Origin of the sequence: Algibacter sp. TI.3.09, assembly GCF_038154905.1 — a bacterium.
In the GTDB taxonomy this organism is placed as follows: domain Bacteria; phylum Bacteroidota; class Bacteroidia; order Flavobacteriales; family Flavobacteriaceae; genus Algibacter.
In genome coordinates, this window is record NZ_JBAKAN010000002.1 from 749,727 (window position 1) to 807,397 (window position 57,671).

Below are 57,671 nucleotides of genomic sequence, written 5' to 3' on the forward strand. Positions count from 1 at the left end.
TTCGGAAGCAGTATCGGTTGTTGCGTAGTTTTTTGTTTGAACGCCTCTAAAGAAAGTAGAGCCATTAGTGTCCGTTCCATCGGCATCGGCTTCTTTAATAAAAATACGTTGGCTGTTATTAAATTCCACTTTACCGGTTGCTGTAATTTCGGTAATAAATCCTTGTCCAACTGGTAAATATCTTGTTGGTAAAAGTGTGCCGACTTCGCCACCTATTGTTCCTCCTTCAATTGTTCCTGAAAACTGGCGTGCTCTAGTTGATCCGAGTTTGTTTACTTGAGCATAACCGCCATTATAGTCTCTTAAGTTATGAGAGCTTCCACTCCATTGTTGCCATACTTGTAATGTTCCATCAATTAAACCTTGATTGTCATCTATGAATTTATGGATATCAAGGGCAGATGGGTAGGGGTTTCCTAAAAGGTATTCTGTTTTAGATGCATTCGCTACAGATCCTTCGCCTCCTTTATCTATAACATCAATTAAAATGGTGCCATTATTTGGTTTTCCTTCAAAAATATATTCTTGATTTTCTTCTGGTGTTCCGGTTCCTTTTTGTGTGTACCCTATACCTGCTTGAATTGGAGTTGATATTGAAAGTTTTGCCCAATCCCAATAGGTTAAGCCATTAATAAAAGTGTATAGCCAATACGTGCTAATACTCCCTGAGCCACTATAACTTGAGGTGAATCTACCTTCTAGTCCAGGATTGAATTTAATCATGTCTAAGTTAAAGGCTGAATTATTACTGTTATTTTCTGGGGCGTTATTATTGGTTAAAGATGTGATGCCGGTCGCGCCAACAGGAGAAGACCAATAGTTGTACCAATATACATTAGATGTCCCTTCTTGTCTCCTTAATATTCTACCGTTTTCTGATGTTACTAAATCACTGATTTCGGTTTGTATTAATTGAGAATCATCCATTAAATCTAATGCTCCATTTAATTCTAGGTACCAATTGTTTTTTACAAGATTATCACCATTAATGGTTAGTGTTTTGTCTGTATCAATTATTAAGCCTAGGTTTTCGGTTGAAAGATTCCCTTCAATATTGTGTTCAATTTTTATAATACTCCACGGGCTATTTGCGTTGGTATCTGTTATATCCCAAACATCACCGTGTAGCCAGTTTGTTTCGTTGGTCCAATCTCCATCACTATTTGTAACAAAAGGCATTGGAGCTGTTTGCTCAAGTATAGTCGAAATATTATGTAATGTTAAATCGTGACCGCTTGCTGAGTAATCTGTTACAGTGTTTGTAGCGTAATAGATATCCGTCATAGGGTAATATCCTTGTAAACTTGACCAAGGTACTGTTGATAAATTAGGGTCTTCAATATTTTTTGGTATAACACTACCGTGTATAACACCGGTGTTTTCTTCTATTTCTTGGTAAACCATTTGTTGTACTTGTACATCGCTTAACCCGGTATTGAATACACGCACCTCGTCTATGTCTCCGTTAAAATGTTTGGAAGGACCAGTGTTGGTAGGGTATCTACCTATTGTAAAGTTTCTTGTAGAGTAAATATGTGGAGTACCATTATAATTTTTAGTTATTAATTCTGAATTTAATTTTGAATTTGTTGTTGTGCCAACTAATTCGCCGTTTAGATACAGTTTAATGGATTCATTACTTGAGTCAAACACTCCGGCCACATGATACCATAGGTTATTTTCTAACTTAACACCTGAAGATGGATCTGGCTGCACCTGAATATTAGTTGGGTAATTTGATGATGCTGTTACTTGACCTTGAGTAGTTACTGAGAAGGCAGGTGTACGACCATTAGTTACAAAAATTCGCATATTTTCTTGCCCAGCAATACTGTAAGAATCAGGTAAATTACCGTCATTATCATGATCAATTTTTATCCAACCCATTATTGTAGCGTTGTCCCAATTAGTTATAAATGGTGTGCCATCTAAATAATCATCAGCTCCATCAAAATCGATAGAGGCCTTGCTTACAAAGTTGTAAATGTAAATATCAGCAGAAGGGCTATCAGGAGTAATATTATCATCTGTTTGATCTTGATAATTAAATGCTGTATTTGTGAGAGCTGCAGCCATGGTATTTATGTCATCGGCCATTACTTCTAATTCAATAGTTTCTTTGTCCCCGCTATTTAAAGTGCCTATTGTCCAGGTGTTACCACTCCAAGTTCCTACGGAAGGGTTCGAGTTTATTAAGGTTAATCCGCTAGGGATGTTGTCTTCAACTTTTAAGTTGGTAACAGGGTTTAAACCCGAATTTTCTACTTCAATTGTAAATATTGCTGTTTCACCTTCAATAATTTGATTTTTATCAACCGTTTTTGTTAATACAATATCAGGGTTGCAATAGTATGCCGAAAGTGGTTGTGAATCATAAGTACATCCACCTTTAACAACTCTTACATAATAATCTGCAGATGTTGTTGGTGAATATGTTGCATTTGTAGCTCCTGCTATTAAAACTCCGTCTTCAAACCATTGATAAGAGTCGAAAGTTTCATCTATAACTTCTACTATGGCTCCTGGTAAACATCCTCCACCTGCAACTTCTAAGGTTACTTCGGGAACGGTATCGAATCCAGAAAAATAGCCAGCAATACCACGAGCACCATTATAACCTAGATAGCCAACTGCAATAGGGCCAGAAGATTGAACCGAAATATCACCGGTGAGACCTGAGATGTAAAATGTTTTCCAGTCCGATGAACCTGCTACAGCCTTTGCTGCAGGAAGTGTAACTGCTGTAGTACCATCTTTAACTGTAATATTCGAGTCTGCTGTAGTGGTAGAGGCTATTATAAAAACTCCTCCATTCGCGGTAATCCCCGATATATCCTTAATATTAGGAATGAAATCCATGGTGTCTGGTAATAAGCAGCTTACTGGGGCTACGAAATTAAGACTTACGGTATGGATACCTGTATCTCCAGAAATTACTTGATAAGCATAAGAATCTTTAGAAGTGGTAATTAACATGTTGTCGCCAACTGAATTTCCTGAAAAATATGAGCTAGGTATTTCTGCATATTCACCTTCGTCTATATTCGCAAACGGTGTTGTATTACCGTTAACATAGATGTTTGTATTTGCTTGAGTTCCTATAATAATTACAAACTCATTCGAGCTGCCTCCGCGACCTCTTACAAAAACATAATCTTTACCTAATTTATCTTCTGGAACGGGCTGGTCGGCTCCGGCATCTCTGCTTGCGCTTGATGGGCTTACTCCAAAATTTAACATACCATTACTAATAGCAATGTCTTTGTCGGAATTTATTGAAGCACCTATCCAGCCATCTACGTTTGCCGATGCAGCATCTTTAGCGGCTTCTAAAACATAAGATTGCCCTTTCTGTAAGGTGATATTGATTGTATTGGCTGTAAGTCCGTCTAAGTCACCTTGAAGTCTAAATTCGCAATTAGGATTATAACCTGAGATAGTAATATTGGTATCGTTTTCTGAGGCCATAATACCTAAGGTAGCACTCATTGTATTGTGGTTAGCCTCAATAGGTGCGCCTCCCCATTTAAATTTTTGTCCTAAAGCAGCCCTTCCTTTTGTTGTTATTGAAGCTGCTTGAGATCCAGATCTACCTCTGTAGTTTACATAAAAATTATCGCCTGAAGGTGCCTCAAACCTTAAGCCTGCGGTGCTTAAAACAACACCAGTATTATCATTACTTACCAAGGTAATATTGTTGTCTCCATTACTTAAACCATAAGTTACCGGGGTTGCTTTAGATAAAGAAAAACTGGTTAGGGGTGTTGTACTTGTGCCTTGATAAACATTTACAGTAAAAGTATTTACGGTAGGTGTTGATAGATAAATGGTTTGTTGCTGTATAGCTTGGTTGTTAGCATCTTGTTTTAATGGAGGTAGGAAATGCAAGTCGCTTAACTGGGCATTTGCCATATTGTAAAAAATAAAACAAAAAAACAGAATGAATTTAAACTTGAAATTATTGAGGCGCATTGTTTAATTAATTTGAGAGATTATATTTTAGGGAGAAAAGCGTTTTAAAGCTAATTTGTATAAATGTTGTGAATTATTGGATAATGAAAAATCAGTATTTCTATTCCTGAAGTTTTATATTGATACCGTATGGATTTCTTGTGCTTAAGTTTAGCGCGGCTAAATTAAGTGCATGTAATAACTTTAAGAATGTATAAAATGTATGTGTTAAGCAAAGTGCTATAACAAGGTACAGGTTGGTGTAATTTATACTCATAGATTAAAACTTTAATTAGTTTGGGACTATTAAATTTTTGTCTATAACTATTTTTTTTCGATTAATGGATAGATTAAAATGTATTTACGAGGGAGGTAAACGTACATCAATTTAAATCTTTTTTCAGTGTTTAACACTAAAGTAGCATTTAAATTGATGGTAATATTAATATTTTTTATCGTTAAAACAACTAAAAAATTCGTTTAAAAGCATTGTTTTTATAATTAATGCTTAAAAAATCGTTAAAATACATCTTAGTGATTATTTTTTTTTATTTTCTAAACGAGTTTTAGTAAATCGAACTGTGCCGAGGGAACAAAATTCAACTATTTCGCGTAATTTGTTATACAAAATTACATAAATCATTGTCAGATTATAATGGGAATCGTTCAGGTAGCAGGCTTCTATCGCTCAATTGCGGTTTTCTGTAGATTAATGGTTTTTTAAGTTAAGCTTGATACCAAATCTTCAATTTTAGAAATTAATTGAATTTTAATGTTAGTGTCTCTCAATGAAATCTTATTGTATTTAGATACAAAAATGGTTGAAAACCCAAGTTTTTCAGCTTCTAGAATACGTTGTTCTACACGTTGAACAGGACGAATTTCTCCAGATAATCCAACCTCTGCAGCAAAACAATAATTAGCAGGCAATGCTTCATCTTCATTTGAAGATAAAATAGCGGCAACAACAGCTAAATCTATAGCGGGGTCATCAACATTTATGCCTCCTGTAATATTTAAAAAGACATCTTTTGCACCTAATCTAAATCCTGCGCGTTTTTCTAATACAGCTAATAACATGTTTAGACGTTTAGCATTAAAACCAGTGGCACTACGTTGTGGTGTGCCATATACAGCTGTGCTAACTAAAGCTTGAACTTCTATCATTAAAGGGCGCATGCCTTCTAAGGTTGCGGCAATGGCGTTGCCCGAAAGTTCTTCGTCTTTTTTTGAAATTAGAATTTCGCTAGGGTTAGAGACTTCTCTTAATCCTGAGCCTAACATTTCGTAAATACCAAGTTCATGTGTTGAGCCAAAACGGTTTTTTTGTGCACGTAAAATTCTAAACACATGGTTGCGGTCACCTTCAAATTGTAGCACGGTATCTACCATATGCTCTAATATTTTTGGTCCTGCAATGTTTCCATCTTTAGTAATGTGCCCAATTAAAATAACTGGTGTATTGGTTTCTTTTGCAAACTTAATAAGTTCAGTTGTACATTCTTTTACTTGAGAGATACTTCCGCTTGATGATTCTATATAATCGGAATGTAGCGTTTGTATCGAATCTATAATAACGATGTCTGGTTCTAAGGCTTCAATTTGCTTAAAAATGTTTTGCGTTTTGGTTTCTGTAAGAATGTAACAGCTCTCGTTATTTGGGTTAATACGTTCAGCACGCATTTTTATTTGTTTTTGGCTTTCTTCACCAGAAACATATAGTGTTCTGTATGGTAGTTTTAATGATATTTGAAGAAGCAATGTACTTTTACCAATACCAGGTTCTCCTCCTAAAAGTGTTAAAGAGCCAGGTACAATACCGCCGCCTAGAACGCGATTGAATTCACCGTCTGAGGTGTCTAATCTAGCTTCTTTAGACGAGTCAATTTCTTTTAATCGTAAAGGTTTAGAAACTCTTTTAGCACTATTGGTTGGGGTTTTCCAATCGCTTTTTTCTGGTTTCTGTATAACCTCTTCAACTATGGTGTTCCAATTTTTACAAGCATTACATTGTCCTTGCCATTTAGCGTATTGCGTGCCGCAGTTTTGGCAAAAAAAAGTGGTTTTTACTTTAGCCATTTTTCAAATTTGGAATTTAATATTGTGTTTATGTTTTAGTAACCGAAATCTTCTTTAATTAAGTTTGCTTTCTCTAGCATTTCATCTTTAGTAAGACCAGCAATTTCTTTTAAGGTGTAAGCTGATTGGTAGGTACGCATCGCTTTTTTAGGTTCGCCAGTTTCTTCGTAAAAACGCGCCATGTAATATGTGCCTAAAAGGGTTTCAGGATATGCTTTTCGGGCTAATTTACCTAACGCTTCGTAGTATTCGTAAAGTTCGTTTTTTTCAATGGCTGCCGAGATCGCTTTAAAATCATTAATTAGAATTTTTTTATCAATTCCGAATAAATCATTAATGCTTTCATATTTCTCTTGAAGATATAAAACAGGTGAAATTTGTAATTCAAGTATCGTTTCTTTGTATTCCTTTTTTGATATGGGTTGAAAAACATTAAATATCTTTTCAATCGCATTTGGAATGGCGTGTGTTGGTACAGAATAATGAGATGGCCCTTCAAAGCTATCAAAATTATACACTACGTTTTTATTATCTAGTGCGGCAATGTCTGTGTTTAAAGTACTGGTCATTTTCTTAACGGAAGATCCATCATTGTCTGTGTTGGCTAAATAATAGAATATTTTAGATTCTGCTTTAGATAAACCTTCGGGAATATAATCTAACATACCTGGCGCTAATTCTGGACTAATTGCGATATAGCCTTGAAATAAAGGTTGAGGTTTTAATAAGTAGTAGTTTATTAAGTTTGCTGTTTGACCATGGCCAACGGCTACTCTAAAGTTTACTGTTCTAAACGTTTTCTCTATATAAGGAACAAGCTCCTGGCCTATAAATTCAAAAAAGGCAGCTCCAGTTTCAACGGGTAACGAGTTTTGTTCAGAATATAAACAATCATCATATCTTGTATCCATTTGGTTTACGCCAACTACAATAGATTCTGGTATATCTTCCCAATAGGAGTAGTAATCTACATTTCCGGCAACGGCTTCAAATAAGTAATCACCATCTAAAACTATAAAAATAGGGTAACTTTTATCTTGGTTAGAATCGTAACCACGTGGTAGTTGAATTTTTATTTGTCGAGTTTCTCCTAATTTAGAAGATTCGAAAGTTTCATATTTTACTTGGGCTTCAATGTTTATAAAAGTAAGGCTAAACAGAAAAACGAAAAGGATGAGTTTCTTCATTTTAAAAAACGATTTGAGATTTAATTATGGCAAGGTATGAAATAAGCGATTAGAATTCAAAAAAGAAAAGTGTTGCACTTTGTGAAACTAAACCTTAATTTGTTGATTGTTCTTGTTTTGCAGTTTTCTTCCTGTTGTAAATTGGTAAATAAATAAGTGATAAACCGCCAAAAAGAATAATCATTAATGTTTGAGATGCCCACATAATCCAGCCAAAAGCGATACTTGGTTCTTCTGCGATACCGAAAATTGAAAAGGCAGCAAAAATGGCCAAGGGGTAAGAGCCAATACCACCATTAGTTGCGGCAATACTAAAGCTAGCTGATATAAAACCTATTAAGATTGCTCCAGCAGAAATACCGTGTAATTCAGTTATAGAAAAAGAGGTGACGTAGAACATGAGTAGGTACATACCCCAAATGAAAAGAGTGTGAAAAATAAATGCCCATTTTTTCTTCATTTTAAAAATACTTAATGCGCCTTCAATAAGTCCGTTAGCGAAATTTTTAATTTTTAAAGCGAGTTTTGAATTACTTTGTTTTATTAATCTTAGAAATAGTAGACCAAGTAAAATGCATACAACAAGAGCAATTCCAATTTTTACAGGATTAAACTTTTCAACTAAAAAACCATAAATAAAATCGAATTGTAAAAAAAGCGTAATCGCAATAATACCAAGCATAACGAGCATATCTGCAATACGTTCGGCAACAATGGTTCCGAAGCCTTTTTCGAAAGGTACTCCCTCATAGTTTGTTAATATAGAGGCTCGGGCAACTTCACCAGCACGAGGTATGGTGTAGTTTATTAAGTAAGTTGCAAAAACAGCCATAAGGCTATTGCCGAATTTTATTTTGTAACCCATAGGCTCTAGCATAAAAATCCAGCGGTAAGAGCGTGATAAATGACTTAAAAGTCCTAAAAAAACACCTAAAATAATATAGGTGTAATCGGCATTTTGGGCGTATTCAATGACCTTGCTAATAGATACTTTGGACAGTGAATACCAGACCAAAAAAACTCCCAATAATAATGGGAGTGTAATTTTAAGTATATTTTTTGCTTGTTTATTCAAACGGCTTATTTAAGTAAGTTGGTCGCTTCATCTGGAAAAACTAACGATGGTTTAAAAACTTTTGCTTCTTCTATATCCATAAAAGCATACGTTATTAAAATAAGTACATCGCCAGGAGCAACTAAACGTGCCGCTGCGCCATTAAGTGTGATTTCACCACTGTTTCTTGGTCCAGGAATGGCATAGGTTTCTAGCCTAGCACCGTTATTGTTGTTTACAATTTGAACCTTTTCACCTTGAATAATATTAGCGGCTTCCATTAAATCTTCATCAATAGTGATACTACCAATATAGTTTAAGTCAGCACCGGTTACTTTTACTCTGTGTATTTTAGATTTTACTACTTGAATTTGCATGCGGCAAAGATAATTAATTTAGTGCGATATTATCAATAAGTCTAATATCGTCTGCATACACTGCAATAAATGCTCTATATGCTTTGTTGTTTGATTTTCGTTTTAAAGGTTTTAAGGTTTCAACTTCAGAAATTATGAAATATTCTAATTTTAATAATTCATGATTTTTAAATTGCTTCTCAACCCATTCCTCTACTTCAGTAGCACTTTTTGTGCCAAATTTTAGTTTGGCAGTTTTTAGTGTTTCATATATGAAGGGGGCAGCGGTGCTAAATTCTGGCTTTAACCTTGTGTTTCTAGAGCTCATTGCTAAGCCGTTAGATTCACGATGAATTTTGCAACCTACTATTTCTAATGGCATGTGATGTTTTTCAACTAACTTTTTAATAATTTGTAGTTGCTGAAAATCTTTTTCACCAAAATATGCTTTGTGCGGTTTTACAATCTCGAAAAGGCGTTTTACAACGGTGCCTACACCATCGAAATGACCATCCCTAAATTTGCCTTCCATTTCATGTTCTAGACCATCGAAATCGAATGTTTCCGAAACGGTATTGCCTTCGTAAACATCATCTACAGTAGGAGCGTAAACCATAATTTTGGTCGCGCTTACTGTTTTTAATAATGCTATATCGTTTTCTAAAGTTCTCGGGTATTTATCGAGATCTTCAGGGTTATCAAACTGAGTTGGATTAACAAAAATGCTAACCGCAACTAGATCGTTTTCTTCTAAAGCTTTTATTACTAATTGTAAATGTCCTTCGTGTAAAGCACCCATGGTAGGCACTAATCCTAAAGTTAGTTTTTTAGCTTTTGCGGCATCTATTGCAGCCGTAATTTGTTGTTTTTCCGAGTAAACTTCCACCTTTTATTTAAAATTTAACGCTTGCAAACTTAAGATTTTACGAGCAATCTGCATAAAATTTTGTACTTTTGCGTGTTTTTTAACGAGAATTTGCAACAAACTAAGGGTTTTTGCTACTATTTTTTGTTAAAAAATAAATTAAAAGTCATCAAAAATAAACATATGAAAGATAAGAGGGTATTATACGTATCATCTGAAGTAGTTCCTTATTTACCGGAAACAGAGATTTCGTCAATGTCGTTTGAAGCGCCAAGATTAGTAAATCAACAAGGAGGGCAAATAAGAATCTTCATGCCTCGATACGGGAATATTAATGAAAGAAGACATCAGTTACACGAAGTTATCAGGTTATCAGGTATCAATTTAGTGATTAACGATTTAGATATGCCGTTAATTATTAAAGTGGCTTCTATTCCAAAAGAACGTATTCAGGTTTATTTTATTGATAATGATGAGTATTTTAAAAGAAAAGCAACATTAACAGATGAAGCTGGAAAGTTATTCTCTGATAATGATGAACGTGCTATTTTCTTCGCAAAAGGTGTTATAGAAACCGTTAAAAAACTTAACTGGTCTCCAGATATTATACATGTACATGGTTGGTTAGCTTCTTTGCTACCAGTTTATTTAAAAGAGTATTACAAAGACGAGCCTTTATTTAACCAAAGTAAAATTGTGACTTCGATATACAATCAAAGTTTTAACAATACGTTAAATAAAGATATGATTAATAAAGTTAAATTTGACAATATTAATGAAGATGCTATAAAAGTGCTCGAAGAACCAACTTACAACAACTTAATGAAAGTTGCTATTGATTACTCCGATGCGCTAATAGTAGGGTCTGAAGATATAACAGAAGAAGTAGATGCTTACATAAAGGCGTCCAATAAACCTATTTTAGAGTATAAAACCAAAGATGAATTTGGCGAAGCTTATACAAACTTCTTTAATAACGAAGTTTTAGGCTAGCCCTCTCAAATTCATTTAAAACAACTTATGAAAAAGACATTTAAAGCCCTTAAATTATCTGCAGCATTCCTATTTGTATTAACCGGTTTTGTTGGTTGCGATAAAGAGTTTACCGAATTAGAAAGTGCTGTTTTAGGAAAAGATAATGCTAACTTTAGCACAGATTCTTACGAAATTCCTATTGTAGCTTATAATAAAACAACAGAGTCTGTACAGGTCAATGGTTTAGCATCTTATTTGTTAGGTGTGTTTAACGATCCGGTTTACGGACAAACCGCTGCTAGTATTGTTACACAAGTAACACCATCTAGTTATGATCCAGATTTTGGTGATAATCCGGTGATAACTTCAGTCGTGCTTACAATTCCTTATTTCAGTCGTGTTATTGATTTTGATGAGGATGGTAATGCGGAGTATACTATTCAAGATTCTTTATACGGTGATTATTCAGGTACTATAAAACCTTTTAAATTATCTATTTACAAAAATGAATATTTTTTAAGAGATTTTGATCCTTTTGCAGATGATGATGATACAGCACAAAGGTATTATTCATATTCAGATGGAAGCTCTGATAATATGGCTTATAATGGAACTTCTGTTATTAATTTTGATAATTTAAAAGAGCAGTTAATTTTTGAGCAAGAAAGTGTGACACCTGTTAGTTCTGTTATTATAACAATTACAGATGAAGGAACTGACGATGAGGTAACAACTAGAAGTGCACCTGCTTTTACTGCTGAATTGGATGCTGAATTTTGGAAAACGCTTATTATAAGTAAAGAGGGTGGAGCTGAATTAAGTAATGCTAATAATTTTGCTAACTATTTTAGAGGTTTGTTTTTTAAAGCTGAAGCAATTGGTGATGACGGAAGTATGGTTTTACTCGATATGGCATCTACAGACGCTAATATTGTTATTAATTATAATTACGATTCTACCACTGCTGGGGAAACAGTTGAAGGAACATACACGTTATCTTTTACAGGAAATACATTAAATACTTTTGTGAATAAAATTACAGAAGTTACACTAGCAGATGGAGATCAAACTAATGGAGATCAATCTTTATATCTAAAAGGTTCTGGTAATTCTATGGCTGTTGTTGATTTGTTTGAAAATGATGAAGCTAAAAAGGATTTCTTAGATAGTTTTAGAATACCTAGTGGAGATGATGATTACGAAAAAGATGAAGATGGTAACTATATTTTAAATAGATTGGTTAACGATGCGCAACTTGTTATCTCTGAAGATGAGGTTATGCAAGCGCTTCCAGACGATTCTAATGGAAATAATTATAGTCATTTCAATAGAATTTATGCTTACGATATTAATAATAGTCTTTCTACTTATGACTATCAAATTGATCCAGTTGAATCTAGTACCGACCCATTTAATTCTAAGATAATTAGTTTAGGTCAACGTGTTGTCGATGAAAATGGTGTTTATAAATATAAAATTCGTTTAACCGAACATTTAAATAATATCTTGGTCAACGATTCAACAAATACTAAAATTGGTTTGGTTTTATCTACCAATGTGAATTATACAAATATTTCTAGAATCGCGGATAGTGATGATGAGGATGTTACGGGTTTACCAACGGCATCGGTTATTACTCCAAGAGGTACAGTATTGTATGGCTCAAATGTAAATGTTGATGACAAGAAAAGAATGAAATTTAAAGTGTTTTACACAGAACCAAATAATTAAAAACATCAACTTATGTGCGGAATTGTAGGTTATATTGGATATAGAGAAGCATACCCAATAGTAATTGAAGGCTTAAAACGATTAGAATATAGAGGGTACGATAGTGCTGGAATTGCTCTTTTCGATGGTAAAGACTTAAAAGTATCTAAAACAAAAGGTAAAGTAGCCGATCTAGAAGAACGCGCCACTGCAGAAATAACTAAAACAGGTAGTGTTGGTATAGGGCATACACGTTGGGCAACACATGGTGTGCCAAACGATGTTAACTCTCATCCACACCTTTCAAACTCTGGAGAATTAGTAATAATCCATAACGGAATTATTGAGAACTATGATTCTCTTAAACAAGAATTAATTACAAGAGGATATACATTTCAGTCAGATACAGATACGGAAGTTCTTATCAATTTAATTGAAGATGTAAAAAAGAAAGAAAAAGTGAAATTAGGAAAAGCAGTTCAAATTGCATTAAACCAAGTTATTGGAGCTTATGCTATTGCTGTTTTCGATAAAAATAAGCCAGAAGAAGTTGTCGTGGCTCGTTTAGGAAGTCCGTTAGCTATTGGTATTGGTGAAAATGAAGATGAATTCTTTATAGCTAGTGATGCTTCTCCTTTTTTAGAGTATACTAAAAATGCTGTTTATTTAGAAGATGAAGAAATGGCAGTTATTAGATTCCACAAAGGAATTAAAGTAAGAAAAATAAAAGATGATTCTATTGTTGATACATACGTTCAAGAGCTTCAATTAAATTTAGAGCAAATTGAAAAGGGTGGATACGATCATTTCATGCTTAAAGAAATTCACGAACAACCAAAAGCAATTACTGATACTTATAGAGGTAGATTGCTACGCAACGAAGCTATTATTAAAATGGCTGGTATTGAAGATAACATGAAAAGGTTTTTAAATGCCAATCGTATTATCATCGTTGCTTGTGGAACATCTTGGCATGCCGGATTAGTTGCAGAATACATTTTTGAAGATTTAGCTAGAATACCTGTAGAGGTTGAATACGCTTCAGAATTTAGATATAGAAATCCTATAATTACAGAAAACGATATTGTTATCGCTATTTCACAATCTGGTGAAACTGCCGATACTTTAGCTGCTATTAAATTAGCGAAATCTAAAGGTGCATTTGTTTTTGGTGTTTGTAATGTAGTTGGTTCATCTATCGCTAGAGAATCTGACGCAGGAGCTTACACGCACGCTGGGCCAGAAATTGGAGTAGCATCTACAAAAGCTTTTACAACTCAAATTACAGTTTTAACGCTTATGGCTTTAAGACTAGCAAGAGCAAAAGGTACTATTAGTAGTTCAGATTTCCGTCAGCACTTATTAGAATTAGAAATGATTCCTGGTAAGGTTGAAGAAGCTTTAAAGTCTGATGCTCATATTAAAATGATTGCCGACATTTATAAAGATGTTAGAAATATTCTTTATTTAGGTAGAGGTTTTAATTTTCCTGTAGCTTTAGAAGGTGCATTGAAATTAAAGGAGATTTCATATATTCATGCTGAAGGTTATCCTGCTGCAGAAATGAAACACGGACCTATTGCTTTAATTGACGAGAATATGCCAATTGTAGTTATTGCAACTAAAAAAGGACATTACGAAAAAGTAGTAAGTAATATTCAAGAGATTAAATCTAGAAAAGGTAAAATTATCGGTATAGTTACCGAAGGAGATGTACAAGTTAAGGCATTAGCCGATCATGTTATAGAGGTTCCAGAAACTTTAGAGTCGCTTACTCCTTTATTAACAACTATTCCACTTCAATTATTATCTTATCATATTGCTGTGTTGTTAGACAAAAATGTCGATCAACCACGTAACCTTGCAAAATCTGTTACGGTAGAGTAATATTTAATATAAAAATTAAAATTCAATCAGCCTGATTTCAAAACTTGAAATCAGGCTGATTTGCATTTATAACACTCTTTTTTTGTCAAAATCACAATTTTATCTACGGTTTTTTATCAATAAGTGCTATGCGCGCATAATTTTTTTACTTTTTTATGTGTAAATAATACTTAATATACATATATTGCTATTCTAAATCTAAATTCGTTCATATAAATGAAAGCAATTCTCCTATTTTTTACGTTGTTTTTTTGCGGAATAACTTTTTCCCAAACAACTATTACTGGTACTGTTGTCGATGACAATAGCCAACCCATTCCTGGAGCCAATATTATTGTAGTTGGCACCTCTACAGGAAACGTTACAGATTTTGATGGTAACTTTTCTTTAACCTACAATCAAAACCCACCGTTCTCAGTTCAAGCCAGTAGTGTAGGCTTTGAAACAGTTACGGTAGAAATAACCAAAAGGAATCAAAAAGTAGATTTTATTTTAAAAGAAGGAACTTCTTTAGATGAAGTTGTTATTTCAGCTTCTAGAACTCCCGAAAGAATCTTTGAATCTCCTGTTACAGTAGAGCGTTTTGGATTAAAAGAAATTAAAAATACTGCATCTGCCGATTTTTACGACGGTTTAGAGAACTTAAAAGGTGTAGATGTTAATACCAATAGTTTAACTTTTAAGTCGGTAAATACAAGAGGTTTTGCAACATTTGCTAATAATAGATTCATGCAATTGGTTGATGGTATGGATAATTCAACACCTGCATTAAATTTCCCTATTGGAAATTTGGTAGGTATGACAGAAACAGATGTTTTAAGTGTAGAATTACTGCCTGGAGCATCTTCTGCATTATACGGAGCAAATGCCTTTAATGGTATTTTATTTATGCGAAGTAAAAATCCTTTCGATCACCAAGGTATTAGTGCGTCTGTAAAAAGAGGTCTTACGTCACAAGAAGCTTCTGGAGATAATGAGTATACAGATGTTAGTATTCGTGCAGCTTATAAATTCAGTAATAAATTTGCAGCTAAAGTAAATTTCGGTTACTTAAAAGGAACCGATTGGGCTGCAGTTAATGAAGACGATAAAACGAATATAGGTGGAACAAGAGCAAATATAGATTACGACGGTATTAATGTTTATGGAGATGAAGTTTCTACAAATTTAAAAAACGTAATAGAAAGCGAAACTTTTTTAGCGAATTTACCTAATCCTGCTTTAGTAAATTTAGTACCACTTGTGGATGTAAGTAGAACAGGTTATGATGAAAGAGATTTAACGAATTACGATGCAAGTAGTATTAAATCTGATTGGGGGCTATACTACCGTCCATGGGAAAATGATTTTGAAATATCTTATGTTGGTAAGGTTGGAACAGGTTCAACAATTTACCAAGGCACAAACAGATATAACATTAATAACTTTTTTCAAGAACAACATAAAATTGAAATTAGAAACGATAACTTCTTTGTTAGAGGCTACGTAGTATCAGATAAAGCTGGAGATTCTTATGATATGGTTTTTACAGGTATTAATATTAATAGTGCTTGGAAAGATAATAATACCTGGTTTGGTGAGTATACTGGAGCCTTTATTTCTGCAACCCTTGGTGGTGCAGATGAAACTCAAGCACACGCTGCAGCAAGAAATGTTGCTGATACAGGAAGATTTCTTCCAGGCTCTGATGAGTTCGTTGCTGCATTTAACAAAAGTATAGCAGATCCGGATTTAACTACGGGTTCTAAATTTCAAGATGCTTCTAAATATTATCATGCGGATGCTAATTATAATTTTAGTCATCTTATCGATTTTGCCGATATTCAAGTTGGTGGTTCTTTTAGAGAATATAGTTTAAATTCTTCAGGTACTATTTATACAGATATTGATGGTCCTATTACATATTCTGAATATGGAATTTATACTCAAATTCAGAAAAACCTTGAGCTTAACGATGAAATGGAATTAAAATTAACGGGGTCAGCTCGTTATGATAAGTCTGAGTTTTTTGATGGTTTTGTGTCTCCAAGAATTTCTGCAGCACTTACACTTAATCAAAACCATAATGTTAGAGCTTCTGTGCAAACAGGATTTAGAAACCCTACAACTCAAGATTTATTTATCGGCCTAAATGCGGGTAGAGCAATTTTAGTAGGTTCTGCTCCTAGTAATTTAGATAGATGGACTAGAAATTACGATTTATCACCCGGAGGTGCTGCTATTGTGCAATCGCCTAGCGTTACTCAAACAGGAGCTGCGGCTTATAATAATTCATATACTGCAAGTTCTGCTTTAGAACTAGCTGCTACAGGAAACCCTGCGGTATTAGAAATTGCAAACCCAGATTTAGTAAAACCAGAACAAGTAACATCTGGAGAAGTTGGGTATAGAGGTAAGTTTAATAAAATTACTGTAGATGTTAGTGCTTATTACAATAGCTATAAAGATTTTATATCTCAAGAAGTTGTGGTTGCTCCTTTTTATGGAACAGTTGGTGATGGTGGTGCATCTGTAGCTGCTTTGGCAAATGGAGATAGCCAAGCATATAGTACATATACAAACTCTGAAGCTAATGTAAACTCGTACGGTACATCTGTTGGAGTATCTACTAAAGTATTTGGTGATTTCGATTTAAGCGGAAGTTATACTTATGCTAAATTAGATTTTGATAGCGAAGCATATCCAGATTTTGCAACAAACTTTAATACGCCAGAACATAAATTTAAAGCGTCTTTTGGTAATACGGATTTATTTGAAAACTTCGGATTTAACATAGCTTATAGATTTAGTGACGATTATTATTGGGAAGCAACTTTTGCAAATGGTGTTGTTCCAGAATTCCATGTTGTAGATGCGCAAATTAACTTAAAGGTTCCATCTATGAAATCTATTTTTAAGGCAGGTGCAACTAATCTTTTAGGAGATGAATATTTCACAGCAGTGGGTACAGGTCATATTGGATCAATGTATTATGTTTCATGGACAATTAATAATTTATAAGATGAAAAACACAAAATATATATTAGTATTATCAGCTTTAATTGGTTTTACAAGTTGTAACGAAATTGAAGACGTTAATAGAGATGAAGCCGCTGAGGTTTTGCCAGAACTAACTTCTGGCTCGGCAGATTTTACAACATACGTGTCTCTTGGGGCATCTTTTACGGCAGGATATACAGATGGCGCGCTTTTTATGGCGGGGCAAAATAATTCTTTTCCAAATATATTGGCAAATCAATTTGCTGGTGTAGGCGGTGGAGATTTTACACAACCATTAACCAATGATAATTTTGGTGGCTTGGCAGCAGGAGGTACAAGAATAGCAGAACCAAGACTTGTTTTTGGCGGTTCTACTCCAGTGCCTTTAGAGTCTGTGGTTGGCCCAGTAACGGTGTCTACAGATATTGTTTTAAACAACCCAACCGGGCCTTTTCGTAATTTAGGTGTTCCAGGAGCAAAAAGTTTTCATTTATTATCAGATTCTTACGGTAGTCTTGCAGGAGTAGGTTCTTATGCTAATCCTTACTTTGTAAGAATGGCATCAAGTCCAAGCGCAACTATGTTAGGAGACGCTATGGCGCAAAGTCCTACGTTTTTTACTTTATCAGAAATGGGAGCGAATGATGTTTTAAGTTTTGCGGTTTCTGGTGGAAGTGGTGTAGATCAAAAAGAGAATTTAGATCCTTCTACATACGGAAGTAATGATATTACAGACCCTAATGTTTTTGCTAGTGTTTTTAGTAATTTAGTTACAACACTAACAAGTGGTGGTGCTAAAGGTGTGGTTACAAATGTACCATATATTACAGATTTACCACATTTTACAACAGTGCCTTATAATCCAATTCCATTAGATGCTGGTACTGCTAGTTTTTTAAACAGTGTGGCTGCGTATGGCACATATAATGGTGGTTTACAACAAGCTTACGCTGCATTGCAGGGTTCTGGTTTGTTTACAGCTGAAGAAGTTGCAAAAAGAACTATAAAGTTTGTTGAAGGACAAAACGCAGTTGTTATCATAGATGAGGATTTAACCGATTTAGGGGCGATTAATTCTGCTTTCGCTGAAATTCCAAAGTATAGACAAGCTACTGCAGATGATTTACTTGTACTTAGTTCATCTTCTTTTATAGGAACAGAAGCTATCCCTGGAAACGCACAAAGTATAAACGGTGTTGCCGTACCATTAGCAGATCAATGGGTTTTAACACCAGAAGAACAATTAGCTATTAAAGAAGCAACAGATGCGTATAATGTAACAATTAAAGCCGTGTCAGATGCTAATGATAATATTGCTTTAGTAGATTTAAATACTATTTTATCAGAATTAGCCACAACAGGAATTCTTTATGGCGATTACACACTAAATGCGAGTTTAGTAACTGGTGGAGCTGTTAGTTTAGATGGAATTCATTTAACAGCAAGAGGATATTCATATATGGCATACAAGTTTTTAGAAGCTATAGACACCTCTTTTGGTGCTAATTTTATTGACTCTGGTAATGTTCCAAATCCGGGAGATTACCCAACAAATTACGCGCCTACATTACAATAAAAGCGCAATTATTAAAAATATAAAAAACGTGTTCCAATGGAATGCGTTTTTTTATTATAAAAACGACTTTCATTTTAAATTAAAACCACTATATTTGCACGCGAAAACTCAAAGTGTTTTCACTGAATTAAAACGCATAATATTAAACACATAAGTAATGTCTAAAGTTACAGGTAAAGTTGCACAAATAGTAGGTCCAGTTATCGATGTTGAATTCGGAGCTGGTGCTGAACTTCCAAAAATTTATGATTCATTAGAAATTAAAAAAGCAGATGGATCTCTTTTAGTATTAGAAGTACAATCTCACATTGGTGAAGATACTGTGCGTACTATCGCTATGGATTCTTCTGATGGATTAAGCAGAGGTACAGAGGTTACTGCTACTGGTGCACCTATACAAATGCCGGTTGGTGATGATGTTTACGGACGTTTATTCAACGTAATTGGAGATGCTATCGATGGTCTTGGAGATTTACCTAAAGCAGGTTCTGCTGGGTTACCAATTCACCGTCAAGCACCAAAATTTGAAGATTTATCAACCTCTACTGAAGTTTTATTTACAGGTATTAAAGTAATCGATTTAATTGAGCCTTATGCAAAAGGTGGTAAAATTGGTTTATTTGGTGGTGCTGGAGTAGGTAAGACAGTATTAATTCAGGAGTTGATTAACAATATAGCAAAAGGACACGGTGGTTTATCTGTATTTGCTGGAGTGGGTGAAAGAACTCGTGAAGGAAATGATTTACTACGTGAAATGTTAGAGTCAGGAATTATCAAGTATGGTGATGACTTTATGCACTCTATGGAAGAAGGTGGATGGGATTTATCTAAAGTTGATAAATCTGGAATGAAAGAATCTAAAGCGACTTTCGTATTTGGACAAATGAATGAGCCTCCTGGAGCTCGTGCTCGTGTAGCATTATCTGGTTTAACTATTGCTGAGTATTTCCGTGATGGTGCTGGTGAAGGACAAGGGAAAGATGTATTATTCTTCGTAGATAATATCTTCCGTTTTACACAAGCTGGTTCTGAGGTATCTGCTTTATTAGGTCGTATGCCTTCTGCAGTAGGTTACCAACCAACATTAGCAACAGAAATGGGTGCTATGCAAGAGCGTATTACTTCAACTAAAAGAGGTTCTATTACATCTGTACAAGCGGTATACGTACCTGCGGATGATTTAACGGATCCTGCACCGGCTACAACCTTTGCTCACTTAGATGCAACAACAGTATTGTCTCGTAAAATTGCTGAGTTAGGTATTTATCCTGCGGTAGATCCATTAGATTCTACTTCAAGAATTTTAACTGCTGATATTTTAGGTGACGATCACTATAACTGTGCACAACGTGTTAAAGAGTTATTACAACGTTACAAAGAATTACAAGATATTATTGCTATCCTTGGTATGGAGGAATTATCTGAAGAAGATAAACTAGCTGTAGGTAGAGCAAGACGTGTACAACGTTTCTTATCTCAACCTTTCCACGTAGCAGAGCAATTTACAGGTCTTAAAGGTGTTTTAGTAGATATTAAAGAAACTATTAAAGGATTTAACATGATTATGGACGGTGAATTAGATCACTTACCAGAAGCAGCGTTTAACCTTAAAGGAACTATTGAAGAAGCTATCGAAGCTGGAGATAAAATGTTAGCTGAAGCGTAAACCTAGTAAGCAGTTATAAGTCAACAGTCAGCATTACGCGACTGAATACTGATTACTGATTACTGAATACTTAAAAATTATGTATTTAGAAATTGTATCACCAGAAGCAACCTTATTTAGTGGAGAAGTAACTAGCGTTGCTGTTCCAGGAGTAAATGGCGAATTTGAAATGTTAAATAATCACGTGCCAATTATATCTATTTTAAAAGAAGGTTTTGTGAAAATTTCAGGAAACGTAGAATTAGATGAAGCGGTTCAAGATAAATTTACCAAAAACGATAAAGGAGCTACATTGTTAAAAATTAACTCTGGAACGTTAGAATTAAAAAACAATAAGTTGATTGTTTTAGCAGACTAAAACATCAATTTTATATTATATAAAAAATGCGAAGCTTTAACTTCGCATTTTTTTATGTCTTAAATTTAAGTATAATGTGGCTTAATATTTATACCTTTTTAATCACATTAGTTACAATCCCCCAAATAAGAAACTTATTATCACTAGTAATTTTAATAATAGGGTAGTTTGGGTTTTCTGGTTTTAACCACATTTCATCTTTATCCACTTTTAAACGTTTTACAGTAAACTCACCATCTAAAAAGCAAACCGCAATTTTATTATTTGTAGGCTCTATGCTTCTATCTATTACTAATAAATCGTTATCATCTAGTCCTGCACCAATCATAGATTGCCCGCTTACACGTGCATAGAATGTAGTTTCTTTATTTTTAACTAGCTCAGTATCTAGAGAAAGATGCTGCTGGCTAAAATCCTCGGTAGGAGCAGGGTAACCTGCCGAAATACCTGTATCGAAATAAAGCGCACCTGCGTTTTCTGTTTCTTCAGGATTAAAAAGCGTTAAAGGAGCAGATTGTTTTAACTGTATAGCCATAGGGTTTGGGTTTTATTTTTAATGATACGTTGGTCTTTTAAAAAATAGAGGCCCTTATCATTATTTCGGTTGGTTAATGTAATATTAAAAATCATAGTTTTCTAAGCCTTTAATCGATTTTAGCTCTACTTTAAGTTCCTGAAACATGTTTACAATACTACTTAGTTTCAGTTCTTCTTCACTATATTCTTGCGTGTTAATACAACACGTAAACTCCCAAATTTCCATAATGTCGGCAGTTTTTACATCGTATGGTGCGTATAGTTTATTATCAGAATGTAACTCTAAAGAGTCTTTTTCTTCAATTTTATTATAGACTCTTTTATATACTAAACCATCGTCTTTGGTGAGTATAATATAAGTGCGTCCGTTTTTTACATCGGTTATTGTATCGATAAATTTTGCAACAATAAAAGAGCCGCTTTTTACGGGCAACATAGAATCTCCACTTATCGGAAATGCACGATGCGTTCCTGTTGGTAAAAAGGGGAGTTTTATTTTTTGAAGTTGCTCTATATATTCTGGATCTGCATAGCCTTGTAAATATCCCGCCGAAGCTTTGGTAGGCACAATTTCTATTAAATCTTCGTCCATGTCGTTTACCGTTACCGGAAATAGTACACGCTTGTTTCCTACTTCAATAAAAGAAGTGTTTTTAGTACGCCTTAAATCGTTTTTAACTAAAATATCTATTGGTATGTTGAAATAGGTAGAAAGCTCTATTAAACGATCTATAGGAGGTTCTGAGCGGCCTTCTTCATAAGAACCCACAATGGAGCGTGTCCAACCTAATTCGTCCGCAAAACGTTCCTGAGAAAAACTTTTCAAAGTACGTAAATGTTTAATGTTGGATTGAATGAATTTCATTACTCGTTTTAATATTTAATTTGGTTTACTACAAATGTAAGCAACAATTACTTTTAAATGTAGCTAATTTTGTAAAACTTATGTATTTAAATTGTCATTCATATTTCAGCTTGCGTTATGGGACAATAAGCCCCGAAAAACTACTTGCCATCTCTGCGGAATATGGCTTTAAAACTATGGCTCTAACCGATATTAATAACACATCGGCGTGTTTAGATTTTGTTCGGTTATCTGAAAAATATAAAATAAAACCAGTATTGGGTGTAGATTTTAGAAATGGAGCAGAACAAAAATTTATACTCCTTGCTAGGAGCAACAAGGGGTTCTATAATATTAATAATTATTTATCTACTTTTTTGCATGATGCTAGTTTAGTAATCCCAGATTGCGCTCCTCAATTAGACGATACATTTGTTATTTATCCTTACAAACAAGATGGAAGTTTCAACTTAAAAAAACATGAGTTTTTAGGTGTAAAGCCACAAGATTTAAATAAACTTAAGTTTTCTAAACAGAAAAAAGACGTCTCCAAATTAGTGGTTTTACAATCGGTTTCTTTTGAAAATAAAAAAGGATTTAACACCCACCGTTTGTTGCGTGCAATAGATAATAATACGCTGTTAAGTAAGTTGTCAAAAAATGAAGAAGGTTTAGAAACCGATGTTATGCTTTCTGCTAATAAACTATACGATGTTTACAGAGAATTCCCTGAGCTTATAAAAAACACTAAAGCTATTTTGAGCCGATGTTCTATAAATTTCGATTTCTCGAAAAGTACACCTAACAATCAAAAATCGTATACTAAAAGTGAGGAGTTAGATTATAAATTGCTCGAAAGACTTGCCTATAGTGGTTTGGCGTATCGTTATCAAAACCCAGATGATGTTATCTTTAATCGAATAAAAAAAGAGTTAAGCATTATTAAAGAGAAGCAGTTTGTGTCTTATTTTTTAATGAATTGGAAAATTTTAAAATACGCCAGAAGTAAAAATTATTATTATGTAGGTAGAGGTAGTGGCGCCAATAGTATTGTTGCGTATTTATTGCGAATTACGGATGTTGACCCCGTAGAACTCGATTTGTACTTTGAACGTTTTATAAATCTATACCGAAAGAATCCGCCGGATTTTGACATTGATTTTTCTTGGACCGATCGGGATGATATTACACAATTCATTTTTAAAACATTTAAAAACACTTCGCTTTTAGCAGTTTACAATACGTTTAAATTTAAAGCGTCGGTACGCGAATTGGGTAAGGTTTTCGGCTTACCAAAATCGGAAATAGATATGCTTAGCAAAGGCCGCTACAATATTGAAGCCTTAGATAAACTATCAAAATTAGTACTTGTTTACAGCGAATATATTCAGGGGTTTCCTAATTATTTGGGAATTCATGCTAGTGGAATTATTATTTCAGAAAAGCCTATTCATTATTATACAGCAACATTTTTTCCGCCGAAAGGCTTTGCTACCACACATTTTGATATGGTAGTTGCTGAAGATATTGGGCTTTATAAATTCGATATATTAAGCCAACGTGGTTTAGGAAAAATTAAAGACACCGTAGATATTGTAAAATATAATCATCCAGAAAAAGAACCTATCGATATTCATGATATTAAAGGTTTTAAAACGGATGAAAATATTAAGCATATTTTGCGACACGCTCAGGCCATTGGGTGTTTTTATGTTGAATCGCCTGCTATGCGTATGTTACTTAAAAAACTTCAGGTTGATAACTATTTGGGGTTAGTAGCTGCGAGTTCTATTATTCGTCCTGGAGTTGCTAAATCGGGTATGATGCGCGAATATATATTGCGTTATCGCGATCCGGAACGTTGTAAGCAAGCACACCCCGTTTTGCTTAGTATTATGCCCGAAACCTATGGCGTTATGGTATACCAAGAAGATGTTATTAAAGTGGCGCATTATTTTGGAGGTTTAACTTTAGCTGAAGCTGATAAATTACGACGCGGTATGTCGGGTAAGTTTAGATCTCGTGATGAATTTCTATCTGTGAAAAATCTTTTTTTCAGCAATTGTAGACAAAAAGGAGAGCCAGAACATTTAATTGAAGAGATTTGGAAACAAATTGAAAGCTTTGCTGGTTATGCATTTGCAAAGGGACACTCGGCATCTTATGCGGTAGAAAGTTACCAGAGTTTGTTTTTAAAAGCCTATTTCCCGTTGGAATATATGGTGGCTACTATTAATAATTTTGGTGGTTTTTATAGCACAGAACTTTATGTGCACGAGGCTAGAATGCATGGTGGTATTATTGAGGCACCTTGTGTTAACACAAGTTTTAGTGAAACTATTATTATTGGTAAACATATTTATTTAGGTTTTATGTTTTTGCATGGTTTGGAAGTAAAAACTATTAAGAAATTACTTTTAGACCGAGAGGAGCATGGTGCGTTTAAAAGTCTAGACAATTGTGTTGAGCGGTTAAGTATATCTGTCGAGCAAATCGCCATTCTAATTAAAATAAATGCGTTTCGGTTTACGGGTGTTAATAAGCGCGAATTACTTTGGGAAGCTCATTTAAAAATAAGTAAAACAGTGGTGCAAGAACATGTTATTAATTTGTTTGAAACTAAACGTATAGATTACAAAACACCAGAATTGCCAAGTTCGGCTTTGGAAGATGCTTTTGATGCTTTAGAACTCTTAGGTTTTACATTGTGTAATCCGTTTGGTTTGTTGGAGCAAACGGCTGTACAACCTTTAAGAGCATTGCAACTCCCAAAATTTAAAAATCGTAATATTTCTATTGAGGGTTATTTGGTAACTACAAAAAACACGGTAACATCTAGTGGTAAATACATGCATTTTGGAACGTTTTTAGATTACGATGGGCATTTTATTGATACCGTTCATTTTCCGCCTGTAGCAAGTAGATATCCTTTTAGAGGTAAGGGGATTTATACTATTACAGGTAAGGTGATAGAGGAATTCGATTGTATAACTATTGAAGTTGTTACTATGGAAAAACTTGCTATTATTCAAGACCCACGTTATAGCGATCCGCCTCCTAAGTTTATAACAAATACTAACCGACGGATAGGTTAGTGTATAAAATCAAAAAAGGCTGTTCTTAAAAAGAATAGCCTTAATATTATTAATTAATCTAAAAAATCAGCTTATTGTCCAGCTTCAGTTTTAGCATCATCAATCATTTTTTCATTTGGTAAAATTGCGATATTTACCCTTCTGTTTTTTGCACGACCTTCTGCCGTAGTATTATCATTTGTTGGTTGCGCTTCACCAAACCAGTTGGTTGTAAAACGACCACTACTTAAACCTTTACTTAAAAAATAATCGGTAACAGCAGTTGCTCTATTTTTAGAAAGTGTCATGTTTAACTCTTCACTACCAACACTATCTGTATGGCCTACAACCAATACGTTAGTGTCTGGGTATTCTTGAAAAACAGCAATTAATTTATTTAAAGTTTCTTGAGAAGCTGCGTTAACATTATACTTTGCTGTATTAAAATATACACCACTATTCTCATCAAAAGTTACTACAATACCATCGTCTACACGCTCTACTTTAGCGCCAGGTATTTCGTTTTCAATTTGTTGGGCTTGCTTATCCATTTTGTTACCAATAAGTACACCAGCGCCACCACCTATAACGCCACCAATAACAGCACCAAGTTCTCCATTGCCACCTTTACCAACGTTATTACCAATAATAGCACCTAAAAGCGCGCCACCTGCAGCGCCAATAACACCACCTTTTTGCTTATTATTTGCATTTTGTACCGATTTACAGCTTGTTACATTTACTGTAAGCACAAGTGCTAAAAGAACTAATCCGATTTTATTAAATATTGTTTTCATCTGTATGTTTTATTGTTTTGTAAAATTCATTATAATTGTAAATGGTTTACCCTCTACGTTAAGCGTTTGTTGCCATTGCATTGTAGCTTCTGTAAGTTGAGTAAGTTGCATTCTGTAACCGTAGTTTGTTGGCGATTTTCCTTTTTCGTCTGTAGGTTTTAATAAGAAATCGTACAAATCGGTAGCGGGATCAACTTCTTGAATGGTAAAAATGAAGTTACGAGCACCAATGCTGCAATTGGTATCGTTAATGGTGTAGATTCCTGAATTATTATTCGGAATAAACTGCCAATCACTACCTTCAAAACATGCCTTTGGAGCATCGTCTAAAAGCGATACGTTGTAAGTGCCTTTTTCACTATAAGAAATGGTACTTAGCGTCCAATTTCCTTTCATTACTTTTTTTGAAGTTCGCACTACTTTTGATGTGCCGCATGAAGCTAAAGTTAATGCTAACACTAATAAAATTGCTATTCTTTTCATTTACATGTATTAATTAAGTTTCTATTTGGGTTTAAAAATTATTACTATTTATTGCTTCTTAAATGAGAAACAATTTGATGTACGCAAGTTAAGACCCCTATGCGGTATAGGTAGTCACTATAAATTATTTTTTTAACGTTATCGGGAATTGAACTTGAGTAAATAACAAAAACACGAATAGTTTTTGTTATTAATATTTTTTAGGTATTAAGAGTGATTAGGCCACTTTTTTAAGCAAGTCGAAACAAGGGCATTTTTTACAACGCTTATTTTCTCCTTTTTTAAATTTTTTACAACAACTACTTTTTACTTTATCAGGAAGTTCTACTCCTAATTCACGTAACATTTTAATTGCCTTTTTTTTCTTTTTTTTGCCCAAAACAGAATCTGAAATTTAAGAGGTATCAAATTTATCTTGGGCAAAAATAACTATTTTTATTAAATCTAAATAAGATTAAATGTTAAAATTATTGCAAACCTTCTGCAGATGCGGAAGTTATAGTTAGGTTTTGTATGTCGCGATCAAAAAGGTATAGTCCACCTTTGTCATCTCCAATAAGATTTATTTTATCTAAAATGGTGCGAGCTACGGCTTCTTCTTCTATTTGCTCAGCAACATACCACTGTAAAAAGTTGTGCGATGCATAATCTCTTTCTTCTAAACTAATGTGAACTAAATCGTTTATGCTTTGAGATACAAATACCTCGTGCTCGAACAATTTTTCAAACATTTCTTTAAATGAATTAAAGGTTACGTTAGGTGCCGATAATTCTGAAATTTTTGCATGGCCACCACGCTCATTAACAAACTTTACTAGTTTTAGCATGTGTTCACGTTCCTCGTCAGATTGCGCATACATAAAGCTAGCAACACCTTCTAGTCCTTTAACTTCGGCCCAACAAGCCATTGCTAAATATATTTGAGACGATTCTGCTTCTATTTTTATTTGATTGTTTAATGCTTTTTCTATAGCTTTTGATAACATAGGTCTTGTTTTTTTATAAAGTTAGTAAATTCTGATTAACTTATAGTTAATCCGTTCGCAACATTATCTGTATCCGGATTTACAAATACAAGTTTTCCGTCTTCACTTTCCGTCATTAAAATCATGCCTTCACTTTCTACACCGCGTAAGGCTCTTGGTGCTAGGTTTACCAAAACAGTAACACGTTTACCTACAACTTCTTCTGGCGTAAAGCTTTCTGCAATACCAGAAACAATAGTTCTAACATCAATACCTGTATCTACTTTTAAAACTAAAAGTTTTTTAGCTTTTGGCATTTTTTCAGCTTCTATAATGGTACCAACACGCATATCAAGTTTAGTGAAGTCATCAAAGTTTATAGTGTCCTTTTGTGGTTCTACTACTTTATTTGCTGCTTCGTTAGCTTTTTTACTAGCTTCTAGTTTATCAAGTTGTTTTTGAATTGTTTCATCTTCTACTTTAGAAAATAATAATTCAGCTTCACCAATTTTATGACCTGCAGGAAGTAATACCTCTTTTATAGCAACTTCTTTCCAAGTAGTTTCTGTTCCTAAGGCAGTATGGTTTAATATGTTTTTTAATTTAGTTGAAGTAAACGGTAAAAATGGCTCACTTAAAGTTGCTAATGCCGATGCTATTTGTAATGCCACATACATAATAGTTTTAGTGCGTTCTGCATCAACTTTAATTACTTTCCAAGGTTCTGCATCGGCTAAGTATTTGTTTCCTAAACGTGCTAAATTCATTAACTCTTGGCTAGCTTCTCTAAAACGGTAACGCTCTATTGAGCTGGCAATAACATCTGGATATGCTTTAACAGTGGCTAAAGTTTCTTCGTCTACTTGTTCGAATGCTGAAGGCGTTGGCACAGCACCTTCGTAATATTTGTTAGTTAAAACAACAACACGGTTTATAAAGTTTCCGAAAATGGCAACTAACTCGTTGTTGTTTCTTGCCTGAAAATCTTTCCAGGTAAAATCGTTATCCTTAGTTTCTGGAGCATTTGCTGTTAATACATAACGTAAAACATCTTGTTGTCCAGGAAAATCTTCTAAATATTCTGGTAACCAAACAGCCCAGTTTTTAGAAGTTGATAATTTATTACCTTCTAAGTTTAAAAACTCGTTTGCTGGTACATTTTCAGGTAAAATATAAGATCCTTCAGCTTTTAACATCGCCGGGAAAATAATACAGTGAAATACAATATTATCTTTTCCTATAAAGTGTACTAATTTTGTGTCTTTATCTTTCCAGTAAGGTTCCCAATCTTTTCCTTCGCGAGCAGCCCATTCTTTGGTAGACGAAATATAACCAATTGGTGCATCGAACCAAACGTAAAGTACTTTGCCTTCTCCACCTTCAGCAGGTACAGGAATTCCCCAATCTAAATCACGGGTTACGGCTCTTGGGCGTAAACCATCGTCTATCCAAGATTTACATTGTCCGTAAACATTAGGTTTCCAGTCTTTTTTATGTCCTTCAAGAATCCATTCTCTTAAAAAATCTTCATGTTTATCTAGTGGTAAATACCAGTGTTTTGTTTGTTTTAACGTTGGTACATTACCTGTTATAGCCGATTTAGGATTAATTAAATCGGTAGCATTATGGCTTGTTCCACAGTTTTCACATTGGTCACCGTAACTTTCTTCATTACCACATTTTGGGCAAGTTCCAATCACGAATCTATCTGCTAAAAATTGATTTGCAGCAGCATCGTATAATTGTTCTGATGTTTCTTCAATAAATTCACCTTTTGCATCTAAAGTTTTGAAAAACTCCGAAGCTGTTTCATGATGAATTGGAGCAGAAGTTCTAGAATAATTATCGTAAGTTATTCCAAAATCTACAAAAGATTTTTTAATAATAGCATGATATTTATCTACAATATCCTGAGGTGTTACACCTTCGTTTTTAGCTTTAATAGTAATTGGCACACCATGTTCATCACTTCCGCCAATAAATACAACATCGTTTCCGGTTAATCGTAAATAGCGTACATAAATATCTGCAGGCACATAAACACCAGCTAAATGGCCGATGTGTATTGGGCCGTTGGTGTATGGTAAAGCGGTTGTAATGGTATATCGTTTTGGTGTGTTCATCAATTTAAAATTATATTATGAGTGTGTTTTTGAAGTTTAGCTATATTAAAATCAACTGTTTGTGTTGAAAAATATATCTATTTTACTCGTAAACACAAGTGTTTTTCAAGCGGTAAAAGTAATCAATTTAAGCCCTATTTAGAAAAAAAATGTACATTTACATTATGACACGAATTACATTTATTACAATTTTATTTTGTTCCTTTTTTTTCTTCGGAAAAACAACACTATCGGCACAAGAAACACCATTAAAAAACTCTACTAAATTGATACAACCTCCATATTTAAAAGCAGGCGACACGGTTGCTATTGTTGCACCATCTGGTGTTATAAAAAACGGCGTTAAAGAAATTGAAGCGGCCAAAGCTTTACTTAAAAGTTGGGGTTTGCATACCATTGTTGGCGAACATGTATTTAGCCAAGCCGATCATTTTGCTGGTACCGATAATGAGCGTTGTGCCGATTTTCAAAGTGCATTAGATAACCCAACCGTTAGTGCCATTTGGTGCGCTAGAGGCGGTTATGGTACAGTTCGGATTTTGGATAAGCTAGATTATACTAAATTTAAGCAACACCCAAAATGGTTAATAGGCTATAGTGATATTACGGCGTTGCACAATCAATTTAACAATGAAGGTATAGAAAGTATACACGGTATTATGTGTGTTAGCTTACCTAATGATTTGAATACTATAGCGAAACCAATAGCTACTTTTAAGGCGGCTATTTTCGGGAAGCCATTAAGTTATACGCTCGAAGGTTCCACTTATAACCGAGCAGGTTCTGTTTCTGCACCTTTAGTTGGTGGTAATTTAACTTTGTTACACACCATGTTAGGTTCTAAAACGAGTATTGATACCGACGGAAAAATTCTTTTTATAGAAGAAGTAGGTGAGTACAAATACCATATAGACCGCATGTTACAAAGTTTAAAACGTGCAGGATATTTTGATAATTGTAAAGGTGTTATTATCGGCGGTATTAGCCGAGTTAGAAAAAACACCACACCTTGGGGAACTTCTATAGAGCAATTGTTTTTAGATGCTCTTTCAGATTATAATTTCCCAATAGCTTTTAATGTGCCTGCGGGACATGAAAAGGATAATCGTGCCCTAATTTTAGGGCGAACAATTGATTTGAACGTTTCTAAGGAAAAATCTACTATAGCATTTAAGTAAAATCGCTCTAGTTTATCAAGGTTTTTAATTGTAAATAATAGTGTAAGTTTTTGGTTTTTAGCTAGGTAATTTAGTTTGACGTTAATAAAGTACAGTTAACTAATATTTTGTTATAATTGTGCGATACATTGTAGTTTTACAGACTAATTTTTATGTTTAACCAACAAATTTCTCTCAATGAAAAAATTACAATTATTAAGCGTAGCAGCAATGCTTTTATTTTCTGTTAATATTAATGCAGATACAGTAAAAACAAATTTAAACCTTTTTAATCCTGATGTGCGTAAGTGCTTAATTGAAGCATCTGAAAGTGAAGGATGGAAACTAGAAGCTGTTTATACAGATGAACAAGATAAATTAGTTATGGTTTTTGAAAAAGGAACTGAAACTAAAACTTATATCGATAAATAATACTTATTGATATTATTAAAATTAAAAAGCCAACTATTTAATAGTTGGCTTTTTTTATGGGTTTAAACTCCAAATTGATTTAAGTGATGGTCTAGGTGTTTGTAAAACATGGTATTCCATTCTTTATTATTTAGGTTGCCAAAGGAATGCGATGCTTTATTTTCGAAATGATTTGCGCCTAACTGTTGCGTTCTGTTAATAAAATCAACGAGTCTGCTTTTTTCTAAATCGAAGTTTTTAGTATCGGTAATTACAAATTCTGGAGCGGTACGACTATTCTTTTTATAAGGTTTGTCTCCTACAACTATTGGTTTTACAATGGTTTTTAGCATCCAACGTTTAAAAGCATTTGGTTTTGGGTGCTTATTGTCATAAACCATTTCGTAAGTTACGTTGCAATGTGCTAGCATTTGGTCTACTCTCATTTTGCCCCAAAGCGGTTGTGCTTGGTTGTTTAAGGTTTTAATTCTTTCAACTACAGCCTGTGTGTCTTTAGAATTGAACATGTTTTTCATAAGAAAGAAGTATTAATATAGTATAATGCACTAAATTTATTACTTAAAGTTCTTATAACCAATTGTTTTTGATGTGAAAAGTGCTTTTTTTTAAGTAGCGCTTAATCTACTTAATTAAAATCTACGTTCCTTTTGTATTTGCTCGTAAGCAGCTTGTACTTGTCTAAATTTCTCTTCGGCACCTTGTTGGTGCTCTTTTCCTAGGTGAATAACTTTATCCGGATGATATTTTTTAGCCATAGAACGGTAGGCTTTTTTAATTTCGTCTACGCTAGCACTTTTAGTGATTTCCAAAACCTTATAAGCGTTGTCACTACTATCGTAAAACATGGCTTTTATACTTTCGTAATCGCGAGAGCTTATGCCTAAATAACCGGCTATGGTGTAAATTTGTTTTACCTCGTCTTCAGTTACTAAACCATCGGCTTTGGCTATGCCGAATAGAAAGTGCATAAGTTGTAAACGCGATGGGTGGTCCATCATTTGTTTAATTTGTAAACAGACCTGGCGTGTAGAAATATTGTTTTGTTTGTTTATATTTTTGAAAAGCGCAAAAGCAGTATTGGCACGCTCTTTACCATACATGTTTACAAATTGTTGACGTACGTAATCTAGTTCGCGTTGGTCTTGTTTACCATCGGCTTTTATAACTATGGAAGCTAAAATAAGTAAGCTTACCTCAAAATCTCCAGATTGTGTTTGCGGGCGTTGTTGCGTGCGTGTGCTATATGTGTTTCGTTGGCCTTCTTGCGGTTGTCCTTGGTTTAAAAAAGGACTTCCTTTTCCATTAGACATAACATCTATAACGCTACCTAATGCTAAGCCTATTATGGCTCCTATTGGTCCGCCAAACGACCAGCCTAAAGAGGCGCCTATCCATTTTGAAAAACTCATGTAATGTTTGTTTTTTATGGTTCAAATATACTATTGTTAGTTGAATTTTTATGGGTTTTGTTACAACATTGGCGAATTTGTGATGCTTTTAACTTATGATTTATTTTGGCGGATATGTGCGTTAAGGATAGCAGCGGCATCCTTTTTTGTGATTTGCCTGTGGTTTAATTTTAGCTCGAACTTTGCCTGTGCTCTATGGTTTTATATAAATGACGAAATTTGGTTTGAACAAAAAAGATATAGCGGATAGCCTGACCCGTAGGGAAACGCCCAAAGAATTATACGTAAATTTGTCAGGTTTTGGTGGTTATGAACGACTTAAACCTGACAGTTGTCTTAAATCGCATGATTTTTGACTAACTTTGTAACAGAGATTAATTATAAAACATAAAAATTTAAAAGATATGTATCCAGCAGAATTAGTAAAACCTATGCGTGAGGATTTAACCAACGTTGGTTTTGAAGAATTACACACTGCCGAGGCGGTTGAGGCGGCTATTGCAAAACCGGGAACTACACTTGTAGTTGTAAATTCGGTTTGCGGTTGTGCAGCAGCTAATGCACGTCCAGGTGCGAGAATGAGTTTACAAAACGCAAAACGCCCAGACCATATTACTACGGTTTTTGCAGGTGTTGATAAGGAGGCTGTTGATGCGGCTCGTGGATTTATGGTTCCGTTTCCTCCAAGTTCACCTTGTATGGCTTTATTTAAAGATGGCGAATTAGTACACATGTTAGAGCGTCACCACATTGAAGGTCGTCCAGCAGAATTAATTGCTGAAAACCTTGTTGATGCTTACAATGCAAATTGCTAGTCTAGTTTATAAAAACTTGATTTAATTTATATAAAAACCACGATTTATCGTGGTTTTTTTGCGTTTTTACGCAACCATTTCTTGTTTTCTGCATCTATAAAATAAAAACTATTTTATGCGGAAATCGATTTTATTGACAAGCTTGTTTTTGTTTAGTATGCTGTTTATGGCTTTTCAGTGTGAGGAAGATGATTATGGCGATATAGAGAGTGATCGTTTAGAACTGGCTCAGTTAAAGATTGAAATTGATGAAATTGTTTATACATCTGTTTGCGATGGTACTCACATTTGCGAGTTTATGGCTTATGGCAGTAAAGCTTGCGGCGGACCTCAAGGGTATTTGGTGTATTCTACTTCTATTAACGTAGAAAACTTAAAGACTTTGGTAGAAAACTATAATCGGGTTGAAGCTGAATTTAATACAAAATGGAATATTTTATCAGATTGTTCTGTGCCAAATATGCCAAGTGAAATAATTTGCGAAAATAACAAGTGCGTGCCTGTTTTTTAAGACTAAGTTTTTACTTATTTTTGAGGCATGGTAAAACTGATATCTTATCCGCTAACTATTATATATGCCTTTGCGTTTTTATTAACCATTGTTATATTTCACCCTATTCAGGCATTTTGCTATAGGGTTTTTGGGTATCAAGCGCTTAAAAAAAGTGTAGATGCCTTGCAGTTTTGTTTAATGCGCTGCTTAAATATTTTGGGTACACGTTTTACTTTTGATAACCCACACGATATTCCTACCGACCAGCCTATAATTATTGTTTCCAATCACCAAAGTATGTACGATATATCGCCACTTATGTGGTATATGCGTAAGCATCATCCTAAATTTATTAGTAAAATTGAATTAGGAAAAGGCATACCAAGCGTATCTTACAATTTGCGCCACGGTGGCTCTTGTTTAATTGATCGTAAAAATCCAAGACAATCTTTACCTGCTATTATGAAGTTTGGTGAGTATATAGAAGAAACCAAAAGAGCAGCAGTAATTTTTCCGGAAGGTACGCGCAGTGTAGACGGTTACCCGAAGCCTTTTCAAACAAAAGGATTAGAAATTTTACTTAAAAAAATACCATCTGCATTAGTTGTTCCTATTACCATAAATAACTCTTGGAAAACATTGCGTTATGGCAAATTCCCAATGGGTTTGGGCACTCACATAAAATTTACCGTGCATAAGCCTATAAAAGTTAGTACCTTTGCTAATAGACAAGATTTGATAAATAGTGTGGAAACCACTATTGTAGAACATATAAAACATTAAAAAACACATTCCGATGGCGTTAAAAAACAAACGAATTGAAGTAATGAACTTTTTGGAAAAGGATATTGATGCCTTAGTGGAAAAGTATTTAATTCCGATTGAAAAAATATGGCAACCTACCGACTTTTTACCTAATACAGAAGGTAATGATGAGGAGTTTTTTGAAGAAGTAAAAGAAATTAGAGAGTTAGCTAAAGAGCTACCTTATGATTTCTGGGTGGTTTTAGTTGGTGATATGATTACTGAAGAAGCACTACCAACTTACGAGTCTTGGTTAATGGATGTTGAAGGCGTAGACCAAGTTAATGGTAAAAATGGTTGGTCTAAATGGGTAAGCCAATGGACAGGTGAAGAAAACCGCCATGGTGATGTACTTAATAAATATCTTTATCTTTCTGGTCGTGTAAATATGCGAGAAATAGAAGTTACTACACAGCATTTAATTGCTGATGGTTTTGATATTGGAACTGATAGAGATCCATATAAAAACTTTGTTTATACAAGTTTCCAAGAGTTAGCAACTTACGTGTCGCACAACCGTGTGGCTAAAATCGCAAAAGATTTTGGTAACAAACGTTTAGCTAAAATGTGTAAAATTATTGCTGGTGATGAAATGAGACACCACCATGCATATTCGGAGTTCGTAGAGCGTATTTTTGAAGTGGATCCAAACCAAATGATGATGGCTTTCCATTACATGATGAAACAAAAAATTACCATGCCTGCTCACTTTTTACGTGAAACTGGTGGTAAAATTGGTTCGGCTTTCGAAGAGTTTTCTAATACAGCACAACGTATTGGAGTTTATACTTCACTAGATTATATTGATATTTTAGAGAAACTAACTAAGCGTTGGGAAATTGATAAAATGACAAACCTTAATGATGAAGCTGAAAAAGCTAGAGATTACCTCATGAAATTACCGTCTAGAATGACGCGTGTTGCAGAGCGTATGAAGGTACCAGAAAACTCTTTTGAGTTTAAATGGGTACAGCCAGCTATTATTAAATAGATTTTTTTAGGTTGAATATTAGACCGAATAAAAACTAATAAAATTTTATGAACCTCTAAAAAATGAATTCCGTTTTTTAGAGGTTTTTTATATTTATGACATTATTTAGACAAGATAAAGATTATATAAAGCGCGTAAACTTAGCTCTATCTTTTATTGACGCTCATTTAGACTCCAATTTGTTATGCTTAGAAAGCGTTTCGGAAATAGCTTCGTTTTCTCCCTTTCATTTTCATCGTATTTTTAAAAGTATTGTTGGCGAAACTTTAAATAGTTATATTGGTAGAAAACGTTTAGAAAAAGCAGCATCGGGATTAATTCATAAAAAAGAATGTAATATTACCGAGTTGGCTTTACAAAGTGGCTTTAGTAGCAACTCTGCTTTTACCCGAGCGTTTAAAAAACATTATAACGTTAGCCCTTCAGAATTTAGAAAAAGAAATCCTCATAAATTTAGCAAGATTGGTATAGTTGAAAGCAAGATTGGACAAGAGAACTTTATGCTCGAAAGCTATTTTTGCAATATTAATAATCATTTAAATTGGATTGAAATGAATGCAAATATTGAAGTAAAAGAAATACCCAAATTACATTTTGCATGCCTAACGCATATTGGTGTCAAAAATATTGATAAAGCTTTTGAAAGGATTATAAAATGGGCTATTACTAAGGGATTAATGCAAAATCCTGAAACGAGATTAGCTAGAATTTTTCATGATAGTTTTAAAATTACAGATGCTGATAAAGTACGTATGAGTATTTCGGTTTTAACAAAAGAACCTGTTTTAGTTGAAGGCGATATTCATAATTTATCTACCAAAGCAGGAAAGTATATTGTTGGCCGATTTGAAATCACTCCTCAAGATTTTGAAAAATCGTGGAGCGGTCTTTTTATTTGGATGCACGATAACGGCTATGCAAAAGCAGATAGTACGCCTTTTGAAATATATCAAAACGATATGCGAGAACATCCAGAAGGTAAAGCTATTGTAGATTTTTATATTCCGGTAATGTAGCTTGTTAAAATATATAAAAACTAAATTTTTTAAAAAGGAATATTATTTACTTGATAATCTTTCTATTTTTATACCATGACAAATCAAGAAAACATCATAAATAAAACAATTGTTTTTGTAAAAGAAAAACTTGAAGGAGCCGAGGGAGGTCACGATTGGTTTCATATAGAACGAGTTTATAAAAATGCGCTTTTAATTTCGAAAACGGAAAAAGTAAATGGGTTTGTTGTTGCTCTTGGTGCTTTGCTTCATGACATTGCAGATAGTAAATTTCATAATGGAGATGAAACTGTGGGGCCAAAAGTAGCTCGTGATTTTCTATCGGGGTTAAATGTTGATAATGAAACAATTCAGCATGTGGTTAATATTATCGAAAACATATCGTTTAAAGGCGGAAATATAGAGCAGAAGTTTACTTCTCCAGAACTAAATGTGGTGCAAGATGCCGATCGTTTAGATGCTATTGGAGCTATTGGTATTGCACGTTGCTTTAATTATGGTGGTTTTAAAAATAGAGCGCTTTACGATCCGGAAATAAAACCAGATCTAAATATGAGTAAGGAAGCATATAAAAAATCGACTGCTCCAACAATAAATCATTTCTACGAAAAGTTATTGCTTTTAAAAGATAGAATGAATACAGAAACAGGAAAATTGGTTGCTGGAGAAAGACATGAGTTTATGCTTCAGTTTTTAAATCAGTTTGATAAAGAATGGGAAGGTGTTTTGTGAGTTAACTTGCTAATATTGCTTTTTACGCTTTAATATGTGTTATTTATCCGATAAAGCGATTATATTTGTAGGGTGTAACGTGTTTTATTTGTAATCCCTATGAAAAATTATTTATATTTTGCAATGCTTCTTTTATTCTTTAGTTCAAATATATATTCTCAAAGAGAATCTATATTAATAGATTTTGGAAACCCTTCCGCGTCATCAGATGTAAATTCTTGGAATAATATAACCGATAATTCTACTGAGTTTATAAGTAATTTAATTAATTCTGATAATAACAACACGGGTATTAGTGTTCGGGTTATCGATGGTTTTAATGGTATTGGTTCACCGGGAACTCAAGCAACAACAGGCTCAGCTTCCCAAATACCATCTACAGCTTCTCAAGATTACTTTTATGGTACCAGTATAGATTCAGGGGTTTTAGAATTTAAGAATTTGATTGTAGGTAAAGATTATACGTTTACAATGTTTGCTTCAAGAATAGGAGTTACAGGAGTTAGAGAAACGCAATATTTTATTGAAGGTCTTACAACCGAAACTAAAATATTAGATGCTGTGGAAAACACTGGTAATGTAGTATCAGCAACATTAAAACCGAGATTAAACGGAACCATTTCTCTTACAGTTTCTACTCCTGCAGGTAGCAGTTCTACTTTTAATTATTTAAATAGTTTAGAAATTAATTATCCTACCGACCAAGTAATCTATAGTGAAGGGGCTTTATTGATTGATTTTGGAGTAGACACTAATGCTAGTGTAAGCCCTTGGAATAATTTAACCGATCCATATTTAGGAGGTTCAATATCGAATTTAACTAATTATGGCGGATCTAATTCAGGAATTAGTCTTAGTGTTACAGATGCTTTTAATTTTGTGAATGAAAACGGAACAACTGAACCTGGAATAAGCATTAATATTCCCGGGACTGCAACTGCAAATAGTTTTTTTGGAAACACCATAGATTACCTGGGTAAAACAGAGCCTACAGGTGCTGTTCAGTTTTCTAATTTCTCTCCTAATGAAGATATTGATGTTAAAATTTATGCGTCTAGACTAGATTATATAGAGCCTGATAATAAAGAAACTAAATATGAAATAGAAGGCTTAACTACCGAAACTGTTTATTTAAATGCTGCAAATAATACCAATGCGTTTGTAACAGCTTCTTTAAAAGCGAAGGCCGATGGTACAATAACCATTAAAATGTCTCCTGGAAGTAATAACACATCCCCTTATCAGTTTTTCTATTTGGGTGCGGTTGTAATTGAGTATACGCCAGAGCCTAGTTTAGCTTTAACGTCTCCTAATGGTGGTGAGTTTTGGCAAGTGGGTAAAGTACCCAGTATTGCTTGGGAAAGCAATAGCTTGAGTAATGATGTTACTTTAGAATATTCAATTGATAATGGAAGCACATGGATTAATATCGCAACGGTGTCGAGCGTTACAAGTAGTTACGCATGGAGTGTGCCTGATGATGTTTCTGAAGAATGTTTGGTACGTGTTACATCTGGAGTTTTAACGGATGCTAGTGACGATGTTTTTGAGATTTCGGATGACGATTCAACCTGTAATATTGTTGTTATAGGATCTTCTACTGCGGAAGGGTTAGGAGCATCTGCAATAGAAAACTCGTGGGTGTTTAAGTATGCTGAAGCTTTGTTTCAAAATAACACTATGCTTAATGTTGTTAATTTAGGTTTAGGCGGACTTACAACTTATGATTTGCTACCAACTGAATCTTCCACTGTGCTACCTCCTGGAGTAACTATTAAAACAGATAGAAATATTACAAAAGCATTATCGTACAATCCTGTAGCAATCATTTTAAATTTACCGTCTAATGATACATCTAATGGGTATTCAACGTCAACGCAACTAGCTAATTTTTCAGAGATCAATTCCGAAGCAACAAATAGTGCTGTTCCTATTTGGATAACGACAACGCAGCCTAGGTATTTTTCTGATCCTGCGGATGTTCAAACTCAAAGAGATGTTCGAGATGCTATTTTGAGTACTTATATAGATAAGTCTCTTGATTTTTGGATAGATATAGCGACGGTCGATGGAACTATTTTGCCAAATTTAGATAGTGGAGATGGTACACATGTTAACGATGCAGGACATAGTATTTTATTAAATAAAGTGATGGATAAAAATATTGATGATCTCACATGTTTAACTAGCACGCTTAATGATAATAGTATAGTTGGAGAAAATTTATCACTTAAATTGTATCCGAACCCTTTAATAGAAGGTAATTTAAATCTTAATTTTCGTGTGTTAAATGCTGGAGTATTAGAAGTAAACTTTTTTAATGCTTTGGGGCAGAAAGTAGCAGCTCAACAAGAGCGATATAATTTTAAAGCGGGAAATAATAAGCTTAAAGTAAGTATGGATCACATAAAGCCGCAAGTGCTTTATTGTGTATTCGATTTTATGCTCGACGGAAAAGATACCATAACAAAGAAGTATACGCTCTTTGTAAGATAAAGTCTTTTCTAAAATAGAAGGTTTTTTAGCTTTAGAAATTTGCTAATGCTATATATGTTGAAGTTTTCATCGTTTTATATAGTAATAATTATTTGTATATAAAACGATGTATTTATTTCTACTGAATAATATGCTTAATTTCCTTTCGGTATTGTGAAGCACTTTTCCCGGTAATTTCATTAAACTGCTTGTTAAAATGCGAGAAGTTATTAAATCCGCACTCAAAACAAACATCTGCAATACTCATTTGACTTTCGTTTAAAAGCTTCGTAGCGTGTACAACTCTATATTCGTTTACTAGTTGCGTAAATGTTTTTCCTGTAGTTTTTTTAAAGTAACGACAAAAAGCAGGAACCGTCATGCTTACTTCATTTGCAATATCATCTAAAGCGATATGCTCATTAAAATTGGCATTGATATACTTATATATAGTATTAATCTTATTACTGTCCTGCGGATTGGTTTCTAAGGCAATTCCGTCGGCATTTAATAAGGTATAGTCATCTGTCTTAGATAGGTGGTTCAGAATTTCTAAAAACTTAATCATGCGCTTTAAACCGTCATGCTCTAAAAGTTTTTCAATTTTAAGCCCAATTTTCTTTTTAGTATCTATTTGAAAACGGATCCCTTTTTTAGCACGTTCAAATAAAGCAACAATATTTGCCATTTCTGGCACTGTTAAAAAATCGTCACCTAAAAAATTAGAAGCAAATTGCACTGTAGTTTCTGTTCCGTTGGCTGTAAGCCTATCGGTAAACCCATTGTGTGGTAAATTAGCACCAATTAATATAAGTTGACTATTATTAAAGTAAGATAGGTGATTACCAATATGCGTTTTTCCTTGTCCCTTGTTAACATATACAAGTTCTAATTCGGGGTGAAAGTGCCAGAAAGCATTGTTTTTATCAGCCTTTTCGCCATGTTGCCTAACTAATATAGAGCTGCCGAAACTCGGGCTAATTTTTTCTAAAGTAGGTTTTTTAATAATCATAGGGGGAATATTTGCTGCAAAATTACGACATATTATGCATACATTGTATATTTAATTACCTTTAATGTGTGTTAAATTAACTTAACCCACTGTTAACACAGTATTAACAGATAATTTAGCATACAAATAGGTCAAAATTGATGTTTTCTTAAGCGTATTACCTATGTATCTTTGTACCGTTAGTTAGAATGAAAGCCCAAATCATGAAAAACGCTATTACCATATCGAAAAAAATTATCTTATCAGCTGTGTTTTGCACAACGCTTTTAAGTAATGCTAATACAGGCAATAATATGCTTGTAGATAAGGATTTAGTTAAAACGGCGCTAACTATTAATAATGTAAAAGCTGGAAATTTATTATCTATTAAAGATGTAAACGGTATAACATTATATAAAGAGTTCATTGAAGAGTCTGGAGTTTACAGAAAAGGATTTGACTTAACGGCTTTACCAAACGGAAATTATATTTTTGAAGTTGATAAAGATCTTGAAGTAGAAATGATTCCTTTTACAGTTAGTAATAATAAGGTTGTTTTTAATAGAGACGCTGAGGTTACTATTTATAAACCATTTGTTAGACAAGAAAATGATGCGATTTATATCTCACAGTTTTTGCCAGATTTTTCAAAAGCAAAAATTGAAATATATGCGAATTATAACGGGGAGTTAGAATTGCTACATGCAGATAAAATAGAAAACTCTCAATTAATTCAAAAAGCATACAGACTTGAAAAAGGAAGTTACAAAATAATAATAAACTCTAATAATAGAGAGTATACAAAATTCATTAATTAGTTTAATGTCTTATTTAGTTTAGTTTAGTTGGTAAAGTGGGCTGTGGTGGCCCACTTTTTTTTTGCTCTAATTTTAAACTACTATATCTTAAATCTTCTTTTTATTAAAACCAGAGTATCTGCCTTTTTTAGAAATTTATTCTCAATACATTTTTTAAGACCTTAATGGTCTTTTTTCTTTTACAATATATTTCAATTTGAAATAGCCTCCTTTGTAAGTGATCAATTTTATAATACCTGCATATACCATTTTGTGCTTTTTTACCCTCAATGTATGCTATTTTAATTAACGTTTTGTTAATGTAATAATAACGGTTAAAATAGCACAGAAAGTCATCAAAATCAATGCTTTGCGTTTGGTTGGTCTGTTGTATTTTTGACCTGTTGAACGTTACTAAAACCAATATTATGAAAAACGTAATTAAACATTCCAAAAAAATCCTATTAGCAGTTGCTATGATAACTGTATTAGTAGGTAATGCAAAAGAAAAAACTTCAGCCTTAAAGAAAGGACTTATAAAAACTGCCTTAACACTTAATAATGTAAAGGAAGGTAATTTGTTATCAATCAAAGATCAGAACGGTATCACTTTATATAAGGAGTTGATTGTAGAATCTGGAACTTATAAAAAAGGATTCGATTTAACAGCTTTGCCAAATGGCGACTATTTCTTCGAAGTAGATAAAGATGTTGAAATTAAAACAATACCTTTTACTGTAAAGGCTAATACAGTGGTATTTAAAAAGAGTGAAGAGATTACTGTTTTTAAGCCATTTGTAAGAGAAAAAGATGGGGTTGTATTTATCTCTAAACTTTCTCCAGATTACGGAGCTTTAAAGGTGAGTATTTATGCTAACTATAAAGGTGAGTATCAATTGCTTCAATCTGATAAGTACGAAAATTTACAAACTATTGAAAAAGCTTATAAACTTGAAAAAGGTAGCTACAAAATAGTTATGAGCTCGGATAATAACGAGTATATAAAATTCATTAATAATTAGTTTAATGTCTTATTTAGTTTAGTTTAGTTGACAAAGTGGGCCGTGGTAGCCCACTTTTTTTTGCTCTAAATTTAACTGGATTATAGTTAGGGTGTTCTAGGTTTTATTTATTTCCTGTTTTTTTTTTTTTTTTTAATCATGCGGGTTTTTAGTTCTTAAAAACTCTGCATCTTTTTGCTTCTTAATACTATTTGTTTTAAAGGTAATTGTTGTAAAGTTTTATAATTTTTCAAAGAAGCATATATGCGCCTTTAACCTCGATATATAGTATTTTAATTCATGTTAATTTAATACAGTTATATTGGTTAAAATAACATATAATGTAGTCAAAATCAATGCTTTGTGTTTGGTTGATCTGTTGTATTTTTGACATGTTGAACGTTATTAAAACCAATATTATGAAAAACGTAATTAAACATTCCAAAAAAATCCTATTAGCAGTAACTATGTTAACTGTATTAGTAGGTAATGCAAAAGAAAAATCTTCAGCCTTAAAGAAAGGACTTATAAAAACAGCTTTAACAATTTACAATGTTAAGGAAGGTAATTTGTTATCGATCAAAGATCAAGACGGTGTTACTTTATATAAGGAATTTATTGTAGAGTCTGGAACTTACAGAAAAGGATTTGATTTAACAGCTTTGCCAGATGGCGATTATGTATTTCAAGTTGATAAGGAAATAGAAGTTAAAACTATTCCTTTTACAGTAAAGTCTAATAAAGTTGTCTTTAAAAAAGACGAAGAGGTTACTGTTTTTAAGCCTTTTGTTACAGAAAAAGATGGTTATGTGTTAATCTCTAAACTTGCTCCAGATTATGCAAGTTTAAAAGTGAGCATCTACGGGAACTATAATGGAACTTATGAGTTGCTTCAATCTGATAAGTTTGAAAACTTACAAACTATCGAAAAAGCTTATAAACTTGAAAAAGGAAGTTATAAAATTGTGATCAACTCAGATAGCAATGAATATACAAGTTACATTAACAATTAGTTAATGTCTTAATTTAATTTAGTTTAGTTGATAAAGTGGGCCGTGATGGCCCACTTTTTTTTGCTTAATATTTAACGAGTTAATTAAGAGCTCGCCGGCTTTATATAGCCGGTTTTTTTGGGTCTAGTAATTTTATTAAACAACCTGCCAATTATATTGTGGTTCATTTTGGTACATGGCTTTATTAAAACACAATAGCTCCATAGTGTAAACCATTTAATTTATATGTATTGGCAATACTCCAATATTAGGTGTTTATGTGTGGTTTTAACCTCGATATATGGTATATTAATTTAACATTATCTTGATGTAATAATAACGGTTAAAATAGTATATAAATCCATCAAAATCAATGTTTTGGGTTAGCGCGTTTGGTTGTATTTTTGACATGTTGAACGTTAAAAAAACCAAATCATGAAAAACGTAATTAAACACCTTAGAAAAGGAACCTTAATGGTAACAATTTTTGCTACTACATTAAGTTTCGCGAATGAAGTTTCAGTTTTTACAATTAAAAATGAAGCCGACAAAACCTCACTAACTTTAACAGATGTTAAAAAGGGGAATCTTTTATCTATTAAGGATGAAAATGGCATTGTATTATATAAAGAATTCATACAGAGATCTGGAAGCTATACAAAAGGTTTCGATTTAACGGAATTGCCAAATGGAGCATATTTATTTGAAGTAGATAAAGATGTTGAAATTAGCACAATACCGTTTACGGTTGAAGCGGATGGTGTTACATTTGATGCTGCTGGCGAAAAAGTAATTTACAAGCCTGTAACGAGAGTTGTTGGAAATTTACTTTATGTAACTAAGCTTTCTTTAAATGAAGCTCCTTTAGAAATTGATATCTATTTTGAATCTGATGAAGTGAACGGAAGCTCAGAATCTGTTTATTCAGAAAAAATTGAGAACTCTAAAATCATTGAAAGAGTTTACAAGTTAGAAGATATTAAAGATGGTAAATTTGAAATAGTTTGTCATTCAGAAGGTAGAATCTTCACGAAAACAATTAATTAAGTTCTAACTCAACTTGATAAGGGTGAGCCGTAAGGTTCGCCTTTTTTTTTGAAAAAAAACTAATGGAAAGATCTATTAGTTTTCTTTATTGCTATGTTAATGAGTTGTTTGTGCAGTGTGTTTGATTGAGTGCAATAAAAAAAGGATAACTCTTTTAGTAAAAGCTATCCTTAATATTTTTAGTTGAAAATTATTTCTAGAAGAATTATTCTCCCGGAAATTCCGCAGTACGTTTCTGTAAAAAAGCAGTAGTTCCTTCTTTAAAATCTGCTGTTCCAAAACTTTTTCCGAATTGTTTAATTTCAGTTTTATAACCATTTTTACCTTCTTCTAAACCTGCGTTTACCGCTTTTATAGCTTTTGCAATTGCTACAGATGAGTTTCTCATCATTTTATTCGCCATTTTTTCGGCTAACGGTATAAGCTCGGCTTGTGTTACTACGTGGTTTACTAAACCGTAGTTTTTTGCAGTTTCGGCATCAATCATTCCGGCAGTCATTATCATTTCTAAAGCACGACCTTTCCCTACAAGTTGAGGTAAACGTTGTGTGCCTCCGTAGCCAGGTATAACACCAAGAGACACTTCTGGTAATCCCATTTTAGCATTATCGCTGGCTAATCTAATATGGCAAGCCATAGCTAATTCTAATCCGCCACCTAGAGCAAAACCATTTACAGCTGCAATAACAGGAGTGCCTAAATTTTCTACATAATCAAATAATATTTTTTGACCTTTAGCTGCTAATTTGCCGCCTTTTTCTTCAGAGAAATTAGCAAACTCACTTATGTCTGCACCTGCAACAAATGCTTTTTCTCCGCTACCGGTTAAAATAATTACTTTAGTGCTTTTATCTTTATCGGCGGCTTTAAAAGCTTCGTGCAATTCTTGTATGGTATCTTTATTAAGCGCATTAAGTTTAGTTGGGCGATTAATTGTAATTTGAGTAATACCGTTGTTGGTTTCGGTTAATATGTTTTCGAAATTCATAATATTTTATCTTTTTTAAGCTCTTGCTAATTTACGTTTTTTAAGAAAGATTATTTCTAAAGTTTTTGGAGTGTTCTGTTTTTTGTGGAAAAACAACCTTAAAAACGGCTCCTCTATCTTGTTCAGACTCAAAGGAAATTGTGCCATTGTAGGTTTCCACAATGTTTTTAACCATGGCTAAACCAAGTCCCATACCACTGGTTTTTGTAGTAAATTTTGGTTCGAATAGTTTCTTTTTATTTTCTTCTAAAACACCAGATCCGTTGTCTGATACCGTTAAAATAACATTATTGTTATTCGTGCCAACGTGTACGTTTATTTTTGGATCATCTTTAGTTGGCATGGCCTGTATAGCGTTTTTAACCAAATTGGTAATTACACGAATAAGTTGTGTTCTATCGAAAATGGCAATAATTTCTTCTTTCTCGGTGGTAAAATAAATGTAATGCTCGTTAAAAATATCTAAAGCGAGTTTTACAATTTCTACTACGTTTAGTGTTTCATTTTGCTGTGCTGGCATTTTTGCAAAATTTGAAAATGCCGAGGCAATAGAACTCATGGTGTCTATTTGCTGAATAAGGGTTTTGCTGTATTCGTCTAATTTAGAGTGGATGTTCTCATCTTCTGGGTTAAACTTACGTTGAAAACTTTGCACAGTTAAGCGCATAGGTGTTAGCGGGTTTTTAATTTCGTGTGCTACTTGTTTTGCCATTTCGCGCCAAGCTTGCTCACGCTCACTTTTTGCAAGTTGTACAGCACTTTCTTCTAGCTCATCAATCATGCTGTTGTACGAGTTTACTAGAGTCGAAATTTCTTCGCTGGTATCACTTATTTCAATACGTTTATTCTGTTTTTCTAAACGTGTGGTATTTATTTTATCACTAATTTTTTTAAGAGATTTAGTAATGTATTTCGATAATAGAAAAGCAATACCAACGGCCATAAGTAGCACGAATAGGTAGGCGTAGACAATTCGAGATAAAAACTCATCGAGTTCTTTAGCTAGAAAATCATCATTTTCTAAATACGGAATATTTAAAATAGCAATGGGTTTCGATTTGTTGTCGGTAACGTAAGTAAAAGAGGATTGAAAGGTTTGTCCGTTTTCTATATGTTTATCTACATACCTATGGTGTGGTGTGTTGGAAATGGCGTTTAAAACATCGGCATCTAAACATTTTTCTACAGCCGATTTTTGTAACCCTGCACTAGACGCTATTAGTAATCCGCCATCTAAATCGTAAAGAATTATTTGTAGTTTGTGTATATCGGCAATGTTGTAAATTTCTTCTTTAAATATTATTGGAATGTTTTCTGTTTTTACTTCCCAAGTGTTTTGCCTACCGTTTAGTACGTGCTTTATGTGTGTTTTTGTATTGAGTTCTTTACGCTCTAATCGCTCGGTGTGGTAGTCTTTAGTTTCTTCTTTATATTGGTAAATAGCTATACCTGTAATAAGCACAGACGCTAGTAAAACCAAGAGAATCATGGAGAGGAATATGCGGGTACGAAGTGATGGTTTTTTTATTTTCATTAATACATTTGTAGTGGTCTAAATATAACAATAATCGCACCAAAGCATGCAAAGGGTAACTTAAAAGTTGTTTTTGTAACGGAATTTACTGGTTGCGTGCGTTAGGGATTGTAGCATTGTTGAAGCTCTTTTTGTGTTGTTGCACCTATTGCAACACAAAAAAGCGACTGCGGAAAGCCCGACCCTTTTTCGGGGAACGCCCAAAGTTTTATTAGTTTTTGTGAATTCGTGAATTTTTTAGATATATGTAACAAATTATTGTTAAGAGCTTCTAATATATAATGGCGGTAATTATTATTTTTCTATTTTTGGAATAGTAATTGTAATTTATTGCTTGTTACAATAATTGTACATTTAACAAGTTACATGATATGACCTACATAGAGATGAAAAAAATACTACTTATATTATCGTTGGTTTTTGTTGCGCAAACTGGGTTTTCGCAAACTGAATCGGCTTTTGAAGATGGCGAATGGTTTAAGTTTAGAATGAGTTACAGCAATTGGCTAAAGGCAGGTAATGCCACGTTGGCTGTGCATGACGAGGTTTTAAACGGGAAACCTGTTTACCATGTTGTTGGTAAAGGCTGGACGACTGGCATGATTAAGTGGTTTTTTAAGGTGAAGGATAGGTATGAGACTTATTTTGATAAAGAAACTATTTTGCCTTACAAGTTTATACGTAATATTGACGAGGGTGGCCATACTAAGGATTTGGAGATTGATTTTGATCAGAAAAACCACAAGGCGCACATTAACGATAAAAAGCATAATAAAAAGATAGTTATTGATACTAAGCCTAATATTCAGGATATGGTGTCTACATTTTACTATTTGCGTAATCACTTAGATACCGAAAATTTAAAAGTAGGTAACGAGGTAAAGATTGATATGTTTTTTGATGAAGAAAATTACGGTTTTAAATTACAGTATTTAGGTGAAGAAACTATTGAGACCGATTTTGGAGATGTTGAAGCTTTAAAATTTAGGCCTTATGTTATGGCAGGTCGCGTTTTTAAAGAGGAAGAAAGTTTAACCCTATGGGTTTCGAAAGATAAAAATAAATTACCTTTGCGTATAAAGGCAGATTTGGCTGTGGGTTCGCTTAGAGCAGATTTAGACGCTTTTAGAGGGCTTAAGCATCCTTTTAATGTTGTTGTTAAAAACTAATAAATTTTGAACTCTAAAATTACGAATCAAATTAAAGCTAAGTTTGATGCCATTGACCAAGATGTTGATGCGCATTTAGAAGGCTTGTTGCATAGTAAACCCATTAATTACTGGGATTATATACAAACCGATGCTTTATTAAATTTGCAAGTACAGCGTACTGTTTTTCCAGACGAGTTGGTTTTTATTATGTACCACCAGGTAAATGAGTTGTTGTTTAAAATGGTGCTTTCTGAAATGGATCAAATTGCCAAAAACGATACCATTGATACCGAAACGTTTACCACTAAAATAATGCGTATTAGTCGTTATTTTGATGTGTTAACCTCTTCTTTTAGTATCATGAAAGATGGTATGGATGTGGAGCAATACAATAAGTTTAGAACTACGTTAACGCCTGCAAGTGGTTTTCAGAGTGCGCAATACCGTAAAATAGAATTTGCATCTACAGAGTTAATCAACTTAATTGATAAACGTTTTAGAGATACGTTTGATAAAAACTCATCGTACGAAAATGCTTTTGAACACCTGTATTGGCAAGCTGCTGGTAAGGATTATAAAACCGGAAAAAAAACGTACACATTATCTGATTTTGAAGGTCGATATAAGGACGAGTTTATTAGATTTACGAAATTCTATCAGAATAATAACTTGTGGAGCAAGTTTAAAGGACTGCCAAAAGCATCGCAAGAAAATAAAGATTTAATAAATGCCATGAGGCATTACGATTATACGGTGAATATTAAATGGGTTATGGCGCATTATAATACCGCAAATCACTATTTAAATATTAACGGGAAAACTGCCGAGGCAACCGGAGGAAGTGAATGGGTGAAATATATGCACCCTAAATATCAAAAAAGAATATTTTTTCCAGATTTATGGACAGAGAAAGAGATACAAGAGTGGGGAACAAATATATAATTCTATTAGCATGCGCTGTGTTTTTTGCAAGCTGTAAAGACGATGAAAAACAAAGTGATCTAGAGGAGAAAGATTTGGCTGTGGTAGAAATGCCAGAAGAAAACTTCGAATTTGGATTTAATTTAGACGATTTTATTGTGAAGCGTGACACTATTAAAAGTGGTGATACTTTTGGTAAAATACTAGATCGCAACCATGTTACCTATCCGGAAATTTACAATATAGTAGAAAAATCCAAAGATAGTTTTAATGTTAGAAGCTTGCGTCCAGGTAAGCCGTACACGCTTTTATGTGCTAAAGATTCTTTACAAACTCCTAAATGTTTTGTTTATCAACCCAATGTAGAAGAATATATTGTGGTTAATTTTCAAGATTCTATTCATGCCTATACAAGCAGAAAGCCTATAAAATATATTGAGAAAACGGCAACCGGTATTATTAGTAATAATATCTCGCAAACTCTAGAAGAGCAAGGGTTAAGCCAACGTTTAGCTTATAAAATGGCTGATGAAATTTATGCTTGGACCATAGATTTTAGACGTTTGCAAAAAGGCGATCGCTTTAAAGTTATTTATACCGATAAATATATTGATGATACTATTTACGCCGGTGTTCAAGATGTGAAAGCTGCATATTTTGAACATAATAGCGAACCTTTTTATGCTTTTGAGTTTGTGTCAGATTCTGTAAATGGTGTTAAAGACTATTTTAATGATGAAGCTAAAAATTTACGTCGTGCCTTTTTAAAGGCACCCGTTCAATTTAGTAGAATTTCGTCGCGCTATAATTTAAAACGCCGTATTGCGGTTTATGGTTTTAAATTACGTCCGCATAAAGGAACCGATTTTGCGGCACCAATTGGCACGCCTATTATGGCTACAGCAAATGGTACGGTATCAAAATCTGAAAAACGCGGAGGTAATGGTAATTATGTTAAAATACGCCATAATGCGACTTACGAAACGCAATACCTACACATGAAAAGTCGTAATGTAAAGCCAGGGCAATTTGTAAAACAAGGTGATGTTATTGGCTGGGTTGGTATGACGGGGAATACAGGTGGGCCACATGTATGCTATCGTTTTTGGAAAAATGGCAAGCAAGTCGATCCGTTTAAGCAAAAATTACCTGAAGCAAAAGGAATTTCCGATTCACTTAAAATAGAGTATCTAGAATTTATTTCACCTATAAAAAAGAAATTGGATGCTATTGATTTCTTAGAAGATGTTTTTGAAGATGATAAACTAGATCAGCCAACTATAAAACAAAACACTAACGCAATATCACTTAACAATTAATAATCCTATGGCATTACCAAACATAAACCCTACAACAACTAAATCTTGGAAGAAATTACAAGCTCATTTTGAAGCAGTAAAAGATGTTCATATGAAAGATTTATTTGCTGAAGATAAAACTAGAGCAAATAAGTTTACTATTAAATGGGACGATTTTTATGTAGATTTCTCTAAAAATAGAATTACTGAAGAAACTTTAAAGTATTTATTAGAATTAGCCGATGATGTTAAGCTGAAACATGCTATTAAGAGTCAGTTTTCTGGTGAAATAATAAACGAAACAGAAGGTAGAGCAGTATTGCATACAGCATTAAGAGCACCGAAAGATTCCGATTTTAAAGTTGATGGTGTTAATGTAATGCCAGAAATATATCAAGTAAAACAAAAAATTGAAGGTTTTACAAATGAAGTTGTAAGCGGACAAAGAAAAGGTTACACCGGAAAAGCGTTTACCGATGTTGTAAATATTGGTATTGGAGGTTCGGACCTTGGACCAGCTATGGTGGTGGATTCTCTTCAGTATTATAAAAATCATTTAACAACTCATTTTGTGAGTAATGTAGATGGTGATCATGTTAATGAGGTTATTAAAAAATTAGATCCAGAAACAACCTTGTTTGTAATTGTTTCTAAAACATTTACAACACAAGAAACATTATCTAACGCCAATACTTTAAAAGATTGGTTTTTAAAATCTGCAAATAGCGATGCTATTGCAAAACATTTTGTTGCTGTATCTACCAATATCGAAAAAGTACAAGGTTTCGGTATAGATGCTAACAATATTTTCCCAATGTGGGATTGGGTTGGAGGTCGTTTCTCTCTTTGGAGTGCCGTTGGATTAACCGTGAGTTTAGCTGTGGGTTATGATAATTTTGATAGCTTATTAAAAGGAGCGAACAAAATGGACGAGCATTTTAAAAATGAAGATTTCGAGTCTAACATTCCTGTTGTTCTAGCGTTATTAACCATATGGTACAATAATTTCTTTGAGGCAGAAAGTGAAGCTGTAATTCCTTATTCGCAATATTTAAATCAATTTGCTACCTATTTACAACAAGGTATTATGGAAAGCAATGGTAAAAGTGTAGATAGAAATGGAAACCCAATAGACTACCAAACAGGTACTATTATATGGGGCGAGCCAGGAACAAACTCACAACATGCCTTTTTTCAATTAATACATCAAGGTACTAAGTTGATACCTGCAGATTTTATAGGGTTTACTAAGTCTTTACATGGTAACAAAGATCATCAAGATAAATTAATGTCTAACTTTTTAGCACAAACAGAAGCCTTGCTAAATGGTAAAACAGAAGCAGAGGTTGTTGCAGAAGGAACAAGCGAATCCATAACACCGTTTAAAGTGTTTAAAGGTAATAAGCCAACGAACACTATTTTTATAAATAAATTATCGCCAGAAAGTTTAGGGAAGCTTATCGCGATGTACGAACATAAAATATTTGTACAAGGAATTATTTGGAACATTTTTAGTTACGATCAATTTGGGGTAGAGTTAGGGAAGCAGCTAGCATCTAAAATTTTACAAGAATTTAACGGGAGCGTTACAAATGAACATGACTCTTCTACTCAAAATTTATTGAATTATTATAACCAATCTGAGTAAAACGATAGAATATTCTTATAGAAAACGTGAAAAGGCCTTAGTATTTTAAATACTAAGGCCTTGTTTTTTGTTAAAATTGTTAAATTTCTTAACATTTACTTAATATTGGCCCGCAATTTATACGTATTTTTGCACCGACTAATTTCAAATAATTAATACATAATTAAAATTATGAAAAAAACAACAAATTATTTATTACTAACTGTGGCACTGTTGTTCAGTACAGTTATTATGGCACAAAGTACTATTACAGGTACGGTTTTGGAACAAGGTATAAATATGCCTCTTCCTGGTGCTAATGTTGTCGAGAAAGGTACGACCAACGGAGTTGTAACAGACTTTGATGGAAATTTCACTCTTAAAACAAAATCGAGTTCGGGTGAAATTATAATTACTTACGTAGGTTACACGTCTAAAACAATTTCTTTTTCTGGAGATTCATCTCTAAAAAATGTAACGTTAGAGCCTAGTCAAGTAGGTTTAGAAACAGTTCAAATTATTGCATCTGTGGCGGTTGATAGAAAAACGCCTGTTGCTGTATCTACAGTAAAAGCAGCAGATATTGAGCTTAAATTAGGGACACAAGAGTTTCCTGAAATTTTAAAATCTACACCTGGTATCTACACTACTAAAACAGGTGGTGGATATGGTGATGCTAAAACAAGAATTAGAGGTTTTCAATCAGAAAACGTAGCTGTTATGATTAATGGTATTCCTGTTAACGATATGGAAAACGGAGCTGTGTACTGGTCTAACTGGGCTGGTTTAGGTGATGTTACATCAACTATGCAAGTGCAAAGAGGTTTAGGTGCTTCTAAAGTAGCTGTACCTTCTATTGGTGGTACTATTAATGTTATCACTAAAACTACAGATGTTGAAGAAGGTGGAAGCGTATTTACTTCTATCGCAAACGATGGTTACGAAAAATATGGTGTAACTTATTCTACAGGATTAAATGATAAAGGTTTTGCTGCAACAGTTTCTGCTGCACAAACGAGTGGTAATGGTTATGTAGATGGAACAGAGTTTACAGGTGTTTCTTACTTTGTTAACCTTTCTAAAGAAATAAACGATTTTCATAAAATTTCGTTTACAGCATTTGGTTCTAAACAACGTCACGGTCAAAGACAAAACAGACAATTAATTTCTACTTTTGAAAATAGTGAAAGAGGAAGAAAATTTAATGCAGATTGGGGTTATAAAGATGGTCAAGTATTACATCAAGAAGATAACTTCTACAATAAACCACAAATGTCTTTAAACCATTATTGGACTTTAAATGAAACGACTTCAGTTTCTACTGTAGCTTATGCTTCTTTTGGTACAGGTGGTGCCGGTGGAACCGCTGGAGATAATAAATTTGGTTTTGATAATACAGGATTTAGTGAGTATAGAAATGGACTTTACGGAACAATTGATTTCGATAAAATTGTTGACGAAAATATTGCTAGCGGAGCAAATGGATCTACTACAGCTTTAAGAGCGTCTAGAAACGACCATAACTGGTATGGTGTTTTATCTACTTTAAAAAAGGATTTATCTGATGATTTAGTTTTATTAACTGGACTTGATTACAGAAACTATAAAGGTATTCACTTCTCTGAAGTATCCGATTTATTAGGAGGTCAATATTTATTAGATGATAGTGACGTAAACAACCCAAATAATCCACTTCAAGTAGGAGATAAAAGAAGTTACTATAACGACGGTTTAGTTGGATGGTTAGGAGCTTTTGCACAAGTTGAGTACGATGTTACAGAAGATTTCAATACATTTTTATCTGCTGCATTATCTAACACATCTTATAAAAGGGTAGATTACTTTAATTATTTAGATAGTGATCCATTACAAGAAACAGATCGTTATAATTTCTTAGGATTTAGTACAAAAGGTGGTGGTAACTATAGAATAGATAACAACCATAATGTATTTGTGAATCTTGGGTATTTTGAAAAAGCACCAGATTTTGATGCTGTTTTCCAAGAGTTCGATAATGAGCATATTAATGAGAATGCTGAAAACCAAAAAATATTAAGTTTCGAGTTAGGTTACGGGTATAGAAGTGAAAAACTTACAGCCAACGTAAACTTGTATAGAACAACTTGGAAGGATAGAACAGAAACATCTTCTTTCCAACAACCAGATGGTACAAATGCATTTGCTAATATTTTAGGTGTAAACGCAATTCACCAAGGGGTAGAAGTAGATTTTATTTATAAAGCTACCGATAAATTAAACATTACTGGTATGATGTCTTTAGGAGATTGGAGATGGGCTAACAATGTAACAGATGTTCAAATTCTTGATGAAGATCAAAACTTAATATCTACTGTAGATCTTTTTATTGAAGATTTACACGTAGGTGATGCTGCCCAAACTACTATGGCTTTAGGTGCAAACTACAAATTATCTCCAAAAACAAGAGTAATTATCGATTACAATTATTTTGGAAACCTTTATGCTGATTACGATCCAAGTGAACGCGGTACAGCAGGAGCACCAGATGCATGGAAATTGCCAGATTATGGGTTGTTTGATGCTGTTGTAAGTCATGGTTTCGATTTCGGACCTTTCGATGCAACCTTAACTGGTAGAATTAATAATGTATTTGATACGGAATATGTAACAGATGCTTTCGATGGTACAGATGATACTGCATTAGTATATTTTGGTACAGGTAGAACATTTAGTATTTCAGCAAAACTTAAATTTTAAAAAAAAATTATGAAAAAAATATTTTTATTATTAACCGTTTTTTCAATGGCATTCACTTCTTGTGATCCATTAGAAGATATTACTGAAGATATTGCTGCAAATCAAGCTAGTGTTGTTGGAGATGTTGCTTTTGAAATGTCTGATGATGACTATGAGACTTTAGATTTATCTTATGGTAGTTTTGATTCAGAAGAAGATGCGAAAACATTGATTCCATCTTTGTTAAGTAGTAAATATCCTGTTTGGGGAAATACGTCTTCAGCAGAAGTAACTTATAAGTTATACTACAAAAAAAATGACGAAAAAAGTTTAATCGTTTATACAGCTCAAGATTCAGATTATACTGAAGCTGGATTATCTTATTCTACAATTTCTAGCGATGCTCAAATGAGTCAATTATTGGATTATTTATATTCTGAACCAGAAGATAGAGTTTTAGTATCTTTAACATATGAGCAATATGATAGTGGTATTGTTACTACTGTTAAGGATGGTTTTATTTACTCTAACGGAGCTTGGGAAAAATCTAGTGGAATTACTGAAGCGGAATATGCATCTATGGGAGAAGCTAGAGCTCAATTTTCTAATGAAGATGAGGCATTGGTTAAAATACCTGTTTTCTTAAAAAATAAATTGGCCTACGAAGCTCCAAAAGTTAATGATATTGAAGGTGTAATGTATAATTTATATGTTACTGATACTGATGATGTTGACGAAGATGGTTCTACTGAGGATAAAACAGAGTATAGCTATGTTGTTTTTTATATATTTGATGGAGCAAATTGGGTAGAATATGAGAATACTATAAATCAATCAATCAAATTTGGTCATGATGGTACTAATTGGGTTCCTGATAATACCATAAAATATACTTTGATTAGAAATGCAGATTACGAGTATATGGCTTCTCAATTAACAGGAGATGAGTATGCTAGTTTAATTGGTAATTTAGGTGACTATGGCGATTTCGATTATAATTGGAGTGATGAGCAAATAGTGTATGCTTTAACTTTGTTTTTAGATAATTTAGATCCAAATGCGGAAGATGGCCAAAAGTATGTTTTAACATATGTTGTTTACGATAATGGAGAAGGAAACTATGAGAAAAATTTCATTAGAGAAGGTGGAGTTTGGGTAATTAATACTGATTTAGAATAATAATTTTCTAATTAATATAATTATAAACCACCTTGTAAGAGGTGGTTTTTTTCTTCTTAAATTTTAATAAAATTATATGTGATATGAAAAAAGGTATTATTTATTTATCAATTATAGCGCTTTTTGGTTGTAGTAGTTCTGGTGGTGGTGATTCTCCAGTCGATCCTGGTACAGATGATAATGGTGTTTCAATAGCTGTTAATGATATAGCAATTACGACTGAAGATACAGCTGTAATTATTGAGAACCTTTTAGGGAACGATACTGTATTAGATAATGCAAGAATTACATCGTTTGATACGGCGAGTATAAATGGTGGTACTATCGAAGATAATAGAAATAGCACCTATACGTATACGCCTTTGACTGGTTTTATTGGAGAAGATACGTTTACCTATACTATTTGTGATAGGGATACGCCGGCAGATTGTTCTACAGCAATAGTTACCGTAACCGTAACAGATGAAGGTAACCCTATTGCTGAAAATGATGCCGTTAATGTTGCGGAAAACAGCACTAAAATTCTTGCCGATTTATTAGCAAACGATTCGGCTATTGATGGTGCTGTTATTACTTCTGTAGATAACACTGGAACATTAGGAGCAGTAACATTAAATACAGATGGTAAGGTAACTTATACACCTCAATCTGGTTTTGAAGGTACCGATACATTTACCTATACTATTTGTGATAATGATGTGCCAACGGCGGAATGTTCTACAGCAACTGTTACAGTAACGGTTTTAAAATCTATAGATTTTAATATAGCTTCTAGTTTAGGTGATTATTACGATGGTGTTATTTTTACAGAAGATGCCGATTTAATGTTCGATCAAATTTCTGCACATACACAAGATATGCACACGGTAATATTAAGTTATACGCAACGACATGATTATTTATATAATGCGGATGCCGATTTATCAAATCAAGATAACGTGATTTTAATGTATACAGGTGAAAGTAGATATTGGGAGGAGTATAGTTCTGGAAATAATCCATATGCAACACAAACCTATAACACAGAACATATTTTTCCACAATCTAGGTTAAGTTCGGATATAGCAGTTTCAGATTTACACCATTTAAGAGCTGCCGATGCAGATGTTAATAGCGATAGAAGTAATTATCCATATGCAGATGGAAGTGGCTCAAACAAGTTAATAGGAGGCAATACGTGGTACCCTGGAGACGAATGGCGTGGTGATGTTGCCCGAATGGTAATGTATTTAAACATTCGCTACGGAGAGGATTTTAATAAAGTTGGTGGTTTAGAGCTTTTTAAAGCATGGAATGTTGCCGATCCAGTATCAGCCTTTGAAGAACAACGTAACAACGTAATTTATGCCGCACAAGGCAATAGAAACCCTTTTATTGATAATCCATACATAGCCACTTTAATTTGGGGCGGTACGGTTGCAGAAAATAAATGGGAATAAGAATTATTCTAATTTAGAAAAACTTTTAAACCGCTTCAATCGAAGCGGTTTTTTTGTGAATTATAATTACTATTTTTGCATCAATAATTAAAACACAACATTCATGTACAACATTGTATTATCACTCCATTCCTATTGGGCATATTTAGTGCTTATTGTATTATTAATAGCTGCTGTAAGTGCTGTTATAAAAACAATAGG

46 protein-coding genes (2 of these 46 cut by a window edge) are annotated in these 57,671 nt (G+C 33.6%); 29 read left to right on the forward strand and 17 right to left on the reverse strand.

From position 1 onward, the window contains the following. The 6 genes from V6246_RS10855 to panC form a co-directional block, all read right to left on the reverse strand. A protein-coding gene (locus V6246_RS10855; RefSeq protein ID WP_341560499.1) for a LamG-like jellyroll fold domain-containing protein crosses the window boundary here: on the reverse strand, window positions 1-3,912 show its 5' portion. Its footprint begins 699 nt before the window's first position; the window shows 3,912 of its 4,611 coding nt (coding positions 1-3,912); its start codon is at window positions 3,910-3,912; its stop codon lies beyond the left edge, outside the window. A 759-nt stretch (window positions 3,913-4,671) separates the two neighbouring features. Further along, window positions 4,672-6,030, reverse strand: coding sequence for a DNA repair protein RadA (gene radA, locus V6246_RS10860; RefSeq protein ID WP_341560501.1), 1,359 nt, complete (start codon window positions 6,028-6,030; stop codon window positions 4,672-4,674). Between the two features lie 35 nt (window positions 6,031-6,065). Further along, a complete protein-coding gene (locus V6246_RS10865; protein WP_341560503.1) occupies window positions 6,066-7,217 on the reverse strand; it encodes an alpha/beta hydrolase in 1,152 nt (383 codons plus the stop codon). Between the two features lie 94 nt (window positions 7,218-7,311). After that, complete coding sequence (locus tag V6246_RS10870; RefSeq protein WP_341560504.1) at window positions 7,312-8,292, reverse strand: lysylphosphatidylglycerol synthase transmembrane domain-containing protein; 981 nt, start codon at window positions 8,290-8,292, stop codon at window positions 7,312-7,314. Between the two features lie 5 nt (window positions 8,293-8,297). Further along, window positions 8,298-8,648, reverse strand: coding sequence for an aspartate 1-decarboxylase (gene panD / locus V6246_RS10875; protein ID WP_042499542.1), 351 nt, complete (start codon window positions 8,646-8,648; stop codon window positions 8,298-8,300). 13 nt (window positions 8,649-8,661) lie between these two features. Beyond that, on the reverse strand, window positions 8,662-9,513 hold the full coding sequence (gene panC, locus V6246_RS10880; protein ID WP_341560506.1) for a pantoate--beta-alanine ligase: 852 nt from the start codon (window positions 9,511-9,513) through the stop codon (window positions 8,662-8,664). A 162-nt stretch (window positions 9,514-9,675) separates the two neighbouring features. Here panC and V6246_RS10885 point away from each other — a divergent pair, with 162 nt between their 5' ends. The 7 genes from V6246_RS10885 to V6246_RS10915 all read left to right on the forward strand — a co-directional run bounded on the left by V6246_RS10885 (window position 9,676) and on the right by V6246_RS10915 (window position 20,643). Further along, window positions 9,676-10,485, forward strand: a complete 810-nt coding sequence (locus V6246_RS10885; RefSeq protein ID WP_159018921.1) for a glycogen/starch synthase — start codon at window positions 9,676-9,678, stop codon at window positions 10,483-10,485. 27 nt (window positions 10,486-10,512) lie between these two features. Next, a complete protein-coding gene (locus tag V6246_RS10890; RefSeq protein ID WP_341560509.1) occupies window positions 10,513-12,198 on the forward strand; it encodes a DUF4270 domain-containing protein in 1,686 nt (561 codons plus the stop codon). Window positions 12,199-12,210: 12 nt separating this feature from the next. After that, entirely contained in the window at window positions 12,211-14,064 is a 1,854-nt protein-coding gene (gene glmS / locus V6246_RS10895; protein ID WP_341560510.1) for a glutamine--fructose-6-phosphate transaminase (isomerizing), read from the forward strand. Between the two features lie 216 nt (window positions 14,065-14,280). Next, window positions 14,281-17,064 (forward strand): TonB-dependent receptor, encoded by a 2,784-nt coding sequence (locus V6246_RS10900; RefSeq protein WP_341560512.1) that lies wholly within the window; start codon window positions 14,281-14,283, stop codon window positions 17,062-17,064. A 1-nt stretch (window position 17,065) separates the two neighbouring features. Next, entirely contained in the window at window positions 17,066-18,619 is a 1,554-nt protein-coding gene (locus V6246_RS10905) for a G-D-S-L family lipolytic protein (RefSeq protein WP_341560514.1), read from the forward strand. A gap of 157 nt (window positions 18,620-18,776) precedes the next feature. Next, window positions 18,777-20,285, forward strand: coding sequence for a F0F1 ATP synthase subunit beta (gene atpD, locus V6246_RS10910; RefSeq protein WP_159018926.1), 1,509 nt, complete (start codon window positions 18,777-18,779; stop codon window positions 20,283-20,285). 79 nt (window positions 20,286-20,364) lie between these two features. Beyond that, a complete protein-coding gene (locus V6246_RS10915; RefSeq protein ID WP_042499551.1) occupies window positions 20,365-20,643 on the forward strand; it encodes a F0F1 ATP synthase subunit epsilon in 279 nt (92 codons plus the stop codon). A gap of 88 nt (window positions 20,644-20,731) precedes the next feature. Here the strand turns inward: V6246_RS10915 and V6246_RS10920 are convergent, their stop codons facing one another. Together V6246_RS10920 and V6246_RS10925 are read right to left on the reverse strand one after the other, a co-directional pair. Next, a complete protein-coding gene (locus tag V6246_RS10920) occupies window positions 20,732-21,178 on the reverse strand; it encodes a LexA family protein (RefSeq protein WP_341560517.1) in 447 nt (148 codons plus the stop codon). A gap of 84 nt (window positions 21,179-21,262) precedes the next feature. Further along, window positions 21,263-22,045 (reverse strand): XRE family transcriptional regulator, encoded by a 783-nt coding sequence (locus V6246_RS10925; RefSeq protein ID WP_341560519.1) that lies wholly within the window; start codon window positions 22,043-22,045, stop codon window positions 21,263-21,265. A gap of 80 nt (window positions 22,046-22,125) precedes the next feature. Between V6246_RS10925 and V6246_RS10930 the strand changes: the two genes are divergently transcribed. After that, a complete protein-coding gene (locus V6246_RS10930) occupies window positions 22,126-25,119 on the forward strand; it encodes a DNA polymerase III subunit alpha (protein WP_341560520.1) in 2,994 nt (997 codons plus the stop codon). A gap of 71 nt (window positions 25,120-25,190) precedes the next feature. Here V6246_RS10930 and V6246_RS10935 read toward each other — a convergent pair whose 3' ends face one another. From V6246_RS10935 to metG, 4 genes are all read right to left on the reverse strand, one after another. Beyond that, window positions 25,191-25,895, reverse strand: coding sequence for an OmpA family protein (locus V6246_RS10935; protein ID WP_341560522.1), 705 nt, complete (start codon window positions 25,893-25,895; stop codon window positions 25,191-25,193). A gap of 9 nt (window positions 25,896-25,904) precedes the next feature. Then, entirely contained in the window at window positions 25,905-26,378 is a 474-nt protein-coding gene (locus tag V6246_RS10940; protein WP_341560524.1) for a lipocalin, read from the reverse strand. Window positions 26,379-26,845: 467 nt separating this feature from the next. After that, window positions 26,846-27,364 carry a ferritin gene (locus tag V6246_RS10945; protein WP_341560526.1) on the reverse strand — a complete coding sequence of 173 codons (519 nt, stop codon included), beginning with the start codon at window positions 27,362-27,364 and terminating at the stop codon, window positions 26,846-26,848. A gap of 35 nt (window positions 27,365-27,399) precedes the next feature. Further along, window positions 27,400-29,466, reverse strand: coding sequence for a methionine--tRNA ligase (gene metG, locus V6246_RS10950; protein ID WP_341560527.1), 2,067 nt, complete (start codon window positions 29,464-29,466; stop codon window positions 27,400-27,402). Between the two features lie 149 nt (window positions 29,467-29,615). Between metG and V6246_RS10955 the strand changes: the two genes are divergently transcribed. Both V6246_RS10955 and V6246_RS10960 read left to right on the forward strand, forming a co-directional pair. Continuing rightward, window positions 29,616-30,644: a S66 peptidase family protein gene (locus V6246_RS10955; protein ID WP_341560529.1), complete on the forward strand. Its 1,029-nt coding sequence runs from the start codon at window positions 29,616-29,618 to the stop codon at window positions 30,642-30,644. Between the two features lie 177 nt (window positions 30,645-30,821). Further along, window positions 30,822-31,055 carry a hypothetical protein gene (locus tag V6246_RS10960; protein WP_341560531.1) on the forward strand — a complete coding sequence of 78 codons (234 nt, stop codon included), beginning with the start codon at window positions 30,822-30,824 and terminating at the stop codon, window positions 31,053-31,055. A gap of 62 nt (window positions 31,056-31,117) precedes the next feature. Here V6246_RS10960 and V6246_RS10965 read toward each other — a convergent pair whose 3' ends face one another. Further along, window positions 31,118-31,570 carry a DUF1569 domain-containing protein gene (locus tag V6246_RS10965; protein WP_341560532.1) on the reverse strand — a complete coding sequence of 151 codons (453 nt, stop codon included), beginning with the start codon at window positions 31,568-31,570 and terminating at the stop codon, window positions 31,118-31,120. A gap of 114 nt (window positions 31,571-31,684) precedes the next feature. Next, window positions 31,685-32,464 carry a TerB family tellurite resistance protein gene (locus V6246_RS10970; protein WP_341560534.1) on the reverse strand — a complete coding sequence of 260 codons (780 nt, stop codon included), beginning with the start codon at window positions 32,462-32,464 and terminating at the stop codon, window positions 31,685-31,687. A gap of 404 nt (window positions 32,465-32,868) precedes the next feature. Here V6246_RS10970 and V6246_RS10975 point away from each other — a divergent pair, with 404 nt between their 5' ends. The 7 genes from V6246_RS10975 to V6246_RS11005 all read left to right on the forward strand — a co-directional run bounded on the left by V6246_RS10975 (window position 32,869) and on the right by V6246_RS11005 (window position 39,811). Continuing rightward, window positions 32,869-33,279, forward strand: a complete 411-nt coding sequence (locus V6246_RS10975) for a BrxA/BrxB family bacilliredoxin (protein WP_042503973.1) — start codon at window positions 32,869-32,871, stop codon at window positions 33,277-33,279. A 115-nt stretch (window positions 33,280-33,394) separates the two neighbouring features. Beyond that, complete coding sequence (locus V6246_RS10980) at window positions 33,395-33,790, forward strand: hypothetical protein (protein WP_341560536.1); 396 nt, start codon at window positions 33,395-33,397, stop codon at window positions 33,788-33,790. 27 nt (window positions 33,791-33,817) lie between these two features. Continuing rightward, window positions 33,818-34,555, forward strand: a complete 738-nt coding sequence (locus V6246_RS10985; protein WP_341560538.1) for a lysophospholipid acyltransferase family protein — start codon at window positions 33,818-33,820, stop codon at window positions 34,553-34,555. Between the two features lie 13 nt (window positions 34,556-34,568). Next, window positions 34,569-35,567, forward strand: coding sequence for an acyl-ACP desaturase (locus V6246_RS10990; RefSeq protein ID WP_341560540.1), 999 nt, complete (start codon window positions 34,569-34,571; stop codon window positions 35,565-35,567). A 95-nt stretch (window positions 35,568-35,662) separates the two neighbouring features. Further along, window positions 35,663-36,583 (forward strand): AraC family transcriptional regulator, encoded by a 921-nt coding sequence (locus tag V6246_RS10995; protein WP_341560542.1) that lies wholly within the window; start codon window positions 35,663-35,665, stop codon window positions 36,581-36,583. 75 nt (window positions 36,584-36,658) lie between these two features. Then, on the forward strand, window positions 36,659-37,315 hold the full coding sequence (locus V6246_RS11000) for an HD domain-containing protein (protein WP_159018943.1): 657 nt from the start codon (window positions 36,659-36,661) through the stop codon (window positions 37,313-37,315). 99 nt (window positions 37,316-37,414) lie between these two features. Then, window positions 37,415-39,811, forward strand: a complete 2,397-nt coding sequence (locus tag V6246_RS11005; protein WP_341560544.1) for an SGNH/GDSL hydrolase family protein — start codon at window positions 37,415-37,417, stop codon at window positions 39,809-39,811. Between the two features lie 118 nt (window positions 39,812-39,929). Here V6246_RS11005 and V6246_RS11010 read toward each other — a convergent pair whose 3' ends face one another. Continuing rightward, window positions 39,930-40,802, reverse strand: coding sequence for an AraC family transcriptional regulator (locus V6246_RS11010; RefSeq protein ID WP_042497782.1), 873 nt, complete (start codon window positions 40,800-40,802; stop codon window positions 39,930-39,932). A gap of 203 nt (window positions 40,803-41,005) precedes the next feature. On the opposite strand from V6246_RS11010, the gene V6246_RS11015 reads away from it, so the two are divergent. From V6246_RS11015 to V6246_RS11030, 4 genes are all read left to right on the forward strand, one after another. After that, window positions 41,006-41,599: a hypothetical protein gene (locus V6246_RS11015; protein ID WP_341560548.1), complete on the forward strand. Its 594-nt coding sequence runs from the start codon at window positions 41,006-41,008 to the stop codon at window positions 41,597-41,599. A gap of 407 nt (window positions 41,600-42,006) precedes the next feature. Further along, the gene (locus V6246_RS11020; RefSeq protein ID WP_341560550.1) at window positions 42,007-42,600 is read left to right on the forward strand and encodes a hypothetical protein; all 594 of its coding nucleotides are present in this window, start codon (window positions 42,007-42,009) and stop codon (window positions 42,598-42,600) included. A 398-nt stretch (window positions 42,601-42,998) separates the two neighbouring features. Beyond that, window positions 42,999-43,592, forward strand: a complete 594-nt coding sequence (locus V6246_RS11025; protein WP_341560551.1) for a hypothetical protein — start codon at window positions 42,999-43,001, stop codon at window positions 43,590-43,592. Between the two features lie 414 nt (window positions 43,593-44,006). Then, window positions 44,007-44,618, forward strand: coding sequence for a hypothetical protein (locus V6246_RS11030; RefSeq protein WP_341560553.1), 612 nt, complete (start codon window positions 44,007-44,009; stop codon window positions 44,616-44,618). A 205-nt stretch (window positions 44,619-44,823) separates the two neighbouring features. Here V6246_RS11030 and V6246_RS11035 read toward each other — a convergent pair whose 3' ends face one another. Then, window positions 44,824-45,606, reverse strand: a complete 783-nt coding sequence (locus tag V6246_RS11035) for an enoyl-CoA hydratase/isomerase family protein (protein ID WP_341560555.1) — start codon at window positions 45,604-45,606, stop codon at window positions 44,824-44,826. A gap of 40 nt (window positions 45,607-45,646) precedes the next feature. Next, on the reverse strand, window positions 45,647-47,140 hold the full coding sequence (locus V6246_RS11040; protein WP_341560556.1) for a sensor histidine kinase: 1,494 nt from the start codon (window positions 47,138-47,140) through the stop codon (window positions 45,647-45,649). Between the two features lie 386 nt (window positions 47,141-47,526). Here V6246_RS11040 and V6246_RS11045 point away from each other — a divergent pair, with 386 nt between their 5' ends. From V6246_RS11045 to V6246_RS11080, 8 genes are all read left to right on the forward strand, one after another. Then, window positions 47,527-48,309, forward strand: coding sequence for a DUF3108 domain-containing protein (locus tag V6246_RS11045; RefSeq protein WP_341560558.1), 783 nt, complete (start codon window positions 47,527-47,529; stop codon window positions 48,307-48,309). Between the two features lie 6 nt (window positions 48,310-48,315). Beyond that, window positions 48,316-49,233, forward strand: coding sequence for a tryptophan 2,3-dioxygenase family protein (locus V6246_RS11050; RefSeq protein ID WP_341560560.1), 918 nt, complete (start codon window positions 48,316-48,318; stop codon window positions 49,231-49,233). After that, window positions 49,191-50,531 (forward strand): peptidoglycan DD-metalloendopeptidase family protein, encoded by a 1,341-nt coding sequence (locus V6246_RS11055; RefSeq protein ID WP_341560562.1) that lies wholly within the window; start codon window positions 49,191-49,193, stop codon window positions 50,529-50,531. Before V6246_RS11050 ends, V6246_RS11055 begins: the two co-directional genes overlap by 43 nt. A gap of 7 nt (window positions 50,532-50,538) precedes the next feature. Next, the gene (pgi, locus tag V6246_RS11060) at window positions 50,539-52,158 is read left to right on the forward strand and encodes a glucose-6-phosphate isomerase (RefSeq protein ID WP_341560564.1); all 1,620 of its coding nucleotides are present in this window, start codon (window positions 50,539-50,541) and stop codon (window positions 52,156-52,158) included. A gap of 171 nt (window positions 52,159-52,329) precedes the next feature. Next, the gene (locus tag V6246_RS11065; protein WP_341560566.1) at window positions 52,330-54,873 is read left to right on the forward strand and encodes a TonB-dependent receptor; all 2,544 of its coding nucleotides are present in this window, start codon (window positions 52,330-52,332) and stop codon (window positions 54,871-54,873) included. 9 nt (window positions 54,874-54,882) lie between these two features. Further along, window positions 54,883-56,031, forward strand: a complete 1,149-nt coding sequence (locus V6246_RS11070) for a hypothetical protein (RefSeq protein WP_341560567.1) — start codon at window positions 54,883-54,885, stop codon at window positions 56,029-56,031. 83 nt (window positions 56,032-56,114) lie between these two features. After that, complete coding sequence (locus V6246_RS11075; protein WP_341560569.1) at window positions 56,115-57,470, forward strand: endonuclease; 1,356 nt, start codon at window positions 56,115-56,117, stop codon at window positions 57,468-57,470. A 103-nt stretch (window positions 57,471-57,573) separates the two neighbouring features. Then, window positions 57,574-57,671, forward strand: the start of a protein-coding gene (locus V6246_RS11080; RefSeq protein WP_282148741.1) for a hypothetical protein. It continues 337 nt past the right edge of the window; 98 of the gene's 435 nt are visible here — the first part of the coding sequence; it begins with the start codon at window positions 57,574-57,576; its stop codon lies beyond the right edge, outside the window.

What these genes read in the sequence shown, in the direction of transcription:
- V6246_RS10945 (WP_341560526.1), bottom strand. Translation starts at nt 27,364, where the DNA reads ATGTTATCAAAAGCTATAGAAAAAGCATTAAACAATCAAATAAAAATA.
- V6246_RS10890 (WP_341560509.1), top strand. Translation starts at nt 10,513, where the DNA reads ATGAAAAAGACATTTAAAGCCCTTAAATTATCTGCAGCATTCCTATTT.
- pgi (WP_341560564.1), top strand. Translation starts at nt 50,539, where the DNA reads ATGGCATTACCAAACATAAACCCTACAACAACTAAATCTTGGAAGAAA.
- V6246_RS10935 (WP_341560522.1), bottom strand. Translation starts at nt 25,895, where the DNA reads ATGAAAACAATATTTAATAAAATCGGATTAGTTCTTTTAGCACTTGTG.
- V6246_RS11045 (WP_341560558.1), top strand. Translation starts at nt 47,527, where the DNA reads ATGAAAAAAATACTACTTATATTATCGTTGGTTTTTGTTGCGCAAACT.
- V6246_RS11035 (WP_341560555.1), bottom strand. Translation starts at nt 45,606, where the DNA reads ATGAATTTCGAAAACATATTAACCGAAACCAACAACGGTATTACTCAA.
- V6246_RS10970 (WP_341560534.1), bottom strand. Translation starts at nt 32,464, where the DNA reads ATGAGTTTTTCAAAATGGATAGGCGCCTCTTTAGGCTGGTCGTTTGGC.
- V6246_RS10900 (WP_341560512.1), top strand. Translation starts at nt 14,281, where the DNA reads ATGAAAGCAATTCTCCTATTTTTTACGTTGTTTTTTTGCGGAATAACT.
- V6246_RS10930 (WP_341560520.1), top strand. Translation starts at nt 22,126, where the DNA reads ATGTATTTAAATTGTCATTCATATTTCAGCTTGCGTTATGGGACAATA.
- V6246_RS11030 (WP_341560553.1), top strand. Translation starts at nt 44,007, where the DNA reads ATGAAAAACGTAATTAAACACCTTAGAAAAGGAACCTTAATGGTAACA.
- glmS (WP_341560510.1), top strand. Translation starts at nt 12,211, where the DNA reads ATGTGCGGAATTGTAGGTTATATTGGATATAGAGAAGCATACCCAATA.
- V6246_RS11025 (WP_341560551.1), top strand. Translation starts at nt 42,999, where the DNA reads ATGAAAAACGTAATTAAACATTCCAAAAAAATCCTATTAGCAGTAACT.
- V6246_RS10960 (WP_341560531.1), top strand. Translation starts at nt 30,822, where the DNA reads ATGAAAAAATTACAATTATTAAGCGTAGCAGCAATGCTTTTATTTTCT.
- V6246_RS10925 (WP_341560519.1), bottom strand. Translation starts at nt 22,045, where the DNA reads ATGAAATTCATTCAATCCAACATTAAACATTTACGTACTTTGAAAAGT.
- metG (WP_341560527.1), bottom strand. Translation starts at nt 29,466, where the DNA reads ATGAACACACCAAAACGATATACCATTACAACCGCTTTACCATACACC.
- V6246_RS11040 (WP_341560556.1), bottom strand. Translation starts at nt 47,140, where the DNA reads ATGAAAATAAAAAAACCATCACTTCGTACCCGCATATTCCTCTCCATG.
- V6246_RS11000 (WP_159018943.1), top strand. Translation starts at nt 36,659, where the DNA reads ATGACAAATCAAGAAAACATCATAAATAAAACAATTGTTTTTGTAAAA.
- V6246_RS10985 (WP_341560538.1), top strand. Translation starts at nt 33,818, where the DNA reads ATGGTAAAACTGATATCTTATCCGCTAACTATTATATATGCCTTTGCG.
- V6246_RS10865 (WP_341560503.1), bottom strand. Translation starts at nt 7,217, where the DNA reads ATGAAGAAACTCATCCTTTTCGTTTTTCTGTTTAGCCTTACTTTTATA.
- V6246_RS11070 (WP_341560567.1), top strand. Translation starts at nt 54,883, where the DNA reads ATGAAAAAAATATTTTTATTATTAACCGTTTTTTCAATGGCATTCACT.
- V6246_RS10940 (WP_341560524.1), bottom strand. Translation starts at nt 26,378, where the DNA reads ATGAAAAGAATAGCAATTTTATTAGTGTTAGCATTAACTTTAGCTTCA.
- V6246_RS11020 (WP_341560550.1), top strand. Translation starts at nt 42,007, where the DNA reads ATGAAAAACGTAATTAAACATTCCAAAAAAATCCTATTAGCAGTTGCT.
- V6246_RS10990 (WP_341560540.1), top strand. Translation starts at nt 34,569, where the DNA reads ATGGCGTTAAAAAACAAACGAATTGAAGTAATGAACTTTTTGGAAAAG.
- V6246_RS10965 (WP_341560532.1), bottom strand. Translation starts at nt 31,570, where the DNA reads ATGAAAAACATGTTCAATTCTAAAGACACACAGGCTGTAGTTGAAAGA.
- radA (WP_341560501.1), bottom strand. Translation starts at nt 6,030, where the DNA reads ATGGCTAAAGTAAAAACCACTTTTTTTTGCCAAAACTGCGGCACGCAA.
- V6246_RS11005 (WP_341560544.1), top strand. Translation starts at nt 37,415, where the DNA reads ATGAAAAATTATTTATATTTTGCAATGCTTCTTTTATTCTTTAGTTCA.
- V6246_RS10905 (WP_341560514.1), top strand. Translation starts at nt 17,066, where the DNA reads ATGAAAAACACAAAATATATATTAGTATTATCAGCTTTAATTGGTTTT.
- V6246_RS10975 (WP_042503973.1), top strand. Translation starts at nt 32,869, where the DNA reads ATGTATCCAGCAGAATTAGTAAAACCTATGCGTGAGGATTTAACCAAC.
- V6246_RS10995 (WP_341560542.1), top strand. Translation starts at nt 35,663, where the DNA reads ATGACATTATTTAGACAAGATAAAGATTATATAAAGCGCGTAAACTTA.
- V6246_RS10885 (WP_159018921.1), top strand. Translation starts at nt 9,676, where the DNA reads ATGAAAGATAAGAGGGTATTATACGTATCATCTGAAGTAGTTCCTTAT.
- atpD (WP_159018926.1), top strand. Translation starts at nt 18,777, where the DNA reads ATGTCTAAAGTTACAGGTAAAGTTGCACAAATAGTAGGTCCAGTTATC.
- V6246_RS11015 (WP_341560548.1), top strand. Translation starts at nt 41,006, where the DNA reads ATGAAAAACGCTATTACCATATCGAAAAAAATTATCTTATCAGCTGTG.
- V6246_RS11075 (WP_341560569.1), top strand. Translation starts at nt 56,115, where the DNA reads ATGAAAAAAGGTATTATTTATTTATCAATTATAGCGCTTTTTGGTTGT.
- V6246_RS10955 (WP_341560529.1), top strand. Translation starts at nt 29,616, where the DNA reads ATGTACATTTACATTATGACACGAATTACATTTATTACAATTTTATTT.
- V6246_RS11065 (WP_341560566.1), top strand. Translation starts at nt 52,330, where the DNA reads ATGAAAAAAACAACAAATTATTTATTACTAACTGTGGCACTGTTGTTC.
- V6246_RS11055 (WP_341560562.1), top strand. Translation starts at nt 49,191, where the DNA reads ATGGACAGAGAAAGAGATACAAGAGTGGGGAACAAATATATAATTCTA.
- V6246_RS10915 (WP_042499551.1), top strand. Translation starts at nt 20,365, where the DNA reads ATGTATTTAGAAATTGTATCACCAGAAGCAACCTTATTTAGTGGAGAA.
- panD (WP_042499542.1), bottom strand. Translation starts at nt 8,648, where the DNA reads ATGCAAATTCAAGTAGTAAAATCTAAAATACACAGAGTAAAAGTAACC.
- V6246_RS10920 (WP_341560517.1), bottom strand. Translation starts at nt 21,178, where the DNA reads ATGGCTATACAGTTAAAACAATCTGCTCCTTTAACGCTTTTTAATCCT.
- V6246_RS10980 (WP_341560536.1), top strand. Translation starts at nt 33,395, where the DNA reads ATGCGGAAATCGATTTTATTGACAAGCTTGTTTTTGTTTAGTATGCTG.
- V6246_RS11010 (WP_042497782.1), bottom strand. Translation starts at nt 40,802, where the DNA reads ATGATTATTAAAAAACCTACTTTAGAAAAAATTAGCCCGAGTTTCGGC.